The sequence below is a fragment of the Streptomyces sp. NPDC041968 genome, from assembly GCF_055589025.1.
Genome location: NZ_JBVJCB010000001.1, coordinates 55,029 through 111,284 on the forward strand (window position 1 = coordinate 55,029; position 56,256 = coordinate 111,284).

Annotated in this window: 51 protein-coding genes and 1 riboswitch (1 of these 52 cut by a window edge); of the genes, 26 read left to right on the forward strand and 25 right to left on the reverse strand. The window is 73.9% G+C overall.

Translation table 11 applies throughout. The features are described 5' to 3' along the window. Positions 1-565: the 5' portion of a class II aldolase/adducin family protein gene (locus tag ACZ6EG_RS00285; protein WP_469600365.1), read on the reverse strand. 113 nt of this gene lie to the left of the window's left edge; the window shows 565 of its 678 coding nt (coding positions 1-565); the start codon lies at positions 563-565; the stop codon falls past the left edge of the window. 217 nt (positions 566-782) lie between these two features. Here ACZ6EG_RS00285 and ACZ6EG_RS00290 point away from each other — a divergent pair, with 217 nt between their 5' ends. The 9 genes from ACZ6EG_RS00290 to cobI all read left to right on the forward strand — a co-directional run bounded on the left by ACZ6EG_RS00290 (position 783) and on the right by cobI (position 13,557). Further along, positions 783-2,018, forward strand: coding sequence for an inorganic phosphate transporter (locus tag ACZ6EG_RS00290; protein WP_391972519.1), 1,236 nt, complete (start codon positions 783-785; stop codon positions 2,016-2,018). Positions 2,019-2,054: 36 nt separating this feature from the next. Continuing rightward, positions 2,055-2,276: a hypothetical protein gene (locus tag ACZ6EG_RS00295; protein ID WP_391972520.1), complete on the forward strand. Its 222-nt coding sequence runs from the start codon at positions 2,055-2,057 to the stop codon at positions 2,274-2,276. Between the two features lie 151 nt (positions 2,277-2,427). Further along, a riboswitch (cobalamin riboswitch) is annotated at positions 2,428-2,567 on the forward strand. Positions 2,568-2,685: 118 nt separating this feature from the next. Further along, the gene (locus tag ACZ6EG_RS00300; RefSeq protein WP_469600367.1) at positions 2,686-3,651 is read left to right on the forward strand and encodes a cobalamin biosynthesis protein; all 966 of its coding nucleotides are present in this window, start codon (positions 2,686-2,688) and stop codon (positions 3,649-3,651) included. After that, on the forward strand, positions 3,648-5,156 hold the full coding sequence (locus tag ACZ6EG_RS00305; RefSeq protein WP_469600370.1) for a cobyric acid synthase: 1,509 nt from the start codon (positions 3,648-3,650) through the stop codon (positions 5,154-5,156). The genes ACZ6EG_RS00300 and ACZ6EG_RS00305 overlap by 4 nt, the downstream gene beginning before the upstream one ends. Continuing rightward, on the forward strand, positions 5,153-8,830 hold the full coding sequence (cobN, locus tag ACZ6EG_RS00310; protein WP_469600373.1) for a cobaltochelatase subunit CobN: 3,678 nt from the start codon (positions 5,153-5,155) through the stop codon (positions 8,828-8,830). The genes ACZ6EG_RS00305 and cobN overlap by 4 nt, the downstream gene beginning before the upstream one ends. Then, positions 8,827-10,845, forward strand: a complete 2,019-nt coding sequence (locus tag ACZ6EG_RS00315; protein WP_469600375.1) for a putative cobaltochelatase — start codon at positions 8,827-8,829, stop codon at positions 10,843-10,845. The genes cobN and ACZ6EG_RS00315 overlap by 4 nt, the downstream gene beginning before the upstream one ends. Continuing rightward, on the forward strand, positions 10,845-11,444 hold the full coding sequence (gene cobO, locus ACZ6EG_RS00320) for a cob(I)yrinic acid a,c-diamide adenosyltransferase (RefSeq protein ID WP_391972525.1): 600 nt from the start codon (positions 10,845-10,847) through the stop codon (positions 11,442-11,444). The genes ACZ6EG_RS00315 and cobO overlap by 1 nt, the downstream gene beginning before the upstream one ends. After that, the gene (locus tag ACZ6EG_RS00325; RefSeq protein WP_391972526.1) at positions 11,438-12,829 is read left to right on the forward strand and encodes a cobyrinate a,c-diamide synthase; all 1,392 of its coding nucleotides are present in this window, start codon (positions 11,438-11,440) and stop codon (positions 12,827-12,829) included. The genes cobO and ACZ6EG_RS00325 overlap by 7 nt, the downstream gene beginning before the upstream one ends. Continuing rightward, positions 12,826-13,557 carry a precorrin-2 C(20)-methyltransferase gene (gene cobI, locus ACZ6EG_RS00330; protein ID WP_391972527.1) on the forward strand — a complete coding sequence of 244 codons (732 nt, stop codon included), beginning with the start codon at positions 12,826-12,828 and terminating at the stop codon, positions 13,555-13,557. Before ACZ6EG_RS00325 ends, cobI begins: the two co-directional genes overlap by 4 nt. Before the next feature lie 20 nt (positions 13,558-13,577). Here cobI and ACZ6EG_RS00335 read toward each other — a convergent pair whose 3' ends face one another. After that, the gene (locus ACZ6EG_RS00335) at positions 13,578-14,306 is read right to left on the reverse strand and encodes a ZIP family metal transporter (RefSeq protein WP_391972528.1); all 729 of its coding nucleotides are present in this window, start codon (positions 14,304-14,306) and stop codon (positions 13,578-13,580) included. A gap of 86 nt (positions 14,307-14,392) precedes the next feature. Between ACZ6EG_RS00335 and cobM the strand changes: the two genes are divergently transcribed. The 6 genes from cobM to cobC are packed head-to-tail and all read left to right on the forward strand — an operon-like array spanning position 14,393 to position 20,398. Beyond that, positions 14,393-15,262, forward strand: coding sequence for a precorrin-4 C(11)-methyltransferase (gene cobM / locus ACZ6EG_RS00340; RefSeq protein ID WP_469600381.1), 870 nt, complete (start codon positions 14,393-14,395; stop codon positions 15,260-15,262). Continuing rightward, a complete protein-coding gene (gene cbiE, locus ACZ6EG_RS00345) occupies positions 15,259-16,617 on the forward strand; it encodes a precorrin-6y C5,15-methyltransferase (decarboxylating) subunit CbiE (protein WP_391972530.1) in 1,359 nt (452 codons plus the stop codon). Before cobM ends, cbiE begins: the two co-directional genes overlap by 4 nt. Then, entirely contained in the window at positions 16,614-18,296 is a 1,683-nt protein-coding gene (gene cobJ, locus ACZ6EG_RS00350; RefSeq protein ID WP_391972531.1) for a precorrin-3B C(17)-methyltransferase, read from the forward strand. The genes cbiE and cobJ overlap by 4 nt, the downstream gene beginning before the upstream one ends. After that, positions 18,293-18,424, forward strand: a complete 132-nt coding sequence (locus ACZ6EG_RS00355; RefSeq protein WP_469600385.1) for a hypothetical protein — start codon at positions 18,293-18,295, stop codon at positions 18,422-18,424. The genes cobJ and ACZ6EG_RS00355 overlap by 4 nt, the downstream gene beginning before the upstream one ends. Further along, positions 18,421-19,338 carry a sirohydrochlorin chelatase gene (locus ACZ6EG_RS00360; RefSeq protein WP_361016172.1) on the forward strand — a complete coding sequence of 306 codons (918 nt, stop codon included), beginning with the start codon at positions 18,421-18,423 and terminating at the stop codon, positions 19,336-19,338. Before ACZ6EG_RS00355 ends, ACZ6EG_RS00360 begins: the two co-directional genes overlap by 4 nt. Beyond that, positions 19,310-20,398, forward strand: a complete 1,089-nt coding sequence (cobC, locus tag ACZ6EG_RS00365; RefSeq protein WP_391972533.1) for an Rv2231c family pyridoxal phosphate-dependent protein CobC — start codon at positions 19,310-19,312, stop codon at positions 20,396-20,398. The genes ACZ6EG_RS00360 and cobC overlap by 29 nt, the downstream gene beginning before the upstream one ends. 203 nt (positions 20,399-20,601) lie before the next feature. Here cobC and ACZ6EG_RS00370 read toward each other — a convergent pair whose 3' ends face one another. The 3 genes from ACZ6EG_RS00370 to ACZ6EG_RS00380 all read right to left on the reverse strand — a co-directional run bounded on the left by ACZ6EG_RS00370 (position 20,602) and on the right by ACZ6EG_RS00380 (position 23,353). Continuing rightward, entirely contained in the window at positions 20,602-21,540 is a 939-nt protein-coding gene (locus tag ACZ6EG_RS00370; protein ID WP_391972534.1) for an SCO1860 family LAETG-anchored protein, read from the reverse strand. Between the two features lie 186 nt (positions 21,541-21,726). Then, complete coding sequence (locus ACZ6EG_RS00375) at positions 21,727-22,818, reverse strand: amidohydrolase family protein (RefSeq protein WP_391972535.1); 1,092 nt, start codon at positions 22,816-22,818, stop codon at positions 21,727-21,729. Positions 22,819-22,861: 43 nt separating this feature from the next. Then, the gene (locus ACZ6EG_RS00380) at positions 22,862-23,353 is read right to left on the reverse strand and encodes a hypothetical protein (protein ID WP_469600390.1); all 492 of its coding nucleotides are present in this window, start codon (positions 23,351-23,353) and stop codon (positions 22,862-22,864) included. 168 nt (positions 23,354-23,521) lie between these two features. Between ACZ6EG_RS00380 and ACZ6EG_RS00385 the strand changes: the two genes are divergently transcribed. The 5 genes from ACZ6EG_RS00385 (at position 23,522) to thpD (ending at position 28,277) form a co-directional block, all read left to right on the forward strand. Continuing rightward, positions 23,522-24,652, forward strand: coding sequence for a pyridoxal-phosphate-dependent aminotransferase family protein (locus ACZ6EG_RS00385; protein WP_469601622.1), 1,131 nt, complete (start codon positions 23,522-23,524; stop codon positions 24,650-24,652). Positions 24,653-24,979: 327 nt separating this feature from the next. Further along, a complete protein-coding gene (gene ectA, locus ACZ6EG_RS00390) occupies positions 24,980-25,498 on the forward strand; it encodes a diaminobutyrate acetyltransferase (RefSeq protein WP_383647525.1) in 519 nt (172 codons plus the stop codon). A 117-nt stretch (positions 25,499-25,615) separates the two neighbouring features. Next, positions 25,616-26,887: a diaminobutyrate--2-oxoglutarate transaminase gene (gene ectB, locus ACZ6EG_RS00395; protein ID WP_391972538.1), complete on the forward strand. Its 1,272-nt coding sequence runs from the start codon at positions 25,616-25,618 to the stop codon at positions 26,885-26,887. Positions 26,888-26,972: 85 nt separating this feature from the next. After that, positions 26,973-27,371, forward strand: coding sequence for an ectoine synthase (locus ACZ6EG_RS00400; protein ID WP_356607732.1), 399 nt, complete (start codon positions 26,973-26,975; stop codon positions 27,369-27,371). 6 nt (positions 27,372-27,377) lie between these two features. Further along, positions 27,378-28,277, forward strand: coding sequence for an ectoine hydroxylase (thpD, locus tag ACZ6EG_RS00405; RefSeq protein WP_356607734.1), 900 nt, complete (start codon positions 27,378-27,380; stop codon positions 28,275-28,277). A 135-nt stretch (positions 28,278-28,412) separates the two neighbouring features. On the opposite strand, the gene ACZ6EG_RS00410 is transcribed toward thpD, so the two are convergent. The 5 genes from ACZ6EG_RS00410 to ACZ6EG_RS00430 all read right to left on the reverse strand — a co-directional run bounded on the left by ACZ6EG_RS00410 (position 28,413) and on the right by ACZ6EG_RS00430 (position 33,139). Continuing rightward, positions 28,413-29,519 (reverse strand): aminotransferase class V-fold PLP-dependent enzyme, encoded by a 1,107-nt coding sequence (locus ACZ6EG_RS00410; RefSeq protein ID WP_391972539.1) that lies wholly within the window; start codon positions 29,517-29,519, stop codon positions 28,413-28,415. A gap of 61 nt (positions 29,520-29,580) precedes the next feature. Further along, on the reverse strand, positions 29,581-30,294 hold the full coding sequence (locus ACZ6EG_RS00415) for a DsbA family oxidoreductase (RefSeq protein ID WP_391972540.1): 714 nt from the start codon (positions 30,292-30,294) through the stop codon (positions 29,581-29,583). Positions 30,295-30,369: 75 nt separating this feature from the next. Next, a complete protein-coding gene (locus ACZ6EG_RS00420) occupies positions 30,370-30,873 on the reverse strand; it encodes a GNAT family N-acetyltransferase (RefSeq protein ID WP_391972541.1) in 504 nt (167 codons plus the stop codon). Positions 30,874-30,910: 37 nt separating this feature from the next. Continuing rightward, positions 30,911-31,519, reverse strand: a complete 609-nt coding sequence (locus tag ACZ6EG_RS00425; protein ID WP_391972542.1) for a DUF1349 domain-containing protein — start codon at positions 31,517-31,519, stop codon at positions 30,911-30,913. A gap of 90 nt (positions 31,520-31,609) precedes the next feature. Then, positions 31,610-33,139: an aldehyde dehydrogenase (NADP(+)) gene (locus tag ACZ6EG_RS00430; protein ID WP_391972543.1), complete on the reverse strand. Its 1,530-nt coding sequence runs from the start codon at positions 33,137-33,139 to the stop codon at positions 31,610-31,612. Between the two features lie 113 nt (positions 33,140-33,252). Between ACZ6EG_RS00430 and ACZ6EG_RS00435 the strand changes: the two genes are divergently transcribed. The 5 genes from ACZ6EG_RS00435 to ACZ6EG_RS00455 all read left to right on the forward strand — a co-directional run bounded on the left by ACZ6EG_RS00435 (position 33,253) and on the right by ACZ6EG_RS00455 (position 37,618). Then, positions 33,253-34,026, forward strand: a complete 774-nt coding sequence (locus ACZ6EG_RS00435) for an IclR family transcriptional regulator (RefSeq protein ID WP_053128744.1) — start codon at positions 33,253-33,255, stop codon at positions 34,024-34,026. 3 nt (positions 34,027-34,029) lie between these two features. Continuing rightward, a complete protein-coding gene (locus ACZ6EG_RS00440; protein ID WP_469600399.1) occupies positions 34,030-34,500 on the forward strand; it encodes a GNAT family N-acetyltransferase in 471 nt (156 codons plus the stop codon). 92 nt (positions 34,501-34,592) lie between these two features. Continuing rightward, the gene (locus ACZ6EG_RS00445) at positions 34,593-36,047 is read left to right on the forward strand and encodes a peptidoglycan D,D-transpeptidase FtsI family protein (RefSeq protein ID WP_391972545.1); all 1,455 of its coding nucleotides are present in this window, start codon (positions 34,593-34,595) and stop codon (positions 36,045-36,047) included. A gap of 144 nt (positions 36,048-36,191) precedes the next feature. Beyond that, entirely contained in the window at positions 36,192-36,758 is a 567-nt protein-coding gene (locus tag ACZ6EG_RS00450) for a SigE family RNA polymerase sigma factor (protein WP_391972546.1), read from the forward strand. Then, the gene (locus ACZ6EG_RS00455) at positions 36,755-37,618 is read left to right on the forward strand and encodes a hypothetical protein (protein ID WP_391972547.1); all 864 of its coding nucleotides are present in this window, start codon (positions 36,755-36,757) and stop codon (positions 37,616-37,618) included. Before ACZ6EG_RS00450 ends, ACZ6EG_RS00455 begins: the two co-directional genes overlap by 4 nt. A gap of 296 nt (positions 37,619-37,914) precedes the next feature. On the opposite strand, the gene ACZ6EG_RS00460 is transcribed toward ACZ6EG_RS00455, so the two are convergent. The 13 genes from ACZ6EG_RS00460 to ACZ6EG_RS00520 form a co-directional block, all read right to left on the reverse strand. Then, on the reverse strand, positions 37,915-39,042 hold the full coding sequence (locus tag ACZ6EG_RS00460; RefSeq protein WP_469600404.1) for a pectinesterase family protein: 1,128 nt from the start codon (positions 39,040-39,042) through the stop codon (positions 37,915-37,917). Positions 39,043-39,134: 92 nt separating this feature from the next. Continuing rightward, positions 39,135-40,469: a pectate lyase family protein gene (locus tag ACZ6EG_RS00465; protein ID WP_469600409.1), complete on the reverse strand. Its 1,335-nt coding sequence runs from the start codon at positions 40,467-40,469 to the stop codon at positions 39,135-39,137. A gap of 49 nt (positions 40,470-40,518) precedes the next feature. Further along, the gene (locus tag ACZ6EG_RS00470; protein WP_391972550.1) at positions 40,519-41,319 is read right to left on the reverse strand and encodes a rhamnogalacturonan acetylesterase; all 801 of its coding nucleotides are present in this window, start codon (positions 41,317-41,319) and stop codon (positions 40,519-40,521) included. A 138-nt stretch (positions 41,320-41,457) separates the two neighbouring features. Then, entirely contained in the window at positions 41,458-42,822 is a 1,365-nt protein-coding gene (locus tag ACZ6EG_RS00475; RefSeq protein WP_391972551.1) for an ABC transporter substrate-binding protein, read from the reverse strand. A 110-nt stretch (positions 42,823-42,932) separates the two neighbouring features. Beyond that, entirely contained in the window at positions 42,933-44,450 is a 1,518-nt protein-coding gene (locus tag ACZ6EG_RS00480) for a glycoside hydrolase family 43 protein (protein WP_469600412.1), read from the reverse strand. Then, a complete protein-coding gene (locus ACZ6EG_RS00485) occupies positions 44,447-45,292 on the reverse strand; it encodes a DUF6807 domain-containing protein (RefSeq protein WP_469600415.1) in 846 nt (281 codons plus the stop codon). Before ACZ6EG_RS00485 ends, ACZ6EG_RS00480 begins: the two co-directional genes overlap by 4 nt. After that, positions 45,289-46,446: a Gfo/Idh/MocA family protein gene (locus tag ACZ6EG_RS00490; protein WP_469600419.1), complete on the reverse strand. Its 1,158-nt coding sequence runs from the start codon at positions 46,444-46,446 to the stop codon at positions 45,289-45,291. The genes ACZ6EG_RS00485 and ACZ6EG_RS00490 overlap by 4 nt, the downstream gene beginning before the upstream one ends. Continuing rightward, positions 46,443-47,342 (reverse strand): carbohydrate ABC transporter permease, encoded by a 900-nt coding sequence (locus tag ACZ6EG_RS00495; protein WP_391972555.1) that lies wholly within the window; start codon positions 47,340-47,342, stop codon positions 46,443-46,445. The genes ACZ6EG_RS00490 and ACZ6EG_RS00495 overlap by 4 nt, the downstream gene beginning before the upstream one ends. After that, the gene (locus tag ACZ6EG_RS00500; protein ID WP_383647576.1) at positions 47,339-48,274 is read right to left on the reverse strand and encodes a carbohydrate ABC transporter permease; all 936 of its coding nucleotides are present in this window, start codon (positions 48,272-48,274) and stop codon (positions 47,339-47,341) included. Before ACZ6EG_RS00500 ends, ACZ6EG_RS00495 begins: the two co-directional genes overlap by 4 nt. Before the next feature lie 98 nt (positions 48,275-48,372). After that, positions 48,373-50,094 (reverse strand): L-arabinonate dehydratase, encoded by a 1,722-nt coding sequence (gene araD, locus ACZ6EG_RS00505; protein ID WP_469600423.1) that lies wholly within the window; start codon positions 50,092-50,094, stop codon positions 48,373-48,375. Further along, entirely contained in the window at positions 50,091-50,999 is a 909-nt protein-coding gene (locus tag ACZ6EG_RS00510) for a dihydrodipicolinate synthase family protein (protein WP_391972557.1), read from the reverse strand. Before ACZ6EG_RS00510 ends, araD begins: the two co-directional genes overlap by 4 nt. Then, positions 50,996-51,664 carry a GntR family transcriptional regulator gene (locus tag ACZ6EG_RS00515; protein ID WP_391972558.1) on the reverse strand — a complete coding sequence of 223 codons (669 nt, stop codon included), beginning with the start codon at positions 51,662-51,664 and terminating at the stop codon, positions 50,996-50,998. The genes ACZ6EG_RS00510 and ACZ6EG_RS00515 overlap by 4 nt, the downstream gene beginning before the upstream one ends. Before the next feature lie 218 nt (positions 51,665-51,882). Then, a complete protein-coding gene (locus tag ACZ6EG_RS00520; RefSeq protein WP_391972559.1) occupies positions 51,883-52,482 on the reverse strand; it encodes a TIGR03086 family metal-binding protein in 600 nt (199 codons plus the stop codon). Between the two features lie 149 nt (positions 52,483-52,631). Here ACZ6EG_RS00520 and ACZ6EG_RS00525 point away from each other — a divergent pair, with 149 nt between their 5' ends. After that, the gene (locus tag ACZ6EG_RS00525; protein ID WP_469600428.1) at positions 52,632-53,891 is read left to right on the forward strand and encodes an MFS transporter; all 1,260 of its coding nucleotides are present in this window, start codon (positions 52,632-52,634) and stop codon (positions 53,889-53,891) included. A gap of 173 nt (positions 53,892-54,064) precedes the next feature. Here the strand turns inward: ACZ6EG_RS00525 and ACZ6EG_RS00530 are convergent, their stop codons facing one another. Both ACZ6EG_RS00530 and ACZ6EG_RS00535 read right to left on the reverse strand, forming a co-directional pair. Further along, positions 54,065-55,243 (reverse strand): hypothetical protein, encoded by a 1,179-nt coding sequence (locus ACZ6EG_RS00530; RefSeq protein WP_469600431.1) that lies wholly within the window; start codon positions 55,241-55,243, stop codon positions 54,065-54,067. After that, a complete protein-coding gene (locus tag ACZ6EG_RS00535) occupies positions 55,240-56,187 on the reverse strand; it encodes a 5-dehydro-4-deoxyglucarate dehydratase (RefSeq protein ID WP_469600433.1) in 948 nt (315 codons plus the stop codon). The genes ACZ6EG_RS00530 and ACZ6EG_RS00535 overlap by 4 nt, the downstream gene beginning before the upstream one ends. Positions 56,188-56,256 lie beyond the last annotated feature (69 nt).

Here is a 56,256-nt window from a genome sequence, read left to right on the forward strand (position 1 = left end):
ACATCCACTCCAGCTGGGCGGTGCGGTCGTAGGCCTGGTCCAGGGAGGCGCCGTAGGTGAGCGTGCCGTGGTTCTGCAGGAGGCAGCCGGTGCGGCCGGTGAGGGCGTCGAGCACGGCGCGGGCCAGTTCGTCGGTGCCGTAGGTCGCGTAGCGGGCGACCCGGACCGGGCCGCCCAGCGCGGCGGCCATGTAGTGGACCGGCGGGAGTTCGGGCACGAGCAGCGAGACCGCCGTCGCGTGCACGGCGTGGGTGTGGACGACGGCCCGGGCGTCGGTGGCGCGGTACACGGCGAGGTGCAGGGGCAGTTCGCTGGTGGGGACCAGCGTCCCGAGCACCTGCCGGCCGTCGAGGTCCACGCCGGTCGCGTCGGCCGGCGCCAGACGGTCGTACGGCACCCCCGAAGGGGTGACCAGCACCGTGTCGCCGACGCGCGCCGAGACGTTGCCGGAGGTGCCGACCACCAGTCCGTCCGCCACCGTCCGCCGGGCCGTGGCGACGAGAACCTCCCAGGCCTCGGCCACCTCCGGGTCCACCCGTCCGCCCGTCGATCGCGTCACAGTCACCAGCTCCTCCCCGCAGGCCGTGCACCCCTGCCGTCCCGTCGATCACCGATCCCCGGCGATCCTGCCAGGCACGTCTCCGCAGAGCATCGGCGCGGGCACGGAGCGGAAGGTGACGTCCCTCGTTCCGGTCACTGCGACGCCTATCCCAGTTCATCTTCCGTTCACTCTGGTTACCTACGTTCGACCAGCCAATGACCTCGAACGATTGCCTGGGTAAATGGAAAGCTTCTCGCTGATCCTCGCGATTGTGGTGGTAACCGCACTCGCGTTCGATTTCACGAACGGTTTCCACGACACCGCGAACGCGATGGCAACGACCATTTCGACCGGTGCGCTCAAGCCCAAGGTGGCGGTGGCGATGTCCGCCGTCCTCAACCTTGTCGGCGCCTTCCTCTCGGTGGAGGTCGCCAACACGATCTCCAAGGGTCTCGTCGACGAGACCGGCATCCGTCCCGAGGTCATCTTCGCCGCCCTCGTCGGCGCGATCCTCTGGAACCTGCTGACCTGGCTGGTCGGGCTTCCGTCCAGCTCCTCGCACGCCCTCATGGGCGGCCTGATCGGTGCCGCCGTCGCCTCGGCCGGCGTCGGCGCGGTCCACGGCGACGTGCTCGTCACCAAGGTCCTCCTCCCGGCGATCGCCGCCCCGCTGGTCGCGGGCATCGCGGCGATGCTGGGCGCGCGGCTGACGTACCGGCTCGGCCGCAAGGCCGACGGCAAGGCCGCCGCGAAGGGCTACCGCGCCGGGCAGATCGCCTCCGCCGGCCTCGTCTCGCTGGCCCACGGCACCAACGACGCCCAGAAGACGATGGGCATCATCACCCTGGCCCTGGTCGCGGGCGGCGCCCTCGCCCCGGACTCCGACCCGCCCATGTGGGTCATCCTGTCCGCGGGCATCGCCATCGCCCTCGGCACCTACCTCGGCGGCTGGCGCATCATCCGCACGATGGGCAAGGGTCTGACCGACCTCCAGCCGCAGCAGGGCTTCGCCGCCCAGACCAGCGCCGCCACGGTCATCCTGGCCTCCTCGCACCTCGGCTTCTCCCTCTCCACGACGCACTCGGTCTCCGGTGCGGTGATGGGCGCGGGCCTCGGCCGCAAGGGCGGCGTGGTGCGCTGGTCCACGGCGACCCGGATGTTCGTCGCGTGGGGCCTGACCCTGCCGGCCGCGGCCTTGGTCGCCGCGATCGCCGAGTGGGTCTGCGGCCTGGGCGACTGGGGCACCGCCCTCGTGGCCGTCTTCCTGATCGCCTCCAGCGCCGCCATCTGGAAGGTCTCCCGGCGCGAGGTCGTCGACCACACCAACGTCATCGACGAGCCCGAGCCGTCCGGTGTGGTGACCACGGCGATGGCCGCCGTCTCCCCGCCGCCGACCGGGGCGGCCGAGGAACTGGCCGCCGCCGTCCCGGCCGCCGCGCCCGACGCCAAGTCCCCGTCGGCCACCACCACCGTCTGAGCCCGCCCCCGGGTACGAAGGAAGAAGCGAACCTCCATGAGCATCGACTGGGCAGCTCTCGGCTCCGTCTTCGGAGTCAGCCTCGCGGCCACCGTGATCCTGGTGGGCCTGTTCACGCTCGGCATCGTCGGCCTCTCCCGCCAGGAGCGGGCCACCGCCCAGGGCGGCTCCGCGGCCCTCGCGGTCACCGGCGCGTACGCGTGCTTCGCGGCCTGCGCGGCGGCGGTGGCGTACGGCATCTACCTGATCGTCGCCTGAGCGTCGCGCGAACGATCACCGCACACCCGTGAGGCGGGGTGCGGGACGGACACCCACCGTCCCGCACCCCGCCTCTTCGCGTGCCGGCGCACACCACCCGCGTGTGGGGCTTCGCACACTCCCCCGTCGCAGGTCAACGCCAGGTTGACGGGTGTTCGCGGGCCGTGGTGGACTGCCGGAGCCATTACGGCGGCAGGAGAGGAAGCCCGGTGCGATTCCGGCGCGGTCCCGCCACTGTGACCGGGGAGCCCATCCCCGGGAGCCAGGAACTCTCACCGCCGGTCTCTTCCAGCCAGGGCGCGGACACCCTGAGTGAGGACGTATCGCCATGCGCGGCTGCCGTTCCAGGTACACCGGTGACTCCGGGTGCCCCAGCGACACCCTCCCCCGCCCCGCGGCCGGCTGAGCCGTGCGCGCCGAACGCGTCTTCGCGTACGGCGCCGCCGCCGGCCTCCTCGGCGACCTCCTCCTCGGCGATCCGCGCCGCGGGCACCCGGTCGCCGCGTTCGGCCGTGCCGCCGGTGCCGTGGAACGGGTGCTGTGGCGTGACCACCGGGGCCGGGGCGCGCTGCACACCGCCCTGTGCGCCGGTGGCGCCGCCGCCCTCGGGGCCTCCGCCGCACGCGCCGTACGCCGCTCCCCCGCCGCATCCGTCGCGCTGACCGGCGCCGCCACCTGGGCCGTCGTCGGCGGGACCTCGCTCGCCCGGGAGGCGCACGCCATCGGGCGGGCCCTGGAGGCCGGCGACGTCGAGGCGGCCCGGGCGCGGCTGCCGCACCTGTGCGGACGGGACCCGCAGGCCCTGGACGCCGACGGGATCGCCCGGGCCGTCGTCGAGTCCGTCGCCGAGAACACCTCGGACGCGGTGGTGGGCGCCCTCGTGTGGGGCGCCGTCGCCGGAGTGCCCGGGCTGCTCGGCTTCCGCGCGGTGAACACCCTGGACGCCATGGTCGGCCACAGGTCCGCCCGGTACCGCCGGTTCGGGTGGGCCTCGGCCCGGCTCGACGACCTCGCGGGCTGGCCCGGCGCCCGCCTGACCGCCGTCCTCGCCACCGTCGCCGGCGGCGATCCGCGGGGCGCCGTACGGGCGTGGCGTGCCGACGCCGGGCGGCACCCGAGCCCCAACGCCGGCCCCGTGGAGGCGTCGTTCGCGGGCGCCCTCGGCGTGCGGCTCGGCGGGACGCTCTCCTACGGCGGGCGGGTGGAGCACCGGCCCGTCCTCAACGGGGCGGCCGGTCGCGCCGTCCTGCCCGGTTCCGGCGACATCGACCGGGCCGTCCGGCTCTCCCGGCGCGTGGGCTGGCTGGCGCTGGGCGTGTGCGCCGGCGCACGGCTGCTCGCACGCCGGGCACTCACGAAGGGACGTGACTCATGAGCGGTGGCCTCCTCGTCGCCGGCACCACCTCCGACGCCGGCAAGAGCGTCGTCACCGCCGGGATCTGCCGCTGGCTGGTGCGGCAGGGCGTCAAGGTCGCGCCCTTCAAGGCGCAGAACATGTCGCTGAACTCCTTCGTGACCCGCGAGGGCGCGGAGATCGGGCGGGCGCAGGCCATGCAGGCCCAGGCGTGCCGGGTGGAGCCGACCGCGCTGATGAACCCGGTGCTGCTCAAGCCGGGGGGCGAGCGCAGCAGCCAGGTCGTGCTGCTCGGCAAGCCGGTCGGCGAGATGAGCGCCCGCGGCTACCACGGCGGGCGCCAGCGGCAGTTGCTCGGCACGGTGCTGGACTGCCTGGCCGAGCTGCGGGGCACGTATGACGCGGTGATCTGCGAGGGGGCGGGCAGTCCGGCCGAGATCAACCTGCGCCGGACCGACATCGTGAACATGGGGATCGCCCGGGGCGCCGGGTTCCCCGTGCTGGTCGTCGGCGACATCGACCGCGGGGGCGTCTTCGCCTCCTTCTTCGGCACGGTGGCCCTGCTGTCGTCCGAGGACCAGGCGCTGGTCGCCGGGTTCCTCGTCAACAAGTTCCGGGGCGACGTGTCGCTGCTGGAGCCCGGCCTGGACATGCTGCACGGCCTCACCGGGCGGCGGGCGTACGGCGTGCTGCCCTTCCGGCACGGCCTCGGGATCGACGAGGAGGACGGGCTGCGCGTGTCCCTGCGCGGGACGGTGCGGGAGTCGGTCGTCGCGCCGCCGGTCGGCGAGGACGTGCTGCGGGTCGCCGTGTGCGCCGTCCCGTTGATGTCCAACTTCACGGACGTGGACGCGCTCGCCGCCGAACCGGGGGTCGTGGTGCGGTTCGTGGACCGGCCGGAGGAGCTGGCGGACGCCGATCTCGTGATCGTGCCGGGTACCCGCGGGACGGTCCGGGCGCTCCGATGGCTGCGGGAGCGCGGGCTCGCGGACGCGCTCGTCCGCAGGGCCGCCGAGGGCCGCCCGGTGCTCGGGATCTGCGGGGGCTTCCAGTTGCTCGGCGAGCACATCGAGGACGAGGTCGAATCGCGCGCCGGGCACGTGGACGGGCTCGGAGTGCTGCCCGTGCGGGTGCGGTTCGCCCACGAGAAGACCCTCGCCCGGCCGGTCGGCGAGGCCCTCGGCGAGCACGTCGAGGGGTACGAGATCCACCACGGGGTCGCCGAGGTGACCGCGGGCGTCCCCTTCCTGGACGGCTGCCGGGTCGGGCAGACCTGGGGCACGCACTGGCACGGCTCGCTGGAGTCGGACGCCTTCCGGCGGGCGTTCCTGCGCGAGGTGGCCGCCGCCGCGGGCCGCCGCTTCGTGCCGGCCCCCGACACCTCGTTCGCCGCGCTGCGCGAGCAGCAGCTCGACCTGCTCGGCGACCTGATCGAACACCACGCGGACACGGACGCGCTGTGGCGGCTCATCGAGTCCGGCGCGCCGCAAGGACTGCCCTTCATTCCACCGGGAGCACCCGCATGAGCACTGTGTTGTTGTTGTCGACCGCCGACACGGACCTGCTGGCGGCCCGCGCCTCCGACGCCGGGTACCGGATCGGCAACCCCACCCGGGTCGACGTGCGGGAGGAACTGCCCGCGCTCGTCGAGGGCGCCGACCTCGCCGTCGTACGGCTGCTGGGCGGCAAGCGGGCCTGGGAGGACGGGCTCGCCGCGCTGAAGACCGCCGGCATCCCGACCGTCCTGCTGGGTGGCGAGAGCGTGCCGGACGCGGAGCTGATGGCCGAGTCCTCGGTGCCGGCCGGCGTGGTGGCCGAGGCGCTGCGCTACCTGGTCGAGGGCGGCCCCGACAACCTCACCCAGCTCGCCCGGTTCCTCTCCGACACCGTGCTGCTGACCGGCGAGGGCTTCGACGAGCCGCGGAAGATGCCGGAGTACGGGCTCCACGGGGAGCGCCCGTTCACCGAGGGCCGCCCGACGGTCGGCGTGCTCTTCTACCGCGCCCACCAGCTGAGCGGCAACACCGCGTTCGTGGACACGCTCTGCGACGCGATCGAGGCGCACGGCGCCAACGCGCTGCCCGTGTACTGCGGTTCGCTGCGCGGCGCGGACGCCGGGCTGTACGAGCTGCTGGGCCGGGCCGACGCCCTGGTCGCCACCGTCCTCGCGGCGGGCGGCACGCACGCCTCCCAGGCCTCGGCGGGCGGCGACGACGAGGCCTGGGACATCGGCGCGCTGGCCGACCTGGACGTCCCGGTGCTGCAAGGGCTCTGCCTGACCACGTCGAGGGCCGCCTGGGAGGCCTCGGACGCCGCTCTCTCCCCCATGGACGCGGCGATGCAGGTCGCGATCCCGGAGTTCGACGGACGGCTGGTCACCGTGCCGTTCTCCTTCAAGGAGCAGGGGCCCGACGAGGTCCCCGTCTACGTCGCCGACCCCGAGCGGGCCGGACGGGTCGCCGGGATCGCCGTGCGGCACGCGGCGCTCGGGCACAAGGCGAACGCCGACAAGAGGCTCGCGCTGGTCTTCACCGCGTACCCGACCAAGCACTCCCGCGTCGGCAATGCGGTCGGCCTCGACACGCCGGCCTCGGCGGTGCGGGTCCTGGACGCGCTGCGGGAGGCGGGGTACTCGCTCACCGACTACCCCTCCGGCGGCGACGAGCTGATCCACCGCCTGATCGAGGCGGGCGGCCACGACGTCGAGTGGCTGACCGAGGACCAGCTGGCCGCGGCGCCCGCACGGGTGCCGCTGGCCGACTACCGGGCCTGGTTCGAGACGCTGGACCCCGCACTGCGGGACGCGATGACCGAGGCGTGGGGCGAGCCGCCGGGCTCGCTGTACGTCGACGGGGACGACATCGTGCTCGCCGCGCTGCGGTTCGGGAACGTCGTCGTGATGATCCAGCCGCCGCGCGGCTTCGGCGAGAACCCGATCGCGATCTACCACGACCCCGACATGCCGCCGTCCCACCACTACCTGGCGGCCTACCGGTGGCTCGACCACAGCTTCGGCGCCGACGCGGTCGTGCACATGGGCAAGCACGGCACGATGGAGTGGCTGCCGGGCAAGGGCCTCGGGCTGAGCGCGGGCTGCGCGCCGGACGCCGTGCTGGGCGACCTGCCGCTGATCTACCCGTTCATCGTCAACGACCCCGGTGAGGGCACCCAGGCCAAGCGGCGCGGCCACGCCACGGTGGTGGACCACCTCGTGCCGCCGATGGCGCGGGCCGACACCTACGGCGACCTGGCCAAGCTGGAGCAGCTGCTCGACGAGTACGCGCTCGTCTCCGACCTGGACCCGGTCAAGGCGCCGGCGGTCCGCGCGCAGATCTGGACCCTGGTGAAGGCGGCCGAGCTCCACCACGACCTGCACGTGGACGACCAGCCGGACGACGACGCGTTCGACGAGTTCGTCATGCACATCGACGGCTATCTGTGCGAGATCAAGGACGTCCAGATCCGCGACGGCCTGCACATCCTCGGCGGCGGCCCGGTCGGCGAGCCGCGCGTGAACCTCGTCCTCGCGGTGCTGCGCGCCTCACAGGTGTGGGGCGGGCAGGCGAACGCCCTGCCGGGCCTGCGGGCGTCCCTCGCCGAGCACTTCGGGCTGGTGGAGAAGGAGCTGCTGGCCGAGCCGGGCGCCCCGGTGAAGGTGCCGGTGGAGCTGACCGACCTGGTGGACGGTCCGGCGCGCTCGGCCGCGGACGCGGTGGACCTGCTGGAGCAGCTGTGCCGGCGGTTCGCGGAGGGGATGGAGTCCCGGAAGTGGGACGTGACGGCCGTACCGGCCCTGGTGCGGGAGGTGCTGCGCACCGAACTCCCCGAGGCGGTCCGGGTGCTGGAGTTCGCCTGCCGGGAGGTCGTGCCGCGGCTCGCCCGGACGACGGACGAGATCGACCACATCCTGCGCGCCCTGGACGGCGGTTACGTCCCGGCCGGGCCGTCCGGTTCACCGACCCGCGGGCTGGTCAACGTCCTGCCGACCGGCCGGAACTTCTACTCCGTCGACCCGAAGGCCATCCCGTCCCGGCTGAGCTGGGAGGTCGGCCAGTCCCTCGCGGACTCGTTGATCCAGCGCTACCTGAGTGACACCGGCGAGTACCCGAAGTCCGTCGGCCTCACGGTGTGGGGTACGTCGGCGATGCGCACCCAGGGCGACGACATCGCCGAGATCCTGGCACTGCTGGGCTGCCGTCCCGTCTGGGACGACGCCTCGCGCCGGGTGACCGGCTTCGAGATCGTGCCCCCGGCCGAGCTGGGCCGGCCGCGCGTCGACGTCACGGTGCGCATCTCGGGCTTCTTCCGGGACGCGTTCCCGCACGTCGTCGGGTTGATCGACGACGCGGTGCGGGCGGTGGCGGAGCTGGACGAGCCCGCCGACCAGAACTACGTCCGCGCGCACGCCGACGCGGACACCGCCGAGCACGGCGACCGTCGCCGGGCCACGGCCCGCATCTTCGGCTCCAAGCCGGGCGCGTACGGCGCCGGTCTGCTGCCGCTGATCGACGCCCGCAACTGGCGCTCCGACGCCGACCTCGCCGAGGTGTACGCGGTGTGGGGCGGCTATGCCTACGGGCGCGGACTGGACGGGCGGGCGGCGCGCGGGGACATGGAGACGGCGTTCCGGCGGATCGCGGTGGCCGCGAAGAACGTGGACACCCGCGAACACGACCTCGTGGACGCCGACGACTACTTCCAGTACCACGGCGGCATGGTCGCCATGGTGCGGCACCTCACCGGCACCTCGCCGGAGGCGTACGTCGGCGACTCCGCCACCCCCGACCAGGTCAGGACCCGGACGCTGGGCGAGGAGACGCACCGCGTCTTCCGGGCCCGGGTGGTCAACCCGCGCTGGATGGCGGCGATGCGGCGCCACGGCTACAAGGGCGCCTTCGAGATGGCGGCCACCGTGGACTACCTCTTCGGGTACGACGCGACGGCCGGGGTCGTGGACGACTGGATGTACGAGAAGCTCAGCGCCGAGTACGTCTTCGACGCGGAGAACCAGGACTTCATGAAGAAGTCCAACCCGTGGGCGCTGCGGGGGATCACGGAGCGGCTGCTGGAGGCCGCCGAGCGCGGCCTGTGGGCCGAGCCGGACGCGGAGACGCTGGAGCGGCTGCGCGCCACCTACCTGGAACTCGAAGGCGATCTCGAAGGCGATCGCGAAGGCGACTCGGAGGGCGACGACCAGTGAGTACCCCGTTCCCGTTCACGGCCGTCGTCGGCCAGGACGACCTGCGGCTCGCGCTGCTGCTGAACGCCGTCTCCCCGGCCGTCGGCGGTGTGCTGGTGCGCGGCGAGAAGGGCACCGCGAAGTCCACGGCGGTACGGGCGCTGTCGGCGCTGATGCCGGCGGTGGACGTCGTCTCCGGGTGCCGCTTCTCCTGCGACCCCCACTCCCCCGACCCCGCCTGCCCGGACGGCCCGCACGCGCCGGGCGCCTTCGCCTCGCGCCCGGCGCGGATGGTGGAACTGCCCGTCGGCGCCTCCGAGGACCGGCTGGTCGGCGCCCTGGACATCGAACGGGCGCTGTCGGAGGGAGTGAAGGCCTTCGAGCCGGGCCTGCTGGCCGACGCGCACCGGGGCATCCTCTACGTCGACGAGGTCAACCTGCTCCACGACCACCTGGTCGACCTGTTGCTGGACGCCGCCGCGATGGGCGCCTCGTACGTCGAGCGAGAGGGCGTCTCGGTACGACACGCCTCGAAGTTTTTGCTGGTCGGCACCATGAACCCCGAGGAGGGCGAGCTGCGGCCGCAGCTCCTCGACCGGTTCGGGCTGACCGTCGAGGTCGCTGCCTCGCGCGAACCCGACCAGCGGGTGGAGGTCGTGCGGCGCCGGCTGGCGTACGACGACGACCCGGCCGGCTTCGCCGCGCGCTGGGCCGACGAGGAGACCGCCGTACGGGCGCGGATCACGGCGGCGCGGGAACTGCTGCCGTCGGTGCGCCTCGGCGACGGGGCGCTGCGCCAGATCGCGGCGACGTGTGCCGCCTTCGAGGTGGACGGCATGCGGGCCGACATCGTGATGGCGCGGACGGCGACGGCTCTGGCGGCCTGGGCCGGCCGGACCGACGTACTGGCCGAGGACGTGCGGCAGGCCGCGCTGCTGGCCCTGCCGCACCGTCGGCGGCGCAATCCGTTCGACGCGCCGGGGCTGGACGAGGACAAGCTCGACGAGACGCTGGAGGAGTTCGGCGGGCCGGGCGACAACGGCGGGGAGGGCGACGACGATCCGGACCCGGGTCCGGACGGCCCCGGCGGGCCCGGCGGGCAGCCCGAGCCCGACGACGCCCCGCAGGGCGACGGTGACGCCGCCGCGCGCCCCGAGGCCGGGGAGGGCGGGGAGCCGCAGCCTTCCGGTGGTGCCGGTGAGCAGTCGCCGGCGCGGGCCGCCGAGCCGTTCCGCACCAAGGTGCTGAGCGTGCCGGGGCTGGGCGAGGGCGCCGCCGGTCGGCGGTCGCGGGCCCGGACCGAGCACGGGCGGACCACCGGGGCCCGGCGGCCCCGGGGGGCGCTGACCAAGCTGCACCTGGCCGCCACGGTGCAGGCCGCGGCCCCGCACCAGCGGGCGCGCGGCCGGTCGGGGCGCGGGCTGGTGGTGCGCCGGGACGACCTGCGGCAGGCGAGCCGGGAGGGTCGTGAGGGCAACCTCGTGCTGTTCGTCGTGGACGCCTCCGGGTCGATGGCGGCGCGGCAGCGGATGAGTGCCGTGAAGGGCGCCGTGCTGTCGCTGCTGCTCGACGCCTACCAGCGGCGGGACAAGGTGGGGCTGGTGACCTTCCGGGGTGCGGCCGCCGACGTCGCGCTGCCGCCGACCTCGTCGGTGGACGCGGCCGCGGTCCGGCTGGAGTCGCTGCCGACGGGCGGGCGGACGCCGCTGGCGGCGGGGCTGCTCAGGGCGCACGAGGTGTTGCGGGTCGAGCGGCTGCGGGACCCGGCGCGGCGGGCGCTGGTCGTGGTGGTGACGGACGGACGGGCCACGGGTGGCCCGGAGCCGGTGGCGCTGGCCGGGCGGGCGGCGCGGCTGCTCGCGGCCGAGGGCACCGCGTCCGTGGTCGTGGACTGCGAGTCGGGGCCGGTGCGGCTCGGGCTGGCCGGGCGGCTCGCGGGTGAGCTGGGCGGGACGGCGGTGACGCTGGACGAGTTGCGGGCGGACTCGATCGCCGGGCTGGTCAAGGACGTTCAGGGCAGCAGGAGGGCCGCGTAATGCCGCAGGGACAGCCGAGTGTGATTCCGGACGACGGACTGACGACACGTCAGCGCCGCAACCGCCCGCTGGTCGTGGTGCACACGGGCGTCGGCAAGGGCAAGTCCACCGCCGCCTTCGGGCTGGCGCTGCGCGCCTGGAACCAGGGGTGGCCGATCGGGGTGTTCCAGTTCGTCAAGTCGGCGAAGTGGAAGGTCGGCGAGGAGAACGCCCTGCGCGTGCTGGGCGCCTCCGGCGAGGGCGGGTCGGTCGACTGGCACAAGATGGGCGAGGGCTGGTCCTGGGTCCAGCGCGACGCGCAGATGGACAACGAGGAGAAGGCCCGGGAGGGCTGGGAGCAGGTCAAGCGGGACCTGGCGGCCGAGACGTACAAGCTGTACGTGCTGGACGAGTTCGCCTACCCGATGCACTGGGGGTGGGTCGACACCGACGAGGTGGTGTCGGTGCTGCGCGACCGGCCGGGGACCCAGCACGTGGTGATCACCGGGCGGAACGCGCCGGAGAAGCTGGTGGAGTTCGCCGACCTCGTCACCGACATGTCCAAGGTCAAGCACCCGATGGACGCCGGGCAGAAGGGGCAGAGGGGCATCGAGTGGTGACCTCCGCCGAATCCGCCGTGCCCCGGCTGGTCGTCGCCGCGCCCTCCTCGGGCAGCGGCAAGACCACCGTCGCCACGGGGCTCATGGCGGCGCTCGCCGGGCGCGGGCTCGCCGTGTCGCCGCACAAGGTCGGACCGGACTACATCGACCCCGGGTACCACTCCCTCGCCACCGGGCGGGCGGGGCGGAACCTCGACGCCTACCTGTGCGGGCCCGAGCTGGTCGGGCCGCTGTTCCTGCACGGCGCGCGCGGGTGCGACATCGCCGTGGTCGAGGGGGTGATGGGGCTGTACGACGGGGCCGCCGGGGAAGGCGAGCTGGCGTCCACCGCGCAGGTGGCGAAGCTGCTCGGCGCTCCGGTGGTGCTGGTCGTGGACGCGTCGTCGCAGTCCCGGTCGGTGGCGGCGCTGGTGCACGGGTTCGTGTCCTGGGACCCGGAGGTGCGGGTCGGGGGCGTGATCCTCAACAAGGTGGGCTCGGACCGGCACGAGGCGCTGCTGCGGGAGGCGCTCGACTCCGTCGGGGTGCCGGTGCTGGGGGTGCTGCGGCGGGTGCCGCAGGTCGCCACGCCGTCGCGGCATCTGGGGTTGGTGCCGGTCGCCGAGCGGGGGGCGGAGGCGGTCGACGCCGTGGCGGCGATGGCGGCGCAGGTCTCCGACGGTTGTGATCTGGAGGCGTTGGTGGCGCTGGCCCGGGCTGCCGGGCCGTTGCCGGAGGGCTCCGCTCCCTGGTCCCCCGGGCCCGCGCCCACCCACCGTCCGACCCGGTCGGCCGAGAAGTCACCGCCGCTCGTCGCCGTCGCCGGCGGTCCCGCCTTCACGTTCTCCTACGCCGAGCACACCGAACTGCTCGCCGCCGCCGGGGCCGAGGTCGTCACGTTCGATCCGCTGCGGGACGAGGAGCTTCCCGAGGGGACAGCCGGCCTGGTCGTCGGGGGCGGCTTCCCCGAGGTGTACGCCTCCGAACTGTCCGCCAACGAGCCGCTGCGCAAGGCCGTCGCCGAACTCGCGCTGAGCGGCGCTCCCGTCGCCGCCGAGTGCGCGGGCCTGCTGTACCTGTGCCGGGAGCTGGACGGGTCGCCGATGTGCGGGGTGCTGGACGCCTCCGCGCGGATGACCGGGCGGCTGACGCTGGGCTACCGGGACGCCGTGGCCGTGAGCGACAGCGCGCTGGCCGTCGCGGGGACGCGGATGCGGGGCCACGAGTTCCACCGGACCGTCGTGGAGCCGGGGGCCGGGGCGGCTCCGGCGTGGGGGGTGCGGGCGCCCGAACGGCGCGTCGAGGGATTCGTGGAGCGCGGTGTGCACGCGAGTTATCTGCACACGCACTGGGCGTCCGAGCCCGGTGTCGCCCGTCGGTTCGTGGAGAGGTGCCGGACGTCATGAGCAGCAGGCTGATCGGTGTGGGGGTCGGGCCCGGGGACCCCGAGCTGGTGACCGTCAAGGGCGTCAACGCGCTGCGGGCCGCCGACGTCGTCGTCGTGCCCGTCATGGACACCGGGGAGCGGGGGCGGGCCGAGGCGACCGTGCTGCACTACGCGCCCGCCGAGAAGGTCGTCCGCGTCGTCTTCGCGCTGAACGAGCGCACCGACCGGGCCCGTCGTGAGGCGGCCTGGGACGCGGCCGGGCAGCGCGTGGCCGGGCTTCTGCGGGCGCACGGCACCGTCGCCTTCGCCACCATCGGCGACCCCAACGTGTACTCGACCTTCACCTACCTCGCGCAGACCGTCGGCGAGCTGGTGCCGGGAACCCTCGTGGAGACCGTGCCGGGCATCACCGCCATGCAGGACCTCGCGGCCCGGTCGGGTGCCGTGCTGACCGAGGGCACCGAGCCGCTGACGCTGGTTCCGGTGACCGCGGGAGCCGCCGTGCTGAAGGACGCGCTGAACGGGCCCGGCACGGTCGTCGCCTACAAGTTCGGCCGGCAGGCGGCCGAGGTCGCCGAGGCGCTGCGGGAGACCGGGCGGCTGGACGACGCGGTGTGGGGGTCGGCGCTGGGACTGCCGGAGGAGTCCGTGCGGGCCGCGGCGGAACTGGACGGTGGCCCGCTGCCCTACCTGTCGACGCTCATCGCGCCCGCCCGGCGCGAGGGCGGCCGGGGCGGGAAACTGTGAGCGTCCCCGGTGGGGGCGCCTCATTCGGCGACGCCCACCACCAGCCAGATGAACGCGGCGCCCGCGACCGTGCACAGCAGGGTCGAGCGGGCGGGGTGCTGGTGATGCGCCTCGGGGAGGATCTCCGCCGCGGCGAGGTAGAGCAGGACTCCGCCGAAGAGGCCGAGGTAGGCGCCGAGGGCCTGCTCGGGGATGCTGAACAGCAGGGTCGAGGCCGCGCCGAGCACCGGGGCGCAGGCGTCGGCGAACAGCATCGCCACGGCCCGGCGGCGGGCGTTCCCGTACAGGCTGGTCAGCGTGTAGGTGTTGAAGCCGTCGGCGAAGTCGTGGGCGATCACGGCCATCGCCACCGCCGCGCCCATGCCGCCGCCCACCTGGAAGGCCGCGCCGATCGCCACGCCGTCCATCGCGCTGTGCCCGACCATCGCGGCGGCGGCCGTCAGGCCCACCTGGGGCGAGCGGTGCGTGTGCTCGTCGGCGCCGTGCGCCGCGCGGCGGGCCGCCAGCAGGCGCTCCACCAGGTGTGCCAGCAGGAAGCCGGCGACGAAGAGCAGCAGCGCCTCCGGCACGCCGAACACCTCCTCGCCCGCCGCGTCCAGGGCCTCGGGCAGCAGGTCGAGGCCGACCACGCCCAGCATCAGGCCACCGGCCAGCCCCAGGACCAGGTGGCGCCGGTCGGTCACGCGCTGTGCCGTCCAGCCACCGGCCAGGGTCATCAGGAACGCGCCGAGCGCGACGAAGACCGCCATGGGCCCTTGCTATCGGATCGGGGCGCGTATCCGTGCGCACGACAGCAGCAACCGCAGTAAATATGCGTAGGAGAGGACCGATTCCCATGGCTTCCGAGGACTCCGTGGCACCCGAGGTCTCGGCGGCACCCGCCGCCGCGGCCGGGGACCCCACCGGCAAGGTGACCTTCGTCGGTGCCGGGCCGGGCGCCGCCGATCTGCTGACGTTCCGCGCCGCGCGGGCCATCGCCGAGGCCGACGTCGTGATCTGGGCGGCCAGTCTGGTCCAGGAGGAGGTGCTGGGGCATGCCCGTCAGGACGCGGAGGTCCTGGACTCGGCGACGATGTCGCTGGAGGACGTCGTCGCGGTCTACCGGCGGGCCCGTGCGGAAGGGCTGCGGGTCGCCCGCATCCACTCCGGCGACCCGGCCCTGTGGGGCGGGACGCAGGAGCAGCTCGACCGGTGCGCGGAGATCGGCATCGCGACCGAGGTGGTGCCCGGCGTCTCCGCCTTCTCGGCGGTGGCCGCGCTGGCGCAGCGGGAGCTGACCATCCCGGAGGTCGCGCAGTCCGTCGTCCTGACCCGGCTCGGCGGCGGCAAGACGCCGATGCCGCCCGGGGAGGAGGTCCGCGAGTTCGCGAAGCACGGCACCACCATGGCGGTCTTCCTGTCGGCGGCCCGCAGCGGTCAGCTGGTGCGGGAGCTGCTGGAGGGCGGCTACCCGACCGAGACGCCGGTCGTCGTCGCCTACCAGGCCACGTGGCCGGAGGAGCTGGTCGTGCGGTGCACGATCGGCACGCTGGAGGAGACGGTCAAGGAGCACAAGCTCTGGAAGCACACCCTGTTCCTGGTCGGCCCGGCCCTCGACGCGCACGGCACCCGCTCGCACCTGTACCACCCGGGGCACTTCCACGGCTATCGCAAGGCCGACCCCGAGGCGCGGCGGGAGCTGCGCACGCGGGGTGCGAGCACGTGATCACGGTGGTGGGCATGGGGGCCGGCGAGCCTCCCGCCGGGGACGTCGCCGCCGGTGCCGCGCTGGTGGTCGGCGGACGGCGCCACCTGGACGCCGTACGGCTGCCGGCGGGGGCCGAGCGGGTCGTCCTCGGGGCGTTGGCGCCGGCCCTGGACACGGTCGCGGAGTACGTCGCCGAGGAGCGGCCGGTGGTCGTCCTGGCCTCCGGCGACCCGGGGTTCTTCGGCATCGTGCGGGCGCTGGCCGAGCGGTTCGGGCCCGAGCGGCTCGACGTGCGGCCCGGTGTGTCCTCGGTCGCGGCCGCGTTCGCGCGGGCCGGGCTGCCGTGGGACGACGCCGTGGTGGCCAGCGCGCACGGGCGGGACCTGCGGACGGCGGTGAACGTGTGCCGGGCGTACCCGAAGGTCGCCGTGCTGACCGGGCCCGGGGCGGGTCCGGCGGAGCTGGGCGCCGCGCTGCGCGGCGACGATCGGGTGCTGGTCGTCGCCCGCGCGCTGGGCTCCGCCGGGGAGCGGGTGGAGCGGGTGACGCCCGCGGAGGCCGCCGGCCGGGACTGGGGAGCGGCGGTGAGCGTGGTGCTGTGCCTGGACGAGGCGCGGGCGCTGGGACCGGCGCGGACCATCGCGGGGGCGCGGGGCGGACGCGGCGAACCGGACCCCCACGGGGGACCGGACGTATCCGTGGCACCGGACGTGCCCGCGCGTCCGGACGGGCCCGTGGGACCGGACGGGCCCGTGCGTCCTGTCCGGGGTGCCGGGCCGGGCGGAGGGGCCGGCTGGGCCCTGGACGAGACCGAGTTCGCCCACCGCGACTCGATGATCACCAAGTTCGAGGTGCGCGCGCTGGCGCTGGCCCGGCTCGGGCCGCGCCCCGGTGACCTGGTGTGGGACGTCGGGGCGGGTTCGGGGTCCGTGGCCGTGGAGTGCGCGCGGCTGGGTGCCGCCGTCGACGCCGTGGAGAAGACACCGGACGGCGTCGAGCGCATCCGCGCCAACGCCGTCGCGCACGGCGTCGACGTCCGCGTGGTGCACGGCACGGCGCCCGGGGCGCTGTCGGACCTGGCGGACCCCGACGCCGTGTTCGTCGGCGGGGGCGGGCACGAGCTGCCCGCGGTCGTCGCGGCCTGCGCGCGGCGCGCCCGGCGTGCCGTGGTCGTCGCCCTGGCCGCGCTGGACCGGGTGCCGGCGGCCCGCCGGGCGCTGCTCGACGCCGGGCTGGAGTGCGACGGGGTGCTGTTGCAGTCGTCCCGGCTCGCCCCGCTGCCGGGGGACGTGACCCGGCTCGCGGCGGCCAATCCCGTGTTCCTGCTGTGGGGCGTGAGGCCGCACAGCCGTACCGAAGGAGTTTCCCCTTGATCGGCCTGATCTCCGCCACCGCGGCGGGAGCGGCCGCGCGGGACCGGCTGGCCGCCGCCTGGCCGGACCGCACGCGCGTCTACGAGGGTCCCGTCGCGGACGCCGTACGGACCGCGTTCGCCGAGTGCGAGCGGCTGGTGTGCTTCCTGGCCACGGGGGCCGTCGTCCGGCTCGTGGCACCGCTGCTGGACGACAAGCGGACCGACCCCGGGGTCGTCTGCGTGGACGAGGGCGGACGGTTCGCCGTGTCGCTGGTCGGCGGCCACGGGGGCGGCGCCAACGCACTCGCCGTCGCGGTCGCCGGGGTGCTGGGCGCCGAGCCGGTGGTGACGACGGCGACGGACGCCGTGGGACTGCCGGGGCTGGACACCCTCGGGATGCCCGTGGAGGGCGATGTCGCCGGGGTGTCGCGGGCCCTGCTCGACGGTGTGCCGGTCGCGCTGCGCGCGGAGGTGCGGTGGCCCCTGCCGCCGCTGCCCGTCACCGACGAGGGCGCGTACACGGTCCGGCTGACCGACCGTCTGGTGGAGCCCACCGGGCGCGAGGCCGTCCTGCGTCCGCCGTCCCTGGTCGTCGGCGTCGGCGCCTCCAGGGGGGCACCCGTCGACGAGGTGCTCGGGCTGGTCGAGGAGGCGCTGCGGGACGCCGGGCTGTCCGCCGCGTCCGTCGCCGAACTGGCCACCGTGGACGCCAAGGCACAGGAGCCCGGGATCGTCGGGGCCGCCGAGCGGCTGGGCGTGCCCCTGGTGACGTACGCCGCCGGGGAGCTGGCGGGCGTGGCGGTGCCCAACCCCTCCGACGCGCCGCTCGCGGCGGTCGGCACGCCGTCGGTCGCGGAGGCGGCGGCGCTCGCGCGGGGCGGCGAACTCCTCGTCCCCAAGCGCAAGTCGGCGTCGAGTCCGGCGATGGCCACCTGTGCCGTCGTACGGCGGCCGGGGCGCGGGCGGCTCGCGGTGGTCGGGCTCGGGCCGGGCGCCCGGGACCTGGTCACGCCGCGCGCACAGGCCGAGTTGCGGCGGGCTTCGGTGCTGGTCGGTCTCGACCAGTACGTCGACCAGATCCGCGACCTGCTGCGGCCCGGTACCCGGATCCTGGAGTCGGGGCTCGGTGCCGAGGAGGAGCGGGCCCGGACCGCGGTCGAGGAGGCCCGCCGCGGACACGCCGTCGCCCTGATCGGCAGCGGGGACGCCGGGGTGTACGCCATGGCGTCGCCCGCGCTGGCGGAGGCGTCCGACGACATCGACGTGGTCGGGGTTCCCGGGGTGACGGCGGCGCTGGCGGCCGGGGCGATCCTGGGCGCGCCGCTCGGTCACGACCACGTGTCGATCAGCCTGTCCGACCTGCACACGCCGTGGGAGGTCATCGAACGGCGGGTGCGGGCGGCGGCCGAGGCGGACCTCGTCGTGACCTTCTACAACCCGCGCAGCCGGGGCCGGGACTGGCAGCTGCCCAAGGCGCTGGCGATCCTCGCGGAGCACCGGGAGCCGACCACGCCGGTCGGGGTCGTGCGCAACGCGTCGCGCGCCGACGAGTCCAGCCGCCTGACCACGCTCGCCGCCCTGGACCCGGCGGCGGTCGACATGATGACGGTCGTGACGGTGGGCAACACCGCGACCCGGGAGATCGCCGGGCGCATGGTGACCCCGCGCGGCTACCGCTGGCAGGAGCGGGCCGAGTGAGCCCCGTCGCGCCCCCCGTCGGGCTGCCCGCCGTGAACGACGTGTCCGAGAGGGGCGGTCCGGCGGTCGCGTCGAACGCCCTGCCGCACCACCCCCTTCCGTCCGAGGAACCCGAGGAGAAACTGTGACCACCCCGCCCGCCCTGCTCATCGCCGGACACGGCACCCGGGACGAGGCCGGAGCCGAGGCGTTCCGCGACTTCGTGCGCGAGCTGGGCCGCCGCCACCCCGAACTGCCTGTCGCCGGCGGATTCATCGAACTGTCGCCGCCGCCGCTCGGCGAGGCGGTCGCCGAGCTGGTCGAGCGCGGGGTGCGCCGGTTCGCCGCGGTGCCGCTGATGCTGGTGTCCGCCGGGCACGCGAAGGGCGACATCCCGGCGGCGCTCTCCCGCGAGAAGGAGCGCCACCCCGGTATCTCGTACACCTACGGGCGTCCGCTGGGCCCGCACCCCGCGCTGCTGCGGGTGCTGGAGCGGCGCCTGGAGGAGGCCGTCGACCCCTCCTGGGACCGCTCCGAGGTGACCGTGCTGCTGGTGGGGCGCGGTTCGACGGACCCGGACGCCAACGCGGAGGTGTTCAAGGCGGCGCGGCTGCTGTGGGAGGGACGCGGGTACGGGGCGGTGGAGACGGCGTTCGTGTCGCTGGCGAAGCCGGACGTGCCGGGCGGCCTGGAGCGGTGCGTGCGGCTGGGGGCGCGGCGGGTCGTGGTCCTGCCGTACTTCCTGTTCACCGGCATCCTCCCGGACCGGGTCCGGCACCAGACCGAGGAGTGGGCCGCGGCGCACCCGGAGACCGAGGTGCGTTCGGCGGACGTCATCGGGCCGGAGCCGGAGCTGCTGGACCTGGTGTGGGAGCGGTACGAGGAGGCCGTCGAGGGCGACCTGCGGATGAACTGCGACTCCTGCGTGTACCGGATCGCGCTGCCGGGGTTCGAGGACAAGGTGGGGCTGCCGCAGCAGCCGCACTTCCACCCCGACGACGACGGCCACCACCACCACGGGCACCATCACGGGCATGGACACGCACACTCCCACGCCCACTGAGGGCCCGGCCGTCGACCTCGACCTGCGGCACCACGGGGACGCCGAGGTCCGCGACGACGGCTCGGCGCTGGTGGACCTCGCGGTGAACGTCCGCGCGGACACGCCCCCGGTGTGGCTGCGCGAGCACGTCGCCGCCTCGCTCGGCTCCCTCGCGGTCTACCCGGACGGGCGGGCCGCGCGGGCGGCGGTGGCGGCACGGCACGGGCTGCCGGTGGAGCGGGTGCTGCTGACGTCGGGCGCGGCGGAGGCGTTCGTGCTGCTGGCGCGGGCGCTGAAGGTGAGCCGGCCGGTCGTGGTGCACCCCCAGTTCACGGAGCCGGAGGCGGCGCTGCGGGACGCGGGGCACACGGTCGGCCGGGTGCTGCTGAGGGAGGCGGACGGCTTCCGGCTGGACCCGGCCGCGGTGCCCGAGGAGGCCGACCTGGTGGTGGTCGGCAACCCGACGAACCCGACGTCGGTGCTGCACCCGGCGGACGCGGTCGCGGAGCTGGCCCGCCCCGGGCGGACGCTGGTCGTGGACGAGGCGTTCATGGACGCGGTGCCGGGTGAGCGGGAGGCGCTGGCCGGGCGCACCGACGTGCCCGGGCTGGTCGTCCTGCGCAGCCTCACCAAGACGTGGGGGCTGGCCGGGCTGCGCATCGGGTACGTCCTGGCGGCCCCGGAGACGATCACGGAGCTGGAACGCGCCCAGCCGCTGTGGCCGGTGTCGACGCCGGCGCTGGCGGCCGCCGAGGCGTGCGTGGCGCCGCGGGCGCTGGCGGAGGCCGCCCACGCCGCGCACCGCGTCGCCGCGGACCGGGCGCATCTCGTCGCCGGACTCACCCGGTTCGCCGCCGGCGGAGTGCGGGTCGTCGAACCGGCCGCGGGCCCCTTCGTCCTGGTCCGTCTCCCGCACGCCGCCGCCGTACGCCACCGGCTGCGCGATCTCGGGTACGCGGTGCGGCGCGGGGACACGTTCCCGGGTCTGGGCGAGGAGTGGCTGCGCCTCGCGGTACGGGACCGGGCGACGACGGACGGCTTTCTGCGGGCGCTGGAGCGGGCGGTGGCGGGACGGGCCTGACCCGTACGGCGGGCGGGGCGCACGGCCTGCTCGCCGGTGAGGCCGGCGGACGGAACACCCGCGGCCGCCCGGCGCTTCCCTCCGCCGACCCCGAAGGACGGCACCGCCGCGCCCCACGTGCGCGGCGGTGCCGCCCGGCCCGGCAGCCCGTACGGCCCGCCCCCCTCGCCCTCACCACCGCCCGCGGGCACCCGCCCGGACGGTCACCCGCGCCGGCGCCGGGCCAGCAGCAGGGAGCCGCCGCCCGCCAGGACAAGGGCCGCGGCCCCGGCGGCGAGGTAGGGGGTCGCCGAACTGCCGCCCGTCTCGGCGAGGTCGGCCCCGGCGCGGGCGCCCTGGGGCCGGACCTCGGCGGCCGGTTCGGCCTCCTGCCCGGCGGGGGGCTCGTCGGCCTTCGCCGGAGGCTGCTCGGCTTCCGGGGCCGCCGGGGACTCACAGGTCGCCTTCGCCAGGGTCAGGGTGCCGTCGACCTCCGCGACGTTCAGGTCCAGGGGGTTGACGGACACCTTGAGTTCGAGCGCGGTGGCGGCGGCCGTACGGGAGGTGGTCTCCTTCCGGGACAGGTCGAGCCGCACCTCGCCGACACCGGGAACCTCGACCTCCGTCGTCCCGCCGGTGGTCAGGGTGACCTTCTTGCCGAGGACCGTGACCGGGCCCAGCAGGTTCGCGTCGGCGACCGGCTTCTTCCCGGCCTCGCACGTCGCGGTGGAGGTGACCTGCTCGACCTCGACCACCGACAGCAGCGGCAGGCCCGGGACGTGGAGCCGCGCGCGGGCGAGGTTCGCGCGGCCCTCGCTCTTCGCCGCGGTCGCCGTCGCCGCGGACTCGGCCACGTCGGCCCGCAGGACGCTGAAGGCCCTGCCGCCGTCGACGCCGTCCAGCCGCGCGGTCAGCGCGGTCTTCCGGGCCGTCTCGGGCGCGTGCACCTCGTTGAGGGTGACCGCGAGCGGGACGTTCACGGTCTTGTTGAGCAGGGACACGTCGAGCCCGGTCCGCAGGACGGTGGCGCTCGCGCGGCCGTGGCCGCCGGTCGCCTGTGCGGTGCCCGCGCCGGCCAGGGCCGCGGGACCGGCGGCCAGGACCGTGGCCGCCGCGACGGTGACGAGACGGCGTGCGGGCGTGCGGAAGGTGTTGCCGTTCAAGGTGGTGGGACCCCCAGTGAGACATGCGTGCGGGACACGCATGAGCGACATGCTTGGGACCCGCACAGAATGTCCTCGCGCCCGCCCGACCGTCAGCGATCCCGGGGCACTTCACCCCTTCGTGGGGTTTCCGCCCGCGCTTTCGAATTCTTCGGCACGGGTGTTCCCCGGCGTCACCCCGGACGGCTAACCGACCACCCGTCCGTTCAGCACCACCCGGCGCGGAGCGGCGAGCACGCGCACGTCCGCGCGCGGGTCCTCGTCGAACACCACCAGGTCCGCCGGCGCGCCCTCCTCCAGGCCGGGACGTCCGAGCCAGCGCCGGGCGGCCCAGGTCGTAGCGGCGAGGGCCTCCACGGGCGGGATGCCGGCCGTCACCAGCTCGGCGACCTCCGCCGCGGCCAGGCCGTGGGCCAGGGCCCCTCCCGCGTCGGTGCCGACGAAGACCGGGATACCGGCGTCGTAGGCGCTCCGCACGGTGTCGTAGCGGCGCTCGTGCAGCCGGCGCATGTGGGAGGACCAGCGGGGGAACCGGGACTCGCCGCCGTCGGCGAGCGCCGGGAAGGTGGCGATGTTGACCAGGGTCGGCACGATGGCGACGCCCCGCTCGGCGAAAAGGGGGATCGTGTCGTCGGTCAGGCCCGTGGCGTGCTCGACGCAGTCGATGCCGGCCTCGACGAGGTCGCGCAGCGAGTCCTCGGCGAAGCAGTGGGCGGTGACGCGGGCGCCGAGACGGTGGGCCTCCGCGATCGCCGCCTCCACGGCGCCGCGCGGCCAGCAGGCGGACAGGTCGCCGAGGTCGCGGTCGATCCAGTCGCCGACCAGCTTCACCCAGCCGTCGCCGCGCCGGGCCTCCTGCGCGACGTACGCCACCAGATCCTCGGGCTCGACCTCCCAGGCGTAGTTGCGGATGTAGCGCCGGGTGCGGGCGATGTGCCGGCCGGCCCGGATGATCTTCGGGAGGTCCTCGCGGTCGTCGATCCAGCGGGTGTCGGAGGGCGAACCCGCGTCGCGGATGAGGAGGGTGCCCGCCTCCCGGTCGGTCAGCGCCTGTTTCTCGGCGACGTCCTCGGGGACGGCGCCGTGCCGGTCGAGGCCGACGTGGCAGTGGGCGTCGACCAGGCCGGGCAGCGCCCAGCCCGTGACGGTGCGGACGTCGGCCGCACCCGCGGGACGGTCGTAGGAGATCCGGCCGTCGACCACCCACACCTCGTCGCGGACCTCCTCCGCTCCGACCAGCACCCGACCCTTCACGTGCAGCACCGTGCGATCGCTCATGTCCCGCACCCTAGACCGGTGCGGCGGGGTGTTCGAAGGCCGGTCACCGGGCGGCCGCGCGGGCCTGCCGCCCGGCCGCCCGCCGGGCGGCGACCGCGCCCGCGACGGCGGTCAGGGCGAGCACGGCGGCCCCGGGGCTGGCGTAGCCGGGGACGTCGGCGGAGTCGTAGCCGCCGCCGTCCGTGGTCTCGCAGCGGAAGCGCAGGGGCAGCAGGGAGGCGTCGTAGTCGATCACCCGCTCGGACAGCTCCTGGGACACACCGGTGCGGCAGGGCCCCATCGGCGAGGAGCCCGTTCCCCCGTCCTCCGCCTCCATCACCGCGAAGCCCACACACAGCGCGCCCCAGGCGTACAGCAGGACGGCACCCGCGCCGGCGGCCCCGGCGACGGCCCGCCAGGGCGCGCCCGCCCTGGGCCGCCCGGGAGCCGCGGGACGGGCCGCGGGGTAGGGGCGGCGCCCGAACGTGTCGGCGTTTCGGCCGAGGACGACAGCCGTCACCACGGCGATGGCCACGAGCAGCAACAGAACGGACACGAGGCCGAGTTCATCAGGCCGACGATCGTTCCGGCTGTGGCGGAAGCCACAATTCCGGGCGTGAGGGTGTCGCAACGGAAACCCTCCGCGCGAGTGGCGACGCGGGCCATGGTTACTCTCGACTCCGTACGCGCCGTACACCTGCCCGTTACTGAAGAGAGCACCGCCGTGACCCACCCCTTCCTGGACCTCGCCCCGCTGAGCGCCGGCCGTTTCGCCGCGATCGAGGACCGGGTGGCGCGCCTGCTCGGCACCGGACAGGACGTCGTGATCATGCAGGGCGAGGCGCTGCTGCCGCTGGAGGGCGCGATCCGCGCCGCCGCCGGGCCGGGCACCGTCGCGCTGAACATCATCACGGGGCCGTACGGGCAGACCTTCGGGAACTGGCTGCGGGACTGCGGCGCGACCGTGCACGACCTCGCCGTGCCGTTCCACACCGCCGTCTCCGCCGAACAGGTCCGCCGGGCCTTCGCCGAGCACCCGGGGATCGACTTCGTGTCCCTGGTGCACGCGGAGGCGGCGACCGGGAACACCAACCCGGTCGCGGAGATCGGCGAGGCGGTGCGGGAGCAGGGCGCACTGTTCTACCTGGACGCCGTGGCCTCGGTGGGCGCCGAGCCGGTGCTGCCGGACGCGTGGGGCGTGGACCTGTGCGTGATCGGCGCACAGAAGGCGATGGGCGGTCCGGCCGGCGTGTCGGCGGTGTCGGTGAGCGAGCGGGCCTGGGCGCGGATGGCGGCGAACCCGCACGCCCCGCGCCGGTCGTACCTCTCCCTGCTGGACTGGAAGGAGCGCTGGATCGACGGCGGGCGCAAGGCGCTGCTGCACGCTCCGGCGCAGTTGGAGATGCTCGCGCTGGAGGCGTGTGTGGAGCGCATCGAGGCGGAGGGCCCGGAGACGGTGATGGCGCGGCACGCCTCGGCCGCGGCGGCCACCCGCGCCGGTGCGCTCGCGCTGGGCGGCGGCCTGGAGCCGTACGTGCACGAGGTGAGGGACGCGGCGCCGGTCGCGACGACGCTGCGGGTGCCGGCGGGCACCGACGCGTCGGAGCTGGTGGCCCGCGCCCTGGCCTCCGACCCCACGCTGCCGCTGGCCGCGGGCGGGGGCGCGCTGGCGAAGGAGATGCTCCGGGTCAACCACTACGGCCCGGACGCGACGCCCGGGGCCGTACAGGGCTGCCTGGCGGCACTGGGTGCCGCGCTGGCCGAGGGCGGGGTCGGGACGGACCTGGGGGCGGCCCGGCGCGCCGCCGAGTCCGCCTGGGAGGCGCAGAGCGGCACAGGCCTTTCCGGGGCGTGAATTCTTGGAATTTGCCGAAGCCATCAAAAGCGAATTCGGCAATTCTTCGGAGTGCAGCCATCGGTGTTCTTCTGCCCGCTTTCCCCGAGCCTAAACTCTAAGATTTCGATAAGTTCGAGACCGGCATTTCGGACACGCGTCGCACAGGTTACATGATTGTGACCCGTTACACATGCTGACCGATTCGCGCCGTTCCTCCAGGTCAAATCATCCCAAAGTGTCGTCGGTTCGCGCAGTGGCACGCGCCCGCGTGATATCACACGACACGTTCATACGTAACCCCGTCCGGCGATGCAATTTCGATTTTCGCTGGGTAATTTCATTTGCATGACTGCCGCGCAAGCAGACCTGCAAATCGATCGTCCGAGAGTGGCCGACGGCGCCGCCCTGTGGCGGATAGCCAAGGACTCGAAGGTCCTCGACGTGAACTCGTCCTACAGCTATCTGCTCTGGTGCCGTGACTTCGCGGCAACCTCGGCCGTCGCCCGCGACGGGCACGGCGTGCCGGTCGGCTTCGTGACCGGCTACGTGCGGCCCGACCAGCCGGACACGCTGCTCGTGTGGCAGGTGGCGGTGGACGAGGCGTACCGTGGTCGGAAGCTGGCGGCTTCGATGCTCGACGGGCTTGCCGCCCGGACCCTCGCGGAGTGCGGGACGACGACCGTGGAGACCACCATCTCCCCCGACAACACCGCTTCCCAGCGGCTGTTCACCTCGTTCGCCGAGCGCCACGGCGCCCCGCTGGAGCGCGAAGTCCTCTTCGACACGGACGAGTTCCCCGACGGGCCGCACGAGCCCGAGGTCCTGTACCGCATAGGCCCCCTCGGCGGCCCGGCCCGCGGCTGACCGCCCGGCGGGCGCCTTCGCCGCCCGGCCCCCAGACTTCCCGGCCCGGACCGCGCCGGTCCACCGGATCCGTACGACCTTCCTCTCCCACCCTCACCCCACGAGGAGCGATTCGTCGTGACCATCACCCAGCCCGACCTCAGTGTCTTCGAGACCGTCGAGTCCGAGGTGCGCAGCTACTGCCGCGGCTGGCCCACCATCTTCGACCGTGCGGTCGGCAGCCGCATGTACGACGAGGACGGCCACGAGTACCTGGACTTCTTCGCCGGAGCGGGCTCGCTCAACTACGGGCACAACAACGCCGTACTGAAACGCGCGCTCATCGACTACCTGGAGCGGGACGGCGTCACGCACGGTCTCGACATGTCGACGACGGCCAAGCGCCGCTTCCTGGAGACGTTCCAGAACACGATCCTGCGCCCGCGCGACCTGCCGTACAAGGTCATGTTCCCGGGCCCGACGGGCACCAACGCCGTGGAGTCCGCGCTGAAGCTGGCGCGCAAGGTGAAGGGGCGCGAGTCGATCGTGTCCTTCACCAACGCCTTCCACGGCATGTCGCTCGGCTCGCTCGCGGTGACCGGCAACGCCTTCAAGCGGGCCGGCGCCGGCATCCCGCTGGTGCACGGCACGCCGATGCCGTTCGACAACTACTTCGACGGCACCGTCGAGGACTTCCTGTGGTTCGAGCGGCTCCTGGAGGACCAGGGCTCCGGGCTCAACAAGCCGGCCGCCGTGATCGTGGAGACCGTGCAGGGCGAGGGCGGCATCAACGTCGCCCGGCCCGAGTGGCTGCGCGCCCTGTCCGAGCTGTGCGAGCGCCAGGACATGCTGCTCATCGTGGACGATATCCAGATGGGCTGCGGACGTACCGGCGCCTTCTTCTCCTTCGAGGAGGCGGGCATCACGCCGGACATCGTCACCGTCTCCAAGTCGATCAGCGGCTACGGCCTGCCCATGTCGCTCTGCCTGTTCAAGCCGGAACTGGACGTCTGGGAGCCGGGCGAGCACAACGGCACCTTCCGCGGCAACAACCCGGCCTTCGTGACGGCGACCGCCACCCTGGAGGCGTACTGGGCCGACGGGTCGGCGATGGAGAAGCAGACCCGCACCCGCGGTGAGCAGGTCGAGCAGCACATGATCGCCATCACCGAGGAGAACCTCGCCGACGTCAAGGAGTACCGCGGCCGCGGCCTGGTCTGGGGCCTGGAGTTCCACGACAAGGACCGCGCGGGGAAGATCGCCAAGCGCGCCTTCGAGCTCGGGCTGCTCATCGAGACGTCCGGCCCCGAGAGCGAGGTCGTCAAACTGCTGCCGGCGCTCACCATCACGCCCGACGAGCTGGACGAGGGCATGAAGACCCTCGCCCGCGCGGTGCGCGAGACCGCCTGACACCCCACCTTCCGGCGCCTTCGACCGCGCGGCCGAAGGCGCCGGGGACCCTGCACACCCTTCACCTAGGAGGCATCGCAACACCGTGATCGTCCGTTCGTTCAAGGAGATCGAAGGCACCGACCGGCACGTGAAGTCGGCGTCCGGCACCTGGGAGAGCAAGCGCATCGTCCTCGCCAAGGAGAAGGTCGGCTTCTCCGTGCACGAGACGATTCTGTACGCGGGTACGGAGACGTCGATGTGGTACGCGAACCACATCGAGGCCGTCGTCTGCACCCAGGGCGACGCCGAGTTGACCGACCGCGAGACGGGGAAGACGTACCACATCACCCCGGGCACGATGTACCTCCTCGACGGCCACGAGCGGCACACGCTCAAGGTCAAGGAGGACTTCCACTGCATCTGTGTCTTCAACCCGCCCGTGACCGGACGGGAGGACCACGACGAGAACGGCGTCTACCCGCTGCTCACCGAGGAGGTGTGAGTCATCGTGACCATCACGACCACGAACATCACCGATCTCTACCCCACCCGCGGCGCCACCGAGGTGGCCACCCCCCGCAAGGACCCGGTCGTCTGGGGCTCCCCGGACACGCCCGGTCCCGTCTCGGCCGGTGAGCTCCAGTCCCTGGACCGCGACGGCTTCCTCGCCGTCGACCAGCTCATCGGGCCGGACGAGGTAGCCAGGTACGCGCGGGAGCTGGAGCGGCTCACCTCCGACCCGGCCATCCGCGCGGACGAGCGCTCCATCGTGGAGCCGCAGTCCAAGGAGATCCGGTCCGTCTTCGAGGTGCACAGGATCAGCGAGGTCTTCGCCGAGCTGGTGCGCGACGAGCGCGTGGTCGGGCGGGCCCGGCAGATCCTCGGCTCGGACGTCTACGTCCACCAGTCCCGGATCAACGTCAAGCCGGGCTTCGGGGCCAGCGGTTTCTACTGGCACTCGGACTTCGAGACCTGGCACGCCGAGGACGGCCTGCCGAACATGCGGACGATCTCGGTCTCGATCGCGCTCACCGAGAACTACGACACCAACGGCGGTCTCATGATCATGCCGGGGTCGCACAAGACGTTCCTCGGGTGCGCGGGGGCCACGCCGAAGGACAACTACAAGAAGTCCCTGCAGATGCAGGACGCGGGGACGCCGTCCGACGAGGCGCTGACCAAGATGGCGTCGGAGTACGGCATCAAGCTGTTCACCGGCAAGGCCGGCTCGGCGACCTGGTTCGACTGCAACTGCATGCACGGTTCGGGCGACAACATCACGCCCTTCCCGCGCAGCAACGTGTTCATCGTGTTCAACAGCGTGGAGAACACGGCCGTCGAGCCGTTCGCGGCGCCCATCCGGCGCCCGGACTTCATCGGCGCGCGGGACTTCACTCCGGTGAGGTGACCCGCATCTGATCCCGGGCAGGGGCCTCTTCGTGTGGGACGGGAGGCCCCTGCCCGATGCGTGTCCCGGGCCGGCAGCCCGGTCGCGCGAGACCCGGCCCTGGTCTCCCGATCCGGCGCTTCCGGCCCCGCTGTCTCAGTCCGCCAGTACGTCGAGCAGCCGGTCGACGTCCGCCGGCGTGTTGTACACGTGGAAGGCGGCCCGCAGATGGCCCGCCCGGTCCGAGACCTGGACCCCCGCCCGGCCCAACTCGCCCTGTCGATGGCCGAGTCCGGGCACGGACACGATCGCGGAACCGGGCGCGGGCACCGGCGCGTGGCCCAGGGAGGCCAGCCCCGCGCGGAACCGGTCGGCGAGGGCCGTGTCGTGGGCGTGCACGGCGTCCACGCCGAGTTCCTCGATCAGGGCCAGTGAGTGCCGGGCACCCGCGTACGAGAAGAGGGCGGGACTCTCGTCGAAGCGCCGTGCGGAGTGCGCGAGTTCCCCGACGGGGCCGTAGCAGCTGTCCCAGGGGTGCTCCCCGGACGCCCACCCGGCGAACAGCGGCGTCAGCCCGGCGGCCTCGCCCAGGTCCTCGGGTACGACGAGGAAGGTGACGCCGCGCGGGCAGAGCAGCCACTTGAAGGCGACCCCGGTCACGAAGTCGAACTCCCCCGCGGCCTGCGGCAGCCACCCGCTGGACTGCGAGGCGTCGATCAGGGTCCGCGCCCCGTGCGCCCGGGCGGCGTCCCGCAACGCCGCGAGGTCGGCGATCCGGCCGTCGGCCGACTGGACGGAGCTGACCGCCACGAGCGCGGTGTCCGGCCCCACCGACTCGGCGATCCGCTCCAGCGGCACACCGCGCACCTTCAGGTCCCCGCGCACGTGGAAGGGGTTGACCAGGGAGCTGAAGTCGCCCTCCGCGGTGAGGACCTCGGCGCCCGCGGGCAGCGAGGCGGCGACGAGCCCGCTGAACGTGGCGACCGACGCCCCGGCCGCGACCCGCCTCGCGGGCACCCCCACGAGGCGGGCGAAGACGGACCGGGACGCCTCGACGTCGGCGAACATGTCGAGCGGCCGCCCCTGGGCCGCGGACACCGCCGCGTCACTCATCGCGGCGAGGGCCCGGGCGGGGAGCAGACCGGTGCTGGCGGTGTTCAGATACGTGGTCCTGGGGTCGAACTCGGCACGGACGAGGTTCTCGAAGCGGTTCTCGACGCTCTCCATGGCACCACTGTGCGGCCACGGGACCTCCCCGTCCATTGCGTATTCCTACGCGGTTCCCCCAAGGAGCGCTTATGGACGGGCTCTCACCTGCGCCTTTTCAGTTCCGGGGGACCGCGCACCCGTCCGGACCGCACGCCTCGGCGTCACCGTCGCCGATCGGCTCCAGGGACGTGCGCTCGCCCCACGCCTGCGTCAGCGCCCGGGCGAAGACCTCCGCCGGCTGGGCGCCGGAGACGCCGTACGCCCGGTCGAGCACGAAGAACGGCACGCCGGTGGCGCCCAACCGCGCGGCCTCGCGCTCGTCGGCGCGCACCTCCTCGGCGTAGGCGGCGGGGTCGGCGAGCACCGCGCGGGCGGCGTCCGCGTCCAGTCCGACGGCGACGGCCAGCTCCACCAGCCGCTCGTCGTCGGCGAAGACGGACCGCTCCTCGGCGAAGTTGGCGCGGTAGAGCGCGTCCAGCAGCGCCTCCTGGCGCCCGTGCTCCCTGGCCAGGTGCAGCAGCCGGTGCATGTCGAAGGTGCTGCCGTGGTCGCGGCCCCGGGTGCGGTAGTCCAGGCCCTCGGCGGCGGCCTGCGCGCCGAGGTTGTCCTCACCGGCCCGCGCCTGCGCCTCGCTCATGCCGTACTTGGCGGTGAGCATCGTCAGCACCGGCTGGACGTCGTCCTTGGCCCGCCCGGGGTCCAGCTCGAACGACCGGTGCACCACCTCGACCCCGTCGCGGTGCGGGAAGGCCGCGAGCGCCTTCTCGAAGCGGGCCTTGCCCACGTAGCACCACGGGCAGGCGATGTCGCTCCAGATCTCGACGCGCATGTCTCGGCTCTTCTCCAGGTCGTACGGGTGCGGAGGCGCTCTCCGCCATGTACGTGAACGTTCAAGCAGCGGACCTCATTCCCCGTCCACGTCGAAGCGCAGGAACAGGTGGTGGTCGCCGTCACCCGGGGGCCTGTCCGGGTCGGGGACCCAGCCCTGGCGGCCGTAGAAGGCCCGGGCGCGCCGGTTGCCGACGTGCACGTCCAGGACGGCCGTCCGCCTGCCGTCGACGCGCCACTGCTCCACGCAGGCGGTGTGCAGGGCGGTGCCGATGCCCGACCGCCAGTGGCCGGGGTCGACGTGGAACTGGAACAGCCTCACCGTGTCCGCCGGTCCGTCCGCCGGCACCCGGAAGGAGGCGATGCCGACGAGGCCGCCCCCCGCCACGGCGCCCAGCACCTGCCCGTCGGCCCGCAGGGCGGCTCCGCGCCAGGCGGCGACCCAGTCGGTCCCGTCATCGGGGAGCCCGTCCGGGCAGTACGTCGCCCGGGCCCGGGCGTGCAGGGCGGCCACGGTCTCGGCCTCGACGGAGAGGACGGTGCGGATCACCGGGCCGGCGGACAGATGTTCGTCGATCATGCACGGGAGGACGTGGAAGCCGCGCCCTCCGGTTGCCTCAGCTGCCGTCGCGCAGGTCGGCCGGCCACCCCGGGCGCAGTTCCAGACGGTCGTACGTCACCACGCACCCCTCCCCCGTCGGCGCCTGGGCGAGGAAGCCGACCAGGGCCGCGCCCGTCTCCTCCTCGTCCCCCAGCGTGAACAGCCGGACGAACGTCCAGCGCTCGCCGTCGACGGAGGCGTGGAAGGCGAAGGCCCGCCCGGACCGGCTGACCCGCAGCCACACCGTGTTCCCGTCCACCGGGAAGGAGTTGCAGTCGTCGGAGTGCCCGCGGGTGACCACCGTGCAGACGGTGGGCACGTCCGGGGAGTACTCCAGGCACAGCTTGGCCCAGGCCCGCTCACCGACGTGGACGTAGAGCACCCCGGCGTCGAAGGCGCCCCGGAAGCCGACGGTGACGCGGGCGATCAGCTGGAAGTCGCCGTCGGGAGCGCCGAGCAGCCGGGGTGCGTCGGAGGCGGGCTCCAGCCCCTCACCGGTCGGCGGCACGAAGCGGTCCTGCCTCGCCCCGGCCCTCCCGGTGAGGACACCGTCCTCGTAGGACCAGGCGCCGTCGGGGCCGTACGGACGCAGCGGGAAGGGCAGTTCGGGGAGTTCGAGAAGCATGGTGCGATCCTCTCAGGCCCGGGGACGCGCCCCGGGCGCGGGCTGCGACGGCGAGCGGCCGCGCCCGCACGGGGCGCGACCGCGTGGTGTCTACCGCTCCAGCACGCCGTTGAACCTGCGGGGGAGCCCCAGCGGGTTGTCGTCCCGCAGTTCGGGCGGCAGCAGCGCCTCGGGCGTCCCCTGGTAGGCGACCGGCCGCAACCACCGCTCGATCGCGGTCCCGCCCACCGACGTGGAGGTCGACGTCGTGGCCGGGTACGGGCCCCCGTGGTGCTGGGCCGCCGCCACGGCGACACCCGTGGGCCAGCCGTTCACCAGCACCCGCCCCGCGAGCGGCGTCACCTCGGCGAGCAGCTCGGCCCCCCGGCCCTCGCCCGCCGCCTCCTCGGCGGAGAGCTGCACGGTCGCCGTGAGGTTGCCCGGCAGCCGGGACAGCACGCCCCGCACCTCGGTCTCGTCCTCGTAGCGCACCACCACGGTGACCGGCCCGAAGCACTCCTCCAGCAGCAGGTCGTGCGCGCCCTCCTCGGTCAGCCGCCCGGCCGGCACGGTCAGGAACCCGGCGCTGACGGTGTGCTCGCCGCCCGCGCCCGGCGTCACCGGGGAGTCCACGTCGGGCAGCGCGGCGCGCTCGGCGACCCCGGCGACGAAGTTGTCCCGCATGCGGTGGTCGAGCAGCACACCGGCGTCGGTGTCGCTGACGGCGTCCGTGAGCGACTTGACCAGGCCGTCACCGGCGGCGCCCGCCGGTACCAGGACCAGGCCGGGCTTCACGCAGAACTGGCCGACGCCCAGCGTCATCGAGCCGGCCAGCCCCGCGCCGATCGCCTCCGCCCGCTCGGCCGCCGCCGCCTCCGTGACCACGACCGGGTTCAGCGAACCCAGCTCGCCGTGGAAGGGGATCGGGACCGGACGCGCCGCCGCCGCGTCGAACAGCGCGCGGCCGCCCCGGATGGACCCGGTGAAGCCCGCACCGGCGACCAGCGGGTGCTTGATCAGCTCGATGCCGGCCTCGAAGCCGTGCACCAGGCCGACGACGCCCGCGGGGATGCCGTGCCGGGCCGCGGCCCCGCGCAGCACCCTGGCGACCAGCTCGGACAGGGCCGGGTGGTCCGGGTGGGCCTTGACGACGACCGGGCAGCCCGCGGCGAGCGCGCTCGCGGTGTCGCCGCCGGGGACGGAGAAGGCGAAGGGGAAGTTGGAGGCCGAGTAGACGGCGACGACGCCGAGGGGCACCTTGTAGCGACGCAGGTCCGGGATGGGCGGGGTGGCCGTGTCGTCGGGGTGGTTGACGACGACACCGAGGAACTCGCCCTCGTCGACGATGTCGGCGAAGGCCCGCAGCTGGTAGCAGGTGCGGGCGAGTTCGCCGGTGAGCCGGACCGGGCCGAGCGCGGTCTCGGCGTCGGCCACCTCGACGAGGGTGCTCTCGGCCGCCTTCAGCTCGTCGGCGGCGGTGCGCAGGAAGGCCGCGCGGACGGTGCGGTCGGCGAGGGCCGCGCGCGCCGCGTGGGCGGCGCGGACGGTGGAGTCCACCTCCTGGGCCGTGGCCTCCACCGCGACCTGTTCACGCTGCTTCCCGGTACGGGGGTCGACACTCCAGACTGGTGCTGCTGCCACCGAGGGTCCCTCCACGTGCTCTGCAACGGACTCGTTCGATATGCTGAACGCTGTCTCTGATGATGAATATGCTGTTGGAGACTATTTCCCGCCGAACGAAGGGGTCAAGGGCGATGTCGGCTGGCGAGACGGGGGGCGGAGCGCAGGTCAAGTCCGCCGTGCGGACGGTTGAACTGCTCGAGTACTTCGCCGGACGCCCCGGCATGCACTCCCTCGCGTCGGTCCAGGAGGCCGTCGGGTATCCCAAGTCCAGCCTCTACATGCTGCTGCGCACGCTCGTGGAGCTGGGCTGGGTGGAGACGGACGCGACGGGCACGCGGTACGGCATCGGTGTGCGGGCGCTGCTGGTCGGCACGTCGTACATCGACGGCGACGAGGTGGTGGCGGCGGCGCGGCCGACGCTGGACCGGCTCTCCGACGACACGACGGAGACCATCCACCTCGCGCGCCTCGACGGCACGAACGTCGTCTACCTGGCCACCCGCCAGTCGCAGCACTACCTGCGGCCGTTCACCCGGGTCGGCCGCCGGCTGCCCGCGCACTCGACCTCCCTCGGCAAGGCCCTGCTGAGCACCTACGGCGACGAGCAGGTCCGCAAGATGCTGCCCGAGACGCTGCCCGCGCTGACCGAGCACACCATCACCGACCGGGAGAAGCTCATCGAGGAGCTGCACCAGGTGCGGGAGCAGGGCTTCGCCGTGGACCGCGAGGAGAACACGCTGGGGCTGCGCTGCTTCGGCGTCGCGGTCCCCTACCGGACCCCCGCGCGGGACGCGATCAGCTGCTCGGTGCCGGTGGCGAGGCTGACGCCCGCGCACGAACAGATGGTCAAGGACGCGCTGTTCGACGCACGGGACCGGCTGACGCTGGCCACGCGTAGGCTCTGAGCCATGCACATCGCACTGCGCGCGGTCCACGACAGTGATCTGCCCGTCTTCTTCCGGCAGATGAACGACCCGGAGGCCCTGCGCATGGCGGCCTTCACCCCCGCCGACCCGGCCGACCGGGACGCCTTCGACGAGCACTGGCGCAAGATCAGGGCCTCGTCCGACATCGTGCGGACCATCCTGGGCGACGGGGACGTCGTCGGCAGCGCCGCGGTGTACGGCGAGCCGGGCGAGCGCGAGGTGACCTACTGGATCGACCGGGCGTACTGGGGGCGGGGGGTGGCCACGGCGGCGCTGCGGGCCCTCCTCGCGGAGGTGCGGGACCGCCCGCTGTACGCGCGGGCGGCGGCCGACAACACCGGGTCGCGGCGCGTGCTGGAGAAGTGCGGCTTCGAGACGAGCGTCCGGGCCCGCGGGTTCGCCCCGGCGCGCGGCGAGGTGATCGACGAGGTCGTGCTGCACCTCGCGGAGTGACCCGGCGCCGGTGAGGCCGGGTTCATGAACGGACGATGAGAAACCGGGCGCACGGGAACGTTTCCCCCCGGCCCGCTCGTCCTGCTGGCGGGATGAACAAGACGATCAGGCGCGCCTCGGTCTTCACGCTGCTCCTGGTGTTCGCTCTGCTGGTCAGGGCGACCTGGGTGCAGTTCTACGACGGCCGGGCGCTCGCGGACAGCAAGGACAACCGGCGCAACGCGATCGAGACGTACGCGGAGCCGCTGGGGAACATCATCGTGGCCGGCCGGTCCGTCACCGGCTCGGCGCCGACGGAGGGGAGCGACCTCGCGTACAAGCGCACGTACGAGGACGGAAGGCTCTACGCGGCGGTGACGGGCTACGCCTCGCAGGCGTACGCGCCGACGCAGTTGGAGGGGATCTACCAGGACGTGCTCAACGGCACCGACCCGCGGTTGAGGACCGTGACGGACACGGTCACGGGCAAGCGCGCCGAGCCGGGCAACGTGGTCACGACCATCGACCCGGACGTGCAGAAGGCCGGGTTCGAGGCGCTGGGCGAGACGAAGGGCGCGGCCGTCGCGATCGACCCGAAGACGGGCAGGATCCTCTCCGTCGTGTCGACCCCGTCGTACGACCCGTCGTCGCTCACCGACGCCAACACCGCCGGCGAGGCCTGGGAGCAGCTCACCGGCGACCCGGACAAGCCGCTGACCAACCGCGCGCTGCGCCAGCCGCTGCCGCCCGGGTCGACGTTCAAGCTCGTCGTGGCGGCCGCCGCACTGGAGAACGGGCTGTACGGGTCGGTGGACGCCAGGACCGACAGCCCGGACCCCTACCGGCTGCCGGGCACCACGACCGATCTGACGAACGAGAACCCGGACGCTCCCTGCGAGAACGCCACGATCCGCACCGCGTTGCAGTACTCCTGCAACAACGTCTTCGCGAAGATGGCCGTCGACCTCGGCCAGGACGAGGTGCGGGCCATGGCGGAGAAGTTCGGGTTCAACGACACGTCGCAGGACGTGCCGGTCCGGGCGTACACCAGCGTGTTCCCGAAGGACATGAACAGCTCGTCGACCGCCCTGACCGGCATCGGCCAGTTCGACGTGACGGCGACCCCGCTCCAGATGGCGATGGTCTCCGCGGCCCTCGCCAACGGCGGCGAGCTGGTCTCCCCGCACATGGTGTCGCAGGTCACCGACAGCGGCGGCGACGTCCTGGAGGACCACTCCGACGCGGACTCCCGGCGGATCGTCGGCACGGGCACCGCCGAACAGCTCCAGTCGGCCATGCGGACCGTCGTCGAGGAGGGCACGGGATCGAACGCGCGGATCCCCGGAGCGACGGTCGGCGGCAAGACGGGTACCGCCCAGCACGGCGAGAAGAACAGCAAGACGCCGTACGCCTGGTTCACCTCGTACGCCAGGTCCGACTCCTCGGACGAGGAGGTCGCCGTGGCGGTCGTCGTCGAGCAGTCCGACGCGGCCCGCTCCGAGGTCAGCGGCAACGGCCTGGCGGCCCCGGTGGCCAAGGCGATGATGGAGGCGGCGCTCAGGAACTAGCACCGCGCGGCGGGTTCGGTTCGGCCCCTCACACGGCGTTCGACGCACCGACCATACGGTGCGTCGAGCGCTGCTACAGTCCGGACTCCGGCCCGGCGCACGGCTGTTCGACGCCGGGGTAGCCGCTGCGAGGGGGGTCCGCCCGTGGGCACAGTCGTCGACGACGCCGCCTCCGCGGAGTTCCACGCCTTCTTCGAACGCCACTACGCCGAGCTGTCCCGGCTCGCCCACCTGCTGACGGGCGAGCCGGACGCCGCGGACGACCTCGCGGCGGACGCCCTCCTCGCCCTGTGGCACCGCTGGGACCGGGTCCGCGCGGCCGACCACCCGGTGGCGTACGCGCGCGGGGTCGTCGCCAACCTCGCCCGCACCCGCATCCGCACCGCCGTGCGCGAGCGCAGACGCGTCGCGCTCTTCTGGGCGCAGCGCGAGGAGCGGACCGAGAACCCGGACGTCGCAGGCGTGGTGGACGTGCAGGAGGCGCTGCGCCGGCTGCCGTTCCGCAAGCGGGCGTGCGTGGTGCTGCGGCACGCCTTCGACCTCTCCGAGAAGGAGACGGCACTGGCCCTGGGGGTCTCGGTGGGTACGGTGAAGAGCCAGACGTCGAAGGGCGTGGCCGAGCTGCAGCGGTTGCTCGGCCCGCGGGCGGCTCCGGGGCAGGTGCCCGCGGCGTTCGCGCGCAGCGGTGGGGCCGCGGGGAGGGACCGATGACCGGGCGGCGGGACGTGGACGAGGAGTTGCGCTCCCGGCTGCGCGAGGCGGCCGGGGCGCACCGGCCCGACCGGGCGCGCGTCCTGGCCCGGGTCGAGCGCGGCATGGCGGGCGGGGAGCGTCCCGGCCCCCACCGGGCGACGCGTCCGCCACTGCCGGGCTGGGCGCGGGTGGCCGGTGCGACGGCCGCGGTGGCCGGGGTCCTCGCGGTCGGCGGGTACGCGGTCGCGTCGGCGGCGAAGGACGACGCTCCGCCGCAGCGCTCGGTGGCCACCTCGCCGACGCCGGCGCCCGCCCCGTCGCCGGACGCCACCGCGAGCGACGCGCCCGTCCCGCCCACCGGTCCGACGCCGAGCGGCCCCTCCGGGCCGAGGACCCCGGACTCCCCCGCGTCCCCGCGGCCGCCGGCCGCCACCGCGACGGCGACGGCGACGGCCCGCCCGCCCGCGTCCGCCGCCGAGGACGGACCGCTGTGGTCGGACGGTTCGGTGGACCCGCACAGCAACGACTTCTGGGCGCAGAGCAACCTCACCCTGAGGACGGACGTGCCCCTGACCGCGCTCACCGTCGAGCTGCGGGTCGCGCAGACCGGCGGGGTGGCCTCCACCGGCGCCTGGCGGACGCTGCCGGAGGAGGACTTCACCTTCACGGTCGACGAGCGGGACGGTTTCCTCGTCCACCGGTGGACGCTCGAGCGGGGCCGGACGGTCCCGGCGGGCGAGTGGATGTTCGCCGGGCAGTACCACCACGAGCGCGGCGGCCGGGACGCGCGCGGCGACCGCTACACCGTGACGGCCACCGCCGGCTCCGAAGGGCTCTCGGTGGACGGCGACTTCGCGACCGGCGACGGCGGCTCCTGACGGCGACGGGCGACGGCAGCGGCGGGTGGCGACGGGCGGAGGACGGCGGGCGGCGACTCGCGGAAAATCCTCGCGCGGCACGGCAACCTTCTCCCTCCCCGGTGGCGACCAGGAAGCACGACGACCTCGCCCGCGCGGACCGACCGTCCGAGCGCCCCTGGTCCGCCGGCCCGCCCCCCGGGCCGGTTGCGTGCCGTCCGAGCCCCTGCTCGGCCGGCCGCCGAACGCCTCCGCCGGTGACGACCGGCGGAGGCGTTCCCCTGGGCGCGGGCGCCTCCGGAACCCCGTCGGACGGGTCAGCGGTGCCGGGCGTACGGCCGCCAGTCGCCGAGGTACGCCTCCCGGGTGTGCGAGGCGGCCTCGGCGCGGGTGAGCTGGGGCCGGTTCTCCGGGACGGTCACCGCGGCGCCGGGGCCGGTGTTGCGGTACTCGCGGAACCGCTGCTGCTGCCAGGGGTACGTCTCCCGCATGTCGGCGTAGGGCGCGACCGCGTCGATGCCCGCGCCGAGGCGGGTCTCGCGCACGGTGAGCATCGGCCGGGCGGTGACGTCGGAGCTGGGCACCCAGGGGCGGGCCAGCTTGTAGTAGCCGTCGGGTGCCTCGCTGCTGACGCGGCTGTGCGTCACCAGGTAGCCGCGCGGGTTGGCGCCCGCCGTGGACGGCGCGAACACGAAGCCGTGCGGGGCGCCGGGCAGGTCGGTGCGGAGCAGGGTGCGGAAGTGGCAGTCCTCGAACACGGCCGTGGCCCGCCCGAAGACGAAGTCGACGTCACCCTCGACGTGGCAGTGGGCGTAGTACTGGCGGGCGAAGTGGCCGAGGTCGCGGCTGTCGGCGTAGAGGGTGTCCTGGTGGCCGAGGAAGCGGCAGTGGTGGAAGGCGGTGCGGTCGCCCATGGCCTTGAGGGCGACCGCCTGGGTGCCGGTCCAGCCGGGGTGGTCGGCGCGCAGCCAGTCGTTGGCGAAGGTGATCCAGCGGGCGGTGAAGCCGTCGGCCCGCACGGTGGTGGTGGCCGAACCGCTGGTGCCGTAGGTGCCGGAGCCGTCCGGTTTGGGGGTGCCGGCGGCGTTGTCGAAGACGATGACGACGTCCCGCGCGTCCCGCGAGGCGCCGATCCAGGTCGCCCCGGTGCGGTCGGCGTCCACGGAGACCGTCTCGCGGTAGGTGCCGGGGGCGAGGACCAGCGTCCAGCCGTCGCCCCGGGCCGCGTTCACGGCGGCCTGTACGGAGGTGAAGTCGCCGCGGCCGTGCGGGTCGACGTACAGGGTCCGCGGGGTGCGGCGGGCGGCCGGGGAGCCGTACCGGCCGAAGGGACGCGGGCCCGGCCGGGTGCCGGCGGCGGCGGGGGCGGCCGTGGCGCCCAGGGCGGCGACCGCGCCGGCGGTGGTCAGGAGGAAGCCTCTGCGGGACGGGGCGGCTCGGTGCATGCGGTGCTCCTCGCGGTGCGGGGGGGGAGAGGGCCGGGGCGGTGCGGGCGCCCCGGCCCGGTTCGGGGGCGCGTCGGCGCGGGCGGGCCGCGTCAGCGCAGGCGGCCCGCGCCCGCTCCGTGGTCGACGACGAGGGGGACCGCCCAGGCCGGGAGGACCTTGGTGCGCAGGGTGGGCGTCCAGCCCGCGCCGGACCGGAGGGTCTCGGCGGGGATCTCCGCGTTGTGCACGGCGATCAGGTCGACGCCGCGGCCGTTGACGCGGTTGTGCGCCGCGGTGACCGGCGCCTCGCTCCACTTCTTCAGCACCTTCGCCGGGCTGACGCCCTCCGGCAGGGTGAAGGCGTTGTGCTCGGCGACGAGCTGGGACTCCTTGCCGATGCCGAAGCTGTAGGCGTAGTCCTCGCCGGCCACGAAGTGGTTGTTGTAGACGTCGACCTGGCCGAAGCGGACCCGCGGCGCGCGCTCCACCAAGCCCTTGAACAGGTTGTGGTGGAAGGTCGTCTTCAGGTGCCCGCGGTCACCTACGGCGGTGGACTCGCTGTCGCTGTTGCCGATCAGGATCGTCTTGTCGTGCTCGGTGAAGACGTTCCACGAGGCGGTGACGTGGTCGGCGCCGCGCACGATGTCCAGCTGGCCGTCGTGCTGCTGGTACAGCATGCCGAAGTGGGTGGGCGCCGCGCTGTCGGGATGCTCGCCGTCGGTGAAGGTGTTGTGGTCCAGCCAGACGTGGGTGGAGCCGTACACGACGGCGCTGTCGTACTCGGAGTTCCAGTTGCCCTTGTCGCCGTCGGTGGGGTCCCACTGCGGGAAGCAGTCGACGGGGCTCTCGAAGGTGAGGTTGCGGACGATGACGTTGTCCACGCCCTTGATCTGGAGGCTGGCGCCCTTGATGCCGGCGTCGCGGCCGACGCCGATGATCGTGGTGTTGGCGGGGACGTTCGCCTTGATCGCCTGGTCCTGCCGGGCGGCGGAGGCGCGGCGCAGGCCCTCGGGGCTGTCGTCGGGCTCGGCGCTGAGGTCGGTGTCCAGGCCCCACGTCTCGGGGGCGTACTTCTCCAGGTAGGCGTCGAAGTCGTAGCCGGGCGCGGCGAAGGCGTCGCAGCCCTCGGAGACCGCGTCGACCGCGCCCTTCACCTTGATGATCCTCGGCGCGGTGCCTTCGACGGCGAGGGCGGCCTTGAAGGCGGCCCAGGTGGTGACGGTGTACACGCGCTCCGGGGCGGCGTCGGACCCACCGGTGGTACCGGTGCCGTGGGAGGCCCAGCCGTCGTTGGCCGGCAGGGTCTGGCGGGCGGTGTCGCGCGGGTGGTGGTGGCCGGGGCGCGCCTGTGCGGTGGCGGCGGTCAGGGTCAGCACCAGGGCGGTGCAGCCGGCCAGCGCGACGGCTCCTCGGGTGGCATGCCCATGCCATGCGAACGTGTTCATGGTGCGGCTCCTGTTCGTGTGCGGTTTCCGGGGACGGGGCGCGAGCGGGTCAGGCGGTGACGGGCGGGGGCCAGTCGATCCAGGACGTGGGGATCTCCTCGTCCAGCCGGCGCACGTCCCGGTGCGCCAGCACCCGCGTGCGCAGCAGCTCCCGTACGACGAGCCGGGCGACCTCGATCGCGCCGGGCGGGTTGAAATGGGTGTTGTCCTGCTCGGTGGCGGTCCAGTTGAAGTACGTCTTGGTCGTCTCGGCACCGAGCCGCTGCCACAGTGCGAGGGACAGCGCCTGCACGTCGAGGAGCGCCACGCCCTCCTGCCGCGCGAGGGCCCGCATCGCCGCCGGGTACTCCCCGTGGCTCGGCTGTGCGGTGCCGGCCGCGTCGAACCGCCGCCGCTCCACGGGCGTGGCTAGCACCGGCCGCGCCCCGCGGGCCCGCGCGCCGTCGACGTACAGCCGCAGGTGGTCCTGGTACGTCGTCCAGGGCTCGGTGTGGCGGCTGGGGTCCTCGGTCTTCTCGTCGTTGTGGGCGAACTGGACGAGCAGGAGATCACCGGGCCGGATCAGGGCGAGGACGGCGTCGAGCCGGCCCTCGTCCACGAAGCTCTTGGAACTGCGCCCGTTCACGGCGTGGTTGGCGACGGGCCGGTCCCCGCGGAGGAAGAACGGCAACGCCATGCCCCACCCGGTCTCGGGCGCGGCGTCGGCGTACTTCGGCGCGGCGGTGGAGTCGCCGGCGATGTGGAGGGTGCGGTGGCGGTGCCCGCCGGCCCGAGCGGTCCCGGCGGCGGCGAACGCCAGGGGAAGGGAGGCCGCGGCGGCCGCGGCGACTTGTCTTCGGGTGAGTGACACGCCGGAGTGCCTTTCAGGAGTCGGGTGAGGAGGGGGACGGTTCCCCGCGGGGGCGCGGAGCGGGGAGGCGCGCGGCCGGCCGGGGGCGGCCCGCGGTCCGCGCGTCACGGACCGCCCCGCGGCGAAACCCGGGAACGGCTACCCCATCTGCTCGGTCCACTCGGCCTGCGCCTCGTTCAGCTCCTCCGCCATCGTGTCGAGGAACGACTTCGCGCTCATCTTGCCGAGCAGGACCTTCTGGAGGTTCGGCTCGTTGTCCGCCTTGGAGACCGTGTTCCAGTCCGGCAGGTAGTACGGCAGCTGGACGATGGTCGTGGACCCGTCGTTCAGCGCGTCCGCCGCGAGCTTCGTCGGCTCGGCCTTCTGGATCCAGTCGTCCTTCGCCGCGTCGGTGTTCGACGGCACCTGCCCGGCCGACTCGTTGAACTTCGAGTTCTGCTCCGGGGAGGTGGCGAACTCGATGAACTTCCAGGCGGCGTCCTTGTTCTTGGAGCTCTTGAAGATGCCGAGGCCGTCGACCGGGTTGGAGACCTGGACCCGCTTGCCGGAGGCGCCCACCGGCTGCGGGATGCCCCGGAACTTCTCGACGCCGAGCGCCTTCACGTGGTCCTGGTAGGAGCCCAGGTTGTGGTTGAGCATGCCGATGGTGCCGGAGTCCCACTGCGCGACCATCTTGGCGAAGTCGTTGTTGACGTCGGCGGCCGGCGTGGCCTTCTTGTAGAGGGCCGCGTACTTCTCCAGCGCCTCGACGTTCTTCGGGTCGTTGACGGTCGTCTTCTTCTTGCCGGCGTCCCAGAACGAGGTGATGCCGGACTGGCCGTACATCGCGTCGAGCGCCTGGGCGATGGAGCCGGAGCCGCCGCGGATGGTGTAGCCGAACTCGTTCTTGCCCGCGTTCGTGAGCTTCTCGGCGGCCGTGTAGAAGGCGTCCCAGGTCGTCGGCGCCTCCAGGCCCGCCTTGTCGAAGAGGTCGGTGCGGTAGTAGAGGACGCCGTTGTTCGCGGAGGTCGGCACCGAGTACAGCGTGCCGTCGCCCCCGCCGGCCGCCTTCAGGGACTCGACCATGTCCTTGTTGAGCTTGCCGTTCAGGGAGGACCCCGTCAGACGGTCGTCCAGCGGCTCCAGCGCGTCCTGGGCCGAGAACCCGGCGAGCATCGCCGCGCCGACACCGCCGACGTCCGGCAGGCCGCCGCCCTGGATGGCGGTGTCGACCTTGGACTGGTACTCGGTCGCGGCGATCCCGACGTACTCCACGTCGATGTCCGGGTTCGCCTTCTCGAAGTCGGCGATGATCTCCTTCCAGACCGCCGTGCGGATACCGCCGTTGTTGTCCCAGAAGACGACCTTCCCCTTGCCGCTGCCCTCGGCGCCCTTGTCGCCGCCGCCCCCGCTGCCGTCGTCACCGCAGGCGGTGGCGGTCAGCGCGAGCACGGCTCCGAGGGCCACGGCGGCGGACGCCCGGCGCCCGGCGGTGCTTCTGCTGCTGCGCATGCTGATCTTCATTGGTCGGCTCTCTTCTTCTGGATCCAACGGAGGATGAACGAAGCGGTGCACGAAAGCGGTGAACGGGCTGAGCACGTGGGGGGAGGTCGCAGGCCGGTGTGCGGGGACGGTCAGAGGGGGGTGATCCGGAACCGGGTGAAGGTGGCCGTGCCGGCGTGTCCCTCGCCGTCGGGCGCGAGGGCGAACAGGCCCAGCAGGGCGCCGACCCAGCGCCAGGGGGTGGCGGCGAAGACCTGGCCGGTGGGGTGCGGGCCGTCTCCCAGGTCGTAGAGGAACCGGCAGCGCGCGTCCGGACCGGCCTCGATCCTGAGCCGTACCCGCCCCTCGGGCGCCGGGCGGGGGTGGTCGGCGTCCCGCTCGGCCTCCGCCACCGACTCGGCGAACCGGTGCACCAGGTGCACGGTCCCGTCCTCGGCCCGCTGGAGCCCGATCCAGCGGTAGGCGTCGCCGAGCACCGCGAGCCCGGCCCGGGCACCCGGCTCGCCGTCGTCCAGGCACAGCTCCACCTCGACGACCGAGGGGTCTCCGGGCAGCCGCTGCGTGAGCACGTTCCCCAGCCTGCGCAGGTCGTGCGCGTCGGCCGAGCGGACACAGGCGAGCCGCAGGCCGTCCCCGGAGTGCTGGGAGGCCCAGCCGTCGCGGGGGTTGGCCGTCCACGACCACTGGCGGCCGAAGCGTCCGCCGGGGAAGTCGTCGTCGGTCGCGGGCCGGGCGGCCGGCTGCGGCGGCAGGGCGGGACGCGGGTGCCCGGCGACCGGGGCACCCGCGTCGCCCAGCACGGGCCAGCCGTCCGGACCCCAGGTCATCGGCTGGAGGTGGACCACCCGCCCGTACGCCCCGCGCTGCTGGAAGTGCAGGAACCAGTCCTCGCCGGACCCGGTGCGCACCCAGCCGCCCTGGTGGGGGCCGTTGACGTCGGTGTCCTTCTGCTCCAGGACGATCCGCTCCTCGTAGGGCCCGAAGAAGTCCCGGGAGCGGAAGGCGCCCTGCCAGCCGGTCTCCACTCCCCCGGCGGGCGCCAGGATCCAGAACCAGCCGTCGTGCCGGTAGAGCTTGGGGCCCTCCAGGGTGAACCAGCCGGGGAGGCGGTCACCGTCGACGATCACCTCGCCCTCGTCGAGGAGGGCGGTGCCGTCGGGGCTCATGCGGTGGCCGGTGAGGCGGTTCTTGATGCCGGAACGGGATCTGGCCCAGGCGTGCACGAGGTAGGCCTCGCCGGTCTCCTCGTCCCACAGGGGGCAGGCGTCGATCAGTCCCTTGCCCGCCTTGAGCAAATGTGGTGTGGTCCACGGCCCGCGGATGTCGGGGGCGTTGACCTGGAACACTCCCGTGTCGGGGTCGCCCCAGAAGATCCAGAAGCGGCCGGCGTGGTGGCGCAGGGACGGGGCCCACACGCCGCAGTCGTGCCGCGGCACGGCGAAGGCCCTCGGCGGCTCCAGCCGGGCCAGCGCGTGCCCCACCAGCGTCCAGTTGACCAGGTCGCGGGAGTGCAGGAGCGGCAGTCCGGGGGCGCGGCCGAAGCTGGAGGCGGTCAGGTAGAAGTCGTCGCCGACGCGGACGACGTCCGGGTCGGACCAGTCGGCGTTCAGGACGGGGTTGGTGTAGGTCCGGGCGGTCTCGGGGGTCACGGGCCCACCGCCTTCCGTACGAGGGTCGCGGCGCCGTCGGGGTCGAGCGGGCCGTCGGCGACGACGGTGACGATCCTGCGGACGAGGGTGTCTCCGGGGGCGATCGCCCGGCGCTCGTCGTGGGCGAGGGAGGAACCGACGCCCGGGTACTCCTCGGTGCGCACGAACCACGGGTCGCGCCGGGTCCGCTCGGTGGCCCCGGCGAACACCAGCGACCAGGTGTCGCCGGTCAGGGCGAGCCAGTCGGCGCGGTGGCCGTGCACCTCCCGTTCGCCCTCGTGCTCGGCGGTGAAGACCCGGGGGGCGGCGCTCTCCTTGCGGGCGCGCCAGAAGAAGCCCCCGTAGGCGGCGCCGGGGCGCCCGTTGGTGGCGGGGCTGCCGAGGGTGAGCGCGCCCTGGGTGACGTTGGTGAGGGAGAAGGTGAAGTCCAGCGCCCAGGCGGTGGGGGTGAGTCCGGTGGCCGCGACCGTGCGCCGCTCGCGCAGCAGTTCGACGCCGGCGGCGACCCACCGCAGCTCCTCGACGAACCCGTCGGGGTCGCGGAGCTGGAAGGCGGTGTGCCGCTGCGCGCCGTGGTTGTCCAGCTCGGTCGGCCCCCGGTCCCGGACGTAGGTGCGCCCGCCCCAGAAGTTGTGCCCCTCGACGTCGGGAACGGCGACACCGACGCCGAGGTGGTGGAGGTGGTCGGCGGGGCGGGACTCGGTCACGGCCGTGCCGGCCAGGGTGGTGACGGGGTGCAGGTGGGGGCGCGGGGAGAGCCGGGCGGGCAGCTCGGGCCGGACCAGGTACCGGCCGACGGGGCGGCCCGCCACGCGCAGTACCGGGGAGTCGTTGCCGGTCATCGGGTGCTCACCTCGATCAGCGGGCGCTCGGTGCGCGGCGCCCAGGGCGCGCCCAGTTCGGAGTAGAGGGACAGGGTGTCGGCGGCGGCGGCCACGAGCGCGTCGATGCCGGGGACCACGCGGCGCGACTCGCCGGGGACGCGGTGCCAGGCGGAGTCGGGCAGCGGCTCGGGGTCGGGGGCCCGGCGGATCGCCTCGACGACCTTCATGAAGGCGCCGGTCCCCTCCGGCGGGACCAGCAGGCCCGCGCCGGTGGTGAGGTGGTCGACCAGGTTCTCCAGCAGGTCGGTGCGGCCGTACTCGAACTCCTCGGGGCCGTGGCCGCCCCGCTGGAGCAGGACGCGGTCCTGCTTGTACCAGAAGGTGACGCGGCCGCGGCTGCCGTGCACCAGCACGTAGGGCTCGCCGGCCCGCTCGGCGCACAGGGTGGCGGCGACGGTCACGGGGTGCCCCTGCGCGGTGGTGATCCGTACGCAGGAGGTGTCGTCGGCCTCGATGTCGTTGGCGTGGCTCAGCTCGGTCTCGATGCCGTCGACGTCCTCGGCGCGGGTGCTGCCGCCGAGCGCGAGGGCGGTGGCGACGGCGTGCGCGAGGGGGTTGGTCAGCGCCCCGTCGATCACGTCGGCGCCGTCCAGCCGCCGCCGTCCCGACCAGGGCGCCCGGCGGAAGTAGGCCTCGTCGCGCACCCACGCCCCGGCCCCGCCGATGCCCCGCACCTCGCCGATCGCACCCTCGGCGATCAGCGCGCGGACCGCCGTCACGGCGTGCGAGCCCAGCGACTGGAAGCCGACCTGGCAGACGACGCCGGCCTCGGCGACCCCGTCGGCCATGCGCCGGAACTCGGCGTACGAGGGTGCCGGGGGCTTCTCCAGCAGCAGGTGCACGCCTTTGCGGGCCGCGGTCAGGGCGAGGCCGGTGTGGGTGGGGATCGGCGTGCAGACGACGGCGATCCGGGCGCCCGTGGAGTCGAGGAGGGCGCCGAAGTCGGCGGACTGCTCGGGCAATTCCCCGCCGGCCTCCTGCTCGGTCAGCGGGGTCAGCTCGCAGACGCCGGCCAGCCGGACGAGCCCCGCCCGCTCCAGGCGGCGGATGTTGGCGAGGTGCCAGCGGCCGTGGCCGCGGGCGCCCGCGAGGACGACGGGTATCCGGCTCATCCCTTCACCGCCCCCGCGCTGAAGCCGGTGATCAGCCACTTCTGGATGAAGGCGAAGACGAGCACCACCGGCACGGCCGCGATGATGCCGCCGGCCGCGAGCGCGCCGAGGTCGACGCTGTCCGCGCTCATCAGGGTGTTGAGGCCGACCGGGATGGTCTGCTTCTCCTGGTTGTTGAGGAACATCAGGGCGAACAGGAAGTGGTTCCAGGAGTGCACGAAGGCGAAGGAGCCGACGGCGATCAGTCCCGGCCGCAGCAGCGGCAGCACCACGACCCGGAAGGCCCGGAAGCGCCCGCAGCCGTCGACCCAGGCCGCCTCCTCCAGGGAGTACGGCACGTTCTTGATGAAGTTGCTGATCAGGATCATCGACAGCGGCAGCTGGAAGACCGTCTCGGCGATGATGACGCTGCCGAGCGAGTTGATCATCTGGAGCCCGGCGAAGATCTCGAAGAGCGGGACCAGCAGCAGCGCGCCGGGCACGAACTGCGAGCAGAGCAGGGCGAGCATGAAGGCCCGCTTGATCTTGAAGTCGAACCGGGCGAGGGCGTAGCCGCCGGCCAGCGCGACCAGCGTGGTCATCACGAGGGTGGCGAGACCGACGTACACGCTGTTCTGGAAGAAGGTGCCGAAGCTCCGGTCGGTCCACACCTTCTCGAAGTGCTCGAAGGTGACCGGCCAGGGCACGAGCGAGGTGGACCCCGCCGGGCGCAGCGCGAAGAGCAGGATCCAGTAGAACGGGATCAGGGTGAAGACGAGGTAGACGCCGAGCGGCAGGTAGATCTGCCAGCGGGGGACCTCGTCCCAGGCGGGACGGCGCTTCTTCGCCGGGCGCGGCGGTTCGTGGTCGGCCCGTGCGGGCGCGGGGGCGGGCGCGGTGGCCGCTTCGGTGATCATTTGTTGTCGCCTCCGAACTTGCTCAGCCGCAGGTAGACGATCGAGCAGAAGAGCAGGATCACGAACGCGACCGTGGTGAGGGCCGACGCGTAGCCGAAGTCGTGGGCGTCGACGCTGGTGTTGGCGATGTACAGCGGCAGTGTCGTGGTCACTCCCGCGGGTCCGCCGCCGGTCAGGGTGTAGAGCAGGTCCACGTTGTTGAACTCCCACACCGCGCGCAGCAGCGTGGACAGGATGATGGCGTCCTTCAGGTGCGGCAGCGTGATGTGCCAGAACTGCTTGAGCCGGCTCGCCCCGTCGACCTCGGCGGCCTCGTACAGGTCCTTCGACACGGACTGGAGGTCGGCGAGGATGAGGATCGCGAAGAAGGGGACGCCTCGCCAGAGGTCGGCGACGACCGCCGCGGAGAAGACGGTCGAGGTGTCCGACAGCCAGCTGGTGCCGTACTCGCCGATGCCCATGTCGGCGAGGTAACGGGTGATGCCGGTCTGGGAGTTGTAGAGCAGCACCCAGATCGCGGAGGTCAGCACGCCGGAGACGGCCCACGGGGAGAAGACCAGGGCGCGGCCGATGCCCCGGCCGACGAAGGTCTGGTTGACGATGAGCGCCAGGGCCAGGCCGAAGAGCAGTTGCAGTCCGACCTCGACGAAGACCCACTTGGCGCTGAAGACCAGGGTGTCCCAGAACACCGGGTCGTCGGTGAAGATCTTGGTGAAGTTGTCGAGGCCCGCGAAGCCGTTGCGCCACGGTTTGGTGGGGTTGTACTCCTGCAGGCTGTAGTAGAAGACGCTGATGACCGGGTAGGCGATGAAGCCCAGCATCAGCAGGGCGGCCGGTGCGATCAGCAGGTACGGGAGCCTGCGCGGGGTGGCGGAGGCACGGCGCCGCCTTGGTGGCGCGGGCTCTTTCGCCACGGCTGCGGCTTGGGCCATGACAGATCTCCGTTCTGGTACGTCGTGCGCGGGTCGTGCAGGAAGCGCTTTCTGCGGGCGCAGGGGTGTGCGGAGGTCTTCCTCCGCACCGGGGGGGGTCAGCCGGCGTACGGGTCCCGCACCTTGCCGGGGCGGGCCAGGAACTCGAAGTCGCAGCCGGTGTCGGCCTGGGTGATCTGTTCGTTGTAGAGGGCGCCGTAGCCCCGCTCGTAGCGGGCGGGCGGCGGTGTCCACTCGGCCCTGCGGCGCTCCAGCTCCGCGTCGTCCACGCCCAGGTGGAGGGTGCGCGCCTCGACGTCGAGGGTGATGGGGTCGCCGTTGCGCACCAGGGCCAGCGGTCCGCCGACGTACGACTCGGGTGCCACGTGCAGCACGCACGCGCCGTAACTCGTGCCGCTCATGCGGGCGTCGGAGATCCGGACCATGTCGCGCACGCCCTGCTTGAGCAGGTGGTCGGGGAGGGGCAGCATCCCGTACTCGGGCATGCCCGGGCCGCCCTTGGGGCCGGCGTTGCGCAGGACGAGCACGCTGTCCGCGGTGATGTTCAGGGACGGGTCGTTGATGGTCCGCTGCATCGTCCTGTAGTCGTCGAAGACGACCGCCGGGCCGGTGTGCTTGAGCAGGTGCGGTTCGGCGGAGATGTGCTTGATGACGGCGCCGTCGGGGCAGAGGTTGCCGCGCAGGACGGCCACCCCGCCCTCGTGCGCGACGGGGTTGTCCCGGAGGCGGATGACGTCGTCGTTGTGGACGCGGGCGCCTTCCAGCTGTTCCCGCATCGTGTCGTGCGAGACGGTGGGCCGGTCCAGGTGGAGCAGGTCCGGGATGCGGGAGAGGAAGCCGGGCAGGCCGCCGGCGAAGTGGAAGTCCTCCATCAGGTACGTCTGTCCGCCGGGGCGGACGTTGGCGAGGACCGGGACCGTGCGGGCGACGCGGTCGAAGTCGTCCAGGGTGAGGGTGACGCCCGCGCGGCCCGCCATGGCGATCAGGTGGATCACGGCGTTGGTGGAGCCGCCGAGGCCGAGGACGGTGGTGACGGCGTCCTCGAAGGCGTCGGCCGTGAGGATGTCGCTGAGCCTGCGGTCCTTGTGGACGAGTTCGACGACGCGCAGTCCCGCGGCGGCGGCCATCCGGTCGTGGCCGGAGTCGACGGCCGGGATGCTGGAGGCGCCCGGGACCGTGACGCCGAGGGCTTCGGCGGCGGCGGTCAGCGTGGACGCCGTGCCCATGGTCATGCAGTGGCCGGGCGAGCGTGCCAGGCCGCTCTCCAGTTCCTGCATCTCGCAGTCGCCGATCAGGCCGGCCCGCTTGTCGTCCCAGTACTTCCACATGTCGGTGCCGGAGCCGAGGGTCTCGCCGCGCCAGTGCCCCGGGAGCATGGGCCCGGCGGGCACGAAGACCGCGGGCAGGTCCACCGAGGCGGCGCCCATGAGCAGGGCGGGGGTGGACTTGTCGCAGCCGCCCATCAGGACGGCGCCGTCGACCGGGTAGGAGCGCAGCAGCTCCTCGGTCTCCATGGCGAGGAGGTTGCGGTAGAGCATGGGGGTCGGCTTCTGGAAGGTCTCGCTGAGCGTGGAGACCGGGAACTCCAGCGGGAAGCCGCCCGCCTGCCAGACCCCCCGCTTGACCGCCTGGGCGCGGTCGCGCAGGTGGACGTGGCAGGGGTTGATGTCGGACCAGGTGTTGAGGATGGCGATGACCGGCTTGCCGAGGTGCTCCTCGGGCAGGTAGCCGAGCTGGCGGGTGCGGGCGCGGTGGCTGAAGGAGCGCAGGCCGTCGGTGCCGTACCACTGGTGGCTGCGGAGCTGCTCCGGGGGCCTCACGCCGACCACCCCGCGACGATCAGGGCGACCTCGGCGCGCTCGTCCTCGGGCAGCGGCCTGCTCGGCGGGCGGACCTCCCGGCGGCACAGGCCCAGCGAGGCGAGGGCCTCCTTGACCACGGTGACGTTGTTGGCGGAGCCGTCGGCGGCGCGCAGTTCCTCGAAGCGGCGGATCTGCTCCCAGACCTTCATGGCGGCCGCGTAGTCACCGGCCCGGAGCGCCTCGAGCATGTTGAGCGAGACGGCCGGGGCGACGTTCACCAGCCCCGAGGTGAAGCCGGTGGCGCCGGCGGAGAAGTACGAGGGCGCGTACGGCTCGGCCAGTCCCGCGATCCACACGAAGCGGTCGAGGCCGGCGTCGCGGGCGAAGGCGGCGAACCGGGCGGCGTCCGGCACCGCGTACTTCACGCCGATGACGTTGGGGCAGGCGTCGGCGAGTTCGGCGAGCCGGGCGCCGGGGAGCCGGGCGTTGCGGATGTAGGGCACGACGCCCAGTGCGGGCACGGCCTCGGCGATGGCGCGGTGGTAGTCGACCCAGCCGCTCTGGGCGACGTAGGGGTGGACGGGCTGGTGGACCATCACCATGGTGGCGCCCAGGTCCCGGGCGTGCCGTGCGGAGGCGACCGCGGTGGGCACGTCGTGGCCGACGCCGACCAGGATCGCGGCGCGGTCGCCGGCCTCCTCCACGGTCAGCTCGGCCACCAGGCTCCGCTCGGCCGGGGTCAGGGCGTAGAACTCGCCGGTGTTGCCGCCCGGGGTGAGGGTCGTGATGCCACCGTCGAGGAGACGACGCAGCAGGGCCCGGTAGGTGGCGGGGTCGACGGTGCCGTCCTCGGCGAACGGGGTCACCGGGATCGCCACCACGTCGGCCAGGGCCGCCCGCTGGGTCTCGAACGTCGCTGTCATGCCTGACCGTCCTCTTCCTGGGCCTGGGCTCCCGCTGAGGGGAAGGCCCGCTCGACGAAGGACGCGATGTGGGCGTGGAGGGCGCGGGCCGCGCCCTCCGCGTCACCGGCGAGGGCGAGGCGCAGGATCTCCTGGTGCTCGCAGGCCTCCCGCTCCCAGGAGGGGTCGGCGGCCCAGGCGACGGCGGAGACGAGGGCCGCCTGGTCGCGGACCTCGTCGAGCATCCGGCCGAGCAGCGGGTTGCCGCACGGCACGTACAGGGCGCGGTGGAACTCCCGGTTGGCGAGGGAGCGTTCGGCCGTGTCCGTGGCCCGGTCGGCGCGGGTCAGCGCGTCCGTCGCGGCCTCCAGGGAGGCCCCGCGGCGCACGGCGCGCCGCAGCGCCTCGGGCTCCAGGAGCAGCCGCACGTCGTAGACCTCGCGCGCCATGTCCGCGTCCACCATGCGCACCGTGACGCCCTTGTACTGGCTCATCACGACCAGCCCGGTGCCGGCCAGCGTCTTGAGCGCCTCGCGCACCGGTGTCTTGGACACCCCGAACTGCGCGGCGAGGTCGGTCTCGACCAGGGCCTGGCCGGGGGTGAGCCGGCCGGTGAGGATGCGGCGTTTGATCTCCTCCAGCACGTACTGCGTGCGGGAGGGGATCGGCGTGGGCACAGAGGTCATGCGCGCCTCTCGGAGTCTCGCGTCGGATGCGCGGGCCGGATGCCGCGTGCCGGGTCCCGTGGGAGCCCTCGCGTATCTGATCTCGCGTATCGCGTCTCATATATGACGTACGGAGTACGACGCGTTGAAGGTAAGAGGGGCGCGGAGCCACGTCAATGCTTCTGACAAAGGAAGTTGGGGGCGGTACGTCGTCGGGGGGCGAGGGCGGTACGTCGTCGTCAGGCGGGCCGCGTCCAGCCCGGGTCGCGCCCGCTGAGCCCCACCGCCCGGTCCAGGAGCGGGGCGTCGGCGGGGACGGGGACGACGGGGCCGAACATGCCGGTGTCCCGGCCGGCCTCCTCGGCCGCGGCCGCGAGCAGGCCGTACGACGCCTGGAGGGCGGCCGGGTCGGGCCGGTACTCCTGGCCGGTCGCGCGGGCCAGGTCCCAGCCGTGGATCACCAGCTCGTCGGCGGCCACCGCGCCGGCGACCTCGCCGGGCAGGTCGATGCCGCCGGCCCGGGTCATGCCGGTCCAGGCGTCCGGTGCGCGCCACGCCTCGGCGAGTTCGGCGAGCGCCTTGCCCAGTTCCTCGCGCCAGCCGGGGCCGATCTCCGCCACGGCCGCTCCGGGGTCGGTGTCGGTGGTGCCGCCCAGGTCCTTGCGCGCGGCGTCGCGGAAGGCGGTGGCCAGACCGGTCAGGTGGCCGAGCAGGTGGCGGACCGCCAGGTCCGGGCACGGGGTCGGGCCGTCGAGCCGCCCCTCGGACACGCCCTCGGCGAGGCGGGCGAGCACCAGGGTCTGCGGGGTGAGGTCGAGGGTGGGGGTGCCGTCGGTCATCTGCTGCTCCTCGGGGACGCGGGCCGTCTCCGGGCGGCCCTCTGAGGAGACAGACCGATCCCGGCCGCGAAACTCATCGGCTCCCGGGGCTCGTCCCAGGTCATGTGCCCGATGTCCGGGCCCGCCCCTCAGGACCACGATGACCAGGCATGACGGCAAGGACGACACGCAAGAGGAAGACGACGCCCGGGACCTGGCCCGTGGTCCGCGTCCTGCGCGACCGCAACGCGGGCCTGTACCTCACCGGGCTGGTGGTGTCCGGCTTCGGCACCTCCGCGCTGTGGCTGGTGTCCGGTGTCTGGGTCAAGGACCTCACCGGCTCGGACGGACTGGCGGCGCTGTGCATGCTCGCGATGTGGGCGCCGACCCTGGCGGGACTGGCGCTGGGCACGCTTGCCGACCGCGTCCGCCACAAGCCCCTGCTGATCACCCTGAACCTGCTGATGGCCGCCCTTCTGCCCGCCCTGTTCGCCGTGGACTCGCCGGACGCGGTGTGGCTGCTGTTCGCGGTGCTGTTCGTCTACGGCGCGGTCGGCGTCGTCCACGACGCGGCCGAGTCGGCGCTCGTCGCCACGGCCGTCGACCGGCGTCTGCTCGGCGACTTCAACGGGCTGCGCATGACCGCGGGCGAGGGGATGAAGCTCGTGGCGCCACCGGTGGGGGCGGCCGTGTACGCGGCGCTCGGCGGCACGGGCGTGGTGGCGCTGGACGCGCTGACGTTCGTGCTGGCCGCGGGCGTGTGCGCGGCCCTGCGGGTCGAGGAGGGGAGACCTCGGCGGCCCGCGACCGACTGGCGGCGGCGGACGGCGGAGGGCGCCCGGTACCTGTGGGGCCACCCGCGGCTGCGCCCGCTCGTCCTCGCGGGCGGCGCCATGATGCTCTGCGCGGGCGTCGGCGGACCGACGGTGTACGCCGTGGTCGACGCCCTGGGCCACTCCCCCGCCTACGCCGGTGTGCTGTACGCCGCCCAGGGCGCCGGCTCGCTGCTGATCGGGGTGGTGGCGGGGCCGGCGCTGCGGCGTCTGGGCGAACGGCGGTTCGCGGCGGCCGGGATCGCGCTGCTGGCGGTGGCGCTGGCGGTGCGGGCGGTGCCGTACGACGCGGTGGCCATGGCGTCCTGCGCCGCGGCCGGGGCGGGGATGCCGGCCGTGCTCATCGCCGCCCTGACCGCGGTGCAGCGCGCGACGCCGGGGGAGCTGATGGGCCGGGTCACGGCCACGGCCAACTCCCTGATCTTCGTGCCCAACGTGTTCGGACTGGCGGCGGGGGCGGTGCTGGTGGAGCTGGTCGACCTTCCCGTGCTGCTCCTCGTCCTCGGAGCGGCGCTCCCGGCGGCGGCGCTGCCGCTCGCCCGACGACCGGCCCCCACCGACGCCCCCGGGTCACCCCCGGCCACCGAGCCCACCTGAGCCGCACAACGCCGTGCGGCAGAGCACGGTCACCGACCTCGACCCGAACGGACGCCGTCCACTCACCGCCGCACCCTTGCGCCCGGTGCACCCCGTCCCGCCCCGCGGAAGGGCACGGCCGCCTCCGCCCGCGTCGCCCCGTCGGGGCCGGCCCGCGCCGCCCGGCGCCCCGCTCACCGCCCCGCCAGCCCCGCCAGTCCCGACCGCACCGCCTCCAGATCCGCGTCCGACGCCAGCCCCGCGTGGTACAGCCGCAGCTCCGTCGCGCCCCGTTCGCGCGCGCGTGCCGCGTCCTCGGCGAGGGTGTCCGGGCGGCCGCCCATACCGGAGACGACGGTGAGGTTGGCGGCGAGGACGGCTCCGGCGCGGCCCTGCTCGGCGAACGGCGTCAGCAGGCCCGCGCCGCCCGTGCAGGGCACGACGACCCCGTCCGCCACGGAGAGGATGTGCGCGGGGTCGACGCCGGCGTTGGCGCCGCAGTGGTACGACACCGGGTCGGCGTGCAGCAGGACCTGGAAGTCGTCGGGCGCGGTGGCGCGCACGGCCGTGACCGCGGCCTCCTGGAGGGTGCGGGCGGTCCCGTCCCGCCACGCGCGCGTGGCGTTCGCCGGTGCCTCGCCGAGGAGCTTCTCCACGCCCGCCCAGCCGCCGTCCGACGGCGCCGTCCCCCGCCACACCGGCTCCAGCGCGGCCCGCACCCCGGCGGCCAGCGTGTCGGCGTCGACGCCCTGGTCCCCGTACCCCTCCCGGCAGTGCGGGCAGAAGCACAGCGACATCAGGTACTGCCCGGCGTCCCCGAGGCCGACCCCGCCGGTCTTGTCGTGGGCGTGCAGGTGGGCGAGCCCGTACCAGCCGAGGGACTCCAGTTCGGTCCCCCGCGCTCCCGGCCGTACCGCGGCCTCGGCGGCCAGGTCGGTGAGGTACGCACGCGTGGCGGGCTGCGCGATGCAGGGCGCCCACGGGTAGCGGTCGCCGTAGGCGTTGACGACCGAGGTGTGCGGCCGCTCGGCGCCGAGGCGGGAGTTGTGGGCGAGGACGACCCAGGTGTGCACCTCCAGACCCGCGTCCGCGAGCGCGGCGGCGGCCTCGCCGTACGCGTCGCCGGGCGCCCAGTCGCCGGCCTCGTAGGGGCGCGGTTCGCGGCCCTCCCAGCGGGCGGTGTCCGGCGGGTAGAGGACGGCGGCGTACTCGGCGGTGACGACGCGGTGGCGCGGGTGGCGGGGGGTGAGGGCGCGGGTGGAGTGGTAGGCGGCGGCGAGCGTCGCCTGTGCCACGCCGGTCCCCGCGACGCGCGCGGCGGCGTCCGGGTCGCCGTTGACGTCCCAGGGGTAGAGGAAGGCCGACGTCTTCACCGGGTCTCCTCGCCGTCGAGCAGCGCGTAGCCCCGCTCGATCACCGCGGCGAGCTGTTTCAGGTGGTCCTCGGCCGGTGCCTGGAGGGGCGGCCGCACCTCCCCCACGTCCAGGCCGCGCAGCCGGACGCCGGCCTTGACCAGCGCGACGGCGTACCCGCGGCCCTGGGCGCGGAGTTCGACGAACGGCCGGTAGAAGCCGTCCAGCAGGCGGTGCGCGAGGGCCTCGTCGCCCGAGCCGAGCGCCCGGTGGAAGGCGAGGGCGATCTCGGGGGCGAAGCAGAACACGGCGGACGAGTAGAGGGTGACGCCGAGCGCGCGGTAGGCGAGCTGGGTCTGCTCGGCGGTCGGCAGCCCGTTGAAGTAGAGGAAGTCGCCGGGCACCTCGGTGCGCACGGCGCTGACCACCCGCTGCATGAGGTCGAGGTCGCCGAGGCCGTCCTTGAGGCCGACGATCCCCTCCGTGCGGGCCAGTTCGACCACGCTCCCGGGGGTGAAGACGGCGTTGTCGCGCTGGTAGACGATCACCGGCAGGGAGGTCGCCGCGGCCACCTCGCGGTAGTGCCGCAGCAGCCCCTCTTGCCCGGCGAGCACCAGGTACGGCGGCATGGCGAGCAGCCCGTCGGCGCCCGCCTCCTCGGCGAGGCGGGCCCAGCGCACGGCGAGGGCGGTGCCGTAGCCCGCGCCCGCGAGGACCGGCACCCGCCCCGCGGTCTCCTCGACGGCCGCCCGGACGCAGGCCTGGAACTCCTCGGGCGTCAGCGCGTGGAACTCCCCGGTGCCGCAGCAGGCGAAGACGGCCGACGCCCCGGCCTCGACCCCGCGGCGCACGTGCGTGCGGAAGACGTCGAGGTCGACCTCGCCGCCGGGTCCGTACGCCGTGACGGGAAAGAACAGCGGTCCGCCCGGGGCGGTGAGCCGGGTGGCGAGAGGGGCTGAGGTCACGGGCGCTCCCCATTCAAAATCTGCGTCATATTCATGATCTGCGTCCATATTTCTGAACGCGCCCACGCT

Bases quoted from the DNA above. Each gene is read 5' to 3' on its own strand.
- ACZ6EG_RS00290 (WP_391972519.1), top strand. From the start codon at position 783: ATGGAAAGCTTCTCGCTGATCCTCGCGATTGTGGTGGTAACCGCACTC.
- ACZ6EG_RS00295 (WP_391972520.1), top strand. From the start codon at position 2,055: ATGAGCATCGACTGGGCAGCTCTCGGCTCCGTCTTCGGAGTCAGCCTC.
- ACZ6EG_RS00305 (WP_469600370.1), top strand. From the start codon at position 3,648: ATGAGCGGTGGCCTCCTCGTCGCCGGCACCACCTCCGACGCCGGCAAG.
- cobN (WP_469600373.1), top strand. From the start codon at position 5,153: ATGAGCACTGTGTTGTTGTTGTCGACCGCCGACACGGACCTGCTGGCG.
- cobO (WP_391972525.1), top strand. From the start codon at position 10,845: ATGCCGCAGGGACAGCCGAGTGTGATTCCGGACGACGGACTGACGACA.
- cobI (WP_391972527.1), top strand. From the start codon at position 12,826: ATGAGCAGCAGGCTGATCGGTGTGGGGGTCGGGCCCGGGGACCCCGAG.
- ACZ6EG_RS00335 (WP_391972528.1), bottom strand. From the start codon at position 14,306: ATGGCGGTCTTCGTCGCGCTCGGCGCGTTCCTGATGACCCTGGCCGGT.
- cobM (WP_469600381.1), top strand. From the start codon at position 14,393: ATGGCTTCCGAGGACTCCGTGGCACCCGAGGTCTCGGCGGCACCCGCC.
- cobC (WP_391972533.1), top strand. From the start codon at position 19,310: ATGGACACGCACACTCCCACGCCCACTGAGGGCCCGGCCGTCGACCTC.
- ACZ6EG_RS00375 (WP_391972535.1), bottom strand. From the start codon at position 22,818: ATGAGCGATCGCACGGTGCTGCACGTGAAGGGTCGGGTGCTGGTCGGA.
- ectA (WP_383647525.1), top strand. From the start codon at position 24,980: ATGACTGCCGCGCAAGCAGACCTGCAAATCGATCGTCCGAGAGTGGCC.
- ACZ6EG_RS00410 (WP_391972539.1), bottom strand. From the start codon at position 29,519: ATGGACGGGGAGGTCCCGTGGCCGCACAGTGGTGCCATGGAGAGCGTC.
- ACZ6EG_RS00415 (WP_391972540.1), bottom strand. From the start codon at position 30,294: ATGCGCGTCGAGATCTGGAGCGACATCGCCTGCCCGTGGTGCTACGTG.
- ACZ6EG_RS00420 (WP_391972541.1), bottom strand. From the start codon at position 30,873: ATGATCGACGAACATCTGTCCGCCGGCCCGGTGATCCGCACCGTCCTC.
- ACZ6EG_RS00425 (WP_391972542.1), bottom strand. From the start codon at position 31,519: ATGCTTCTCGAACTCCCCGAACTGCCCTTCCCGCTGCGTCCGTACGGC.
- ACZ6EG_RS00435 (WP_053128744.1), top strand. From the start codon at position 33,253: ATGTCGGCTGGCGAGACGGGGGGCGGAGCGCAGGTCAAGTCCGCCGTG.
- ACZ6EG_RS00440 (WP_469600399.1), top strand. From the start codon at position 34,030: ATGCACATCGCACTGCGCGCGGTCCACGACAGTGATCTGCCCGTCTTC.
- ACZ6EG_RS00445 (WP_391972545.1), top strand. From the start codon at position 34,593: ATGAACAAGACGATCAGGCGCGCCTCGGTCTTCACGCTGCTCCTGGTG.
- ACZ6EG_RS00455 (WP_391972547.1), top strand. From the start codon at position 36,755: ATGACCGGGCGGCGGGACGTGGACGAGGAGTTGCGCTCCCGGCTGCGC.
- ACZ6EG_RS00460 (WP_469600404.1), bottom strand. From the start codon at position 39,042: ATGCACCGAGCCGCCCCGTCCCGCAGAGGCTTCCTCCTGACCACCGCC.
- ACZ6EG_RS00465 (WP_469600409.1), bottom strand. From the start codon at position 40,469: ATGAACACGTTCGCATGGCATGGGCATGCCACCCGAGGAGCCGTCGCG.
- ACZ6EG_RS00475 (WP_391972551.1), bottom strand. From the start codon at position 42,822: ATGAAGATCAGCATGCGCAGCAGCAGAAGCACCGCCGGGCGCCGGGCG.
- ACZ6EG_RS00485 (WP_469600415.1), bottom strand. From the start codon at position 45,292: ATGACCGGCAACGACTCCCCGGTACTGCGCGTGGCGGGCCGCCCCGTC.
- ACZ6EG_RS00490 (WP_469600419.1), bottom strand. From the start codon at position 46,446: ATGAGCCGGATACCCGTCGTCCTCGCGGGCGCCCGCGGCCACGGCCGC.
- ACZ6EG_RS00495 (WP_391972555.1), bottom strand. From the start codon at position 47,342: ATGATCACCGAAGCGGCCACCGCGCCCGCCCCCGCGCCCGCACGGGCC.
- ACZ6EG_RS00500 (WP_383647576.1), bottom strand. From the start codon at position 48,274: ATGGCCCAAGCCGCAGCCGTGGCGAAAGAGCCCGCGCCACCAAGGCGG.
- ACZ6EG_RS00510 (WP_391972557.1), bottom strand. From the start codon at position 50,999: ATGACAGCGACGTTCGAGACCCAGCGGGCGGCCCTGGCCGACGTGGTG.
- ACZ6EG_RS00515 (WP_391972558.1), bottom strand. From the start codon at position 51,664: ATGACCTCTGTGCCCACGCCGATCCCCTCCCGCACGCAGTACGTGCTG.
- ACZ6EG_RS00520 (WP_391972559.1), bottom strand. From the start codon at position 52,482: ATGACCGACGGCACCCCCACCCTCGACCTCACCCCGCAGACCCTGGTG.
- ACZ6EG_RS00525 (WP_469600428.1), top strand. From the start codon at position 52,632: ATGACGGCAAGGACGACACGCAAGAGGAAGACGACGCCCGGGACCTGG.